The following is a 57,671-nucleotide window of genomic DNA, read 5'->3' as shown; positions in this document are numbered from 1 at the left end:
TGGGATTGAAACCACCTTCTTTGGCAGGAAAACCGGCACGGCCTATGGTCTAGCTTTGTTTGTGCAGAAAACCAAGGCACCGGTGCTGCCTATCTATACCTACGAGGGGGAAGACAAGAAACTTCATGTCGTTGTCGAACCAGCCATAGACACAGCCCAAAGTGTGACTGATGATAAGGATCAGACGACCTTGAATCTGACTCAAGCCTTCAGTGACAAGATTGAACAGATTGTAAGAAAGCACCCGGAACAATGGATGTGGGTGCATCGACGTTGGAAGGACTTCCGGTGAACTTGAAACTGCTTCTTGGTGCTTTGACTTCAGCTTTGTTGTTTTCAGCTTGTTCCACTTCGTTCTTGAAGTACGACAAGGCCGATCAGCTAAAAAAGAATGAAGAATTTGAAGAAGCCGTGAAGATTGTAAAACAGCCCGTGCCGGAAACCACAGAGGCCGCGCCTGCGGAAACGCCAGCACCGGTACCAGCGCCAGAGAAGTCCGAGCCCGTCAAGGCAACCGCTGCGCCAACGCCAAAAGCCGTTAAAAAGACGCCGGGAAAAAAGACCCCGGCGAAGAAATCTGCCAAAACACCTGCAAAGAAAACTGACAAATCCAGCACTTCTGAAGCGGCCGTCAGACAACCGGAACTGGAAGATTCTGTTGGTTTCAACGGCCGCCGTCCGGTGGTGGACCCTTTCCGCGAAGGGGAGGAAGTGGTGCATGACGTGCATTACTTTAAAGTTTCTGCCGGGGAACTGCGTATGAAGGTGGAACCATTTGCGATGGTAAACAACCGCAAGGCCTATACCTTTGCTGTGGAAATCAAAACCAGTTCTTTGTTTTCAACCTTCTACAGTGTTGAAGATCGCGTTGAAACCTTTGTGGACTTTGAGGACCTGGTCCCGCGTGTTTTCCAATTGCACGTGAAAGAATCCGGTCAGTTGCGAGAAGCCAAAATGCTCTTTGACACCGACAAGGGTCTCGCCACCTTCTGGGAAAAGAAAGTCACAAAAGAAGACGGCGAGAACGAGAAAAAAGAAACCTGGGATATTCTGCCTTACACGCAAAATGTTTATAGTGCGATTTTCTATATGAGAAACTTCCAATGGGAAACCGGCAAAGAGTATTCATTCCGTGTCGGCAATGACAAAGAAAATCTGGTATTTTCGGGGAAGGCTCTGCGCCGTGAAGTATTGGATACAAAGTTGGGGCCGATGAAAGCCATCGTGATTCAGCCGAATATCACCCTTAAGGGAAAATTCAAACCTATCGGTGATAACTTCATCTGGCTGTCGGATGATGATCGCAGATACATCTTAAGAATCGAATCCAAAATCAAAATTGGAACTCTTATCTCCGGAGCCTGTTCCAGAACCAGTGCCACAACCTATTGGGTTTTTGCCTTTTCTGAGCGCCACCGGGATCCAGAGCAGTAAGCGTCATCATTTAAATCAATGCCGCAGACAAAGTCGTCCCCGATCGAAACATTCTTAAACTCTTTTCCTGCGGCAGCAAGAACGGGCTTTCTATAGTGTTGTGCATTTCCGGTTTCAAATATGTCATCGTAGTTGTAACCCCAGCAATAAAGGCGGTTGTCATCTTTCTTTTTTGCGCAGGTATTCTCTGTTTGGGATGAGTATATTTTTTCGAAATTTTCTTCTGTAATAAATGAATAGGCGAATGGATTTGTAATATAGCTCACCCCCGATCCGGAAGAATTCAGATAGTCTGCACACAGAAGCATATGATCGTCAGTAATCCCGCACCCCGTGTTGTACTCGATAAGTGCAGTTTGAAGGTCCTCGGTTTTTGATTCTCCTGTAAAAGCCTCTACGCAGATTTTTTGTTGAGAGGCGGTCAGTCCACAGACTTCACTTGAGCCTCCGTTAGTGTTGGGGTTTAGATTGTCAGCTCCGAACGGACTTTTAAGCAGAGTGGGGGTCGTCCTTGCGCCGGATTCCGACTGGCCCCAGCAATAAAGATCATTATCGAAAGTCAGACCGCACATTCCAAAGTTGTAGGAAGCCAGAGCCGCAAAAAGATGACCTCCTTGGACAGCGGTGGGGGATGCTTGGGCTGTGGTATTCCCCGTACCCAGTTGACCATAGGTGTTGCGCCCCCAGCAAAAGGCTTCTCCGTCGGCAGTGAGGCCGCAGAAGGAACTGTCGTAGTTTCCATGGATGGAGATAAATACTTCGCTAGTAACAATAGCAATCGGATTGACTCCATAGCGAGCTCCCCAGCAGGAAATACTCTTGTCTGTTGCTAAGGCACAGGAGTCTGTATCTGACACGGCAGTAGCCTCGGTAGGTTTAGTAAGAGGAACTTTAAACGGAGTCAGCTGAGAGTTGACTCCTCCGGTGGCGCTATTGCCACCCCAACAATAAACATCTTTTTGGTCGTCAACTGCGCAGACATGAACAAGCCCTGCTATGACTTGCGTGAACTTTTTATTTGAAGATATTTTGACAGGAGGTTCCGAATAAGCCGTTGAACCGTTCCCCAATTGACCATTGGTATTGCTTCCCCAGCAATAAAGATCGCCATTGGCAATAATTGCGCACCATTTACTGTGGACTTGGACTTCAGAAAGGCGCACGGGTATTGTGGTGGTATCCGCCTGAAATGGGGGGTGATTGGTCCAGTAAGAAATTTCTTGGCCGTCGCCGGAAATCAGATAAAGAGACTTTTGTTCATAGCTGATTTGAGAGGGCAGACCGTCGAGTGTCTCAGAACGAGAAAGACGTGCATCTAGCGTACAGCCGGTGGCGCCAAGTAGGGAAATAGAAAATAAGAAGATCGAGATGAGGCGCCCCAGTAAAAACATACCTTACTATCGGACTGCGAAGTGTTTATCGTGAGTCCAAGCGGCACAAGAAAAGGAAAACTGTTTCGGGCATGGACCGCAAAACACCAGAAAACAAGAGAAAATCTAGCGTTGTTGGTCGGCTTGCAGGCGTTGGGCGGCGAGGGTTTCTATTTCTTTTGCCAAAAACAGATTCTGTGAAAGAACCCGATAGAAATCTTTTTGCTGGATTTCCAGCAGAACTGTTTCCTGCTGGGTTGTGGCGCTGGCGGTTCTTTGGCCACCGCTCATCAGCAGTGAAATTTCACCGAAGCAGGCGCCTTGGCCCATCACATTGATGTTTCTTCCTTGCTGACTGATCACGACACTGCCTTGAACAACGATGTAGCAGGTATTTGCCGTCTGACCTTCGTTAAACAGCCTTTGATGAGCAGGGGCCTTCACCAGTCGGCCCGAGAAAATCAAACTGTCCAGACAGTCACCCGGAAGCTTTTTAAACACATTCGAGGACTGCAGGGCCTGTAAGATCCAAAAGCGGTGTTGCAGGCTTTGTGCTTTTTCCGTTTTTATCAGCTGATCAAATTCAGGAAGATGGCGCACGCGCAGGATTTCGCTGGGGGCCAGGGTGATGACATCTGCGGTGCGGGGTTGATTTAATAAAAAACCACTTTCGCCAAACAGGGCACCGGCTTCCAGGGCGGCCACCAGTTGGCGGTGTTGTGCATCCATCACGCGATAGATTCCGGCTTGTCCTTTAAGCAGAATAAACAGATCGCGGTCACTCTTTCCTGATTGGATCACTTTGATGTTGGCTGGAACCTGAAAGCGTTCTGCCTTTTGCAAAAGAAACTGCGCCAGCTCCGCATCCAGTGACCGGAAAAAGGGAAGGTTCTGTGCAGACAGGGAAAAACCTCCCGACATCTGGGGGCCTAGTTGGGAACCCGCCGCACTGGCCTGGGCTGCGGCCTTGCTGAAGTAATCCCGGATTACAGGATTCAGCAGAATGCCTTCGTGAACTAAAAACTCCAGCAGGGTCGAGAGCTCCCGAAAATTCACCAGCCATCCCTGCCCCAGAAAGAACTGCACCAAACCTTCCACAGAGGTTCCGTTTTTTAAAACATCCAAATAAGAGTACTGCAAAGAGCTTAGGCGAAAGCTTTTTCGTGAAGAAAGAACCGTCATCAAGCCGCCGTCAGAAGCGGGTTGAAGTTGAAGGGGCTGAAGCTGGACCTGTTCTTTTTCAAATCTCATAAAATGATTCTGACATTCAAAGCAAGACAATACAAAGGTCTTAAATGCAGTGCTGGACCTGTGCGTGGCTTTTACCTGACATAGAATCAGACTATGGCCATTGTGGATTGTCGATATTTCTCAGGTTATAAACCATGTTCCAAAAGCAGTTCTTGCGATAGCGGATGCAGCTTTAAAGACATCCCGGCCCTATCTATTTTAGTTGTTCATTTAGGCGCCTTGGGGGCGGTGGTCCGCAGCACCAGTTTGTTGCGGGCGATGAAGCGCAAATATCCCTCGTCCATGATCACATGGGTGACGGATGCTCCGGCTCATCATCTTTTAAAAAATCATCCCGCTATTGATCGAGTGCTGACCACTAGCGAGGCGGATCTGTTACAGCTTTCGACACTGGAATTTGAAGTGGGTTTTGTTATTGATAAATCCCTGAAAGCCTGCGGTGTGGTGAAGCGAACCACGGTGGATCAGCTCTTTGGATTCAAAGTTCAGGGCCGTAATGGGGCCATTGTTCCGGCGACAGAAGCCGCCACGGAACTGTGGGAGCTGGGTCTTGACGATCAAAAAAAGTTCTTCATAAATCAAAAACCAGAAACGCAATTGATGATCGAAGCTTTGGAGCTGGGGCCTTATCGTCGGGACGAATACTGGCTTCCTTTAAGTGCTGCGGAAACGCAAATCGCGGATCATCGTCGTTCTGAGTGGCTCAAACAGCAGGGAAAAGAAATTATCATCGGCTTGAACACCGGTTGCAGTCATGTGATTGCCGCAAAAAAATGGACGGTGGAATATCACCGTATGGTGATTGCAAAAATCTTAAAAGAACTGCCGATGGCGGCAATTGTACTGCTGGGTGGTCCGGAGGATACAGAGCGCAACCGGAGAATTGCTCAGGGACTGCCGGTGATTTCTTCGGCCACAGAATCGGGCTTGCGTGACGGTTTGGTCAGTGTGGCCGCCTGTGATGTGGTGGTGACAGGGGACAGCCTGGGTATGCACATGGCCATTTCCCAGAAGAAACAAGTCATAGCCTGGTTTGGTCCCACCTGCGCACAAGAGATCGACATCTATGACAGAGGATTTAAGCTGCTCAGCCAAAGCCCATGCAGTCCATGCTGGAAGAGGACTTGTGAAAAGTCGATTATGTGCTACGATCAGGTCTCTTTAGAGGAAGTTCTTAATGCCCTTAAATCTTGTTGTGCAAACCGCCTTTCTGGGCGACTTACTGCTGTCGATCCCGCTCCTTAAAAAGTGCCGGGCGCTTTGGCCTGAGCATAAACTGGGATTGGTGTGTCGCAAGGGCTTGGGTGATTTCTTTCTTAAAGCGGGCATTGTCGATCAGATCTATGAAATCGAAAAAGGCAAAAAAGACACCTACAGCCGTATTCTGGGTCAGCTTAAATCCGAAAAAATCGATCATCTGATTTCTCCGCACGAATCCATGCGCACGGTTTTGTTCTGTGCACAAATCAAAGCGCAACATAAAATTTCCTATAAAAATGCCTGGAACTTTTTTGTCTTCGGCGACAGAATCGTGCGCGATGTGCGTCTGCCGGACGCGATGAGACAGCTAAGCCTTCTGACACCTTTTGATTCGGAACTGAAAAAAAATCTGCAAAGCTACGTTCAAGCCGCCAAACCCTACTTGCCGTCAGAGCAAGGGCATCTGTCGGCCCCGCCGGACTGGGCGTCCATGTCTCAGCGCCAGCAGGTGCTGAAGCATCACGAGCTCTTTGAACAGCTCAAGAACAAGTTCCAGTTGCAGGGCTTTGATGATGGCAAAGCCATTTTGATTTTTCCGGGCAGTGTTTGGGCCACCAAGCGCTGGACAGAGGAAGGCTTTGTCGGTGTCGGTAAGGCGTTGCAGCAGCAGGGTTATAAAGTCTATGTGATGGGCGGGCCGGGAGAGGAAACCCTGGCAGAACGAGTGGCGGATCAGATTCCTGGATCAGTGTCACTGGCCGGAAAAACCAAGATCATTGAATCAGCGCAGTTAATCGCGCGCGCGGCCTTGTTGATTGGGAATGACAGTGCATCCACACATTTGGCGGCCGTCTGTGAAACACCTTTGATTGCCGTGTTTGGTCCGACGATTCTGGAGTTCGGTTATCGTCCGTGGTCTGCAGAAAGCTACGTTGTGCAGAAGAATGATCTTCGTTGCAGACCGTGCGGAAAGCACGGCCACAAAGTGTGTCCGATTAAAACCCATGTGTGCATGAAGGATATCCCGGCAGAGGAAGTCCTTCGCACAGCCGGATTTATTCTTCGCTAGTATAATCTTTCACATTGATGCCATACTTGCGGATTTTACGCAGCAGAGTGTTCTTCGGAATGTTGGCCTGAGCCACCGTCTGATTGATACGGCCATTATTGGCCTTCAGCGCGCTGACGATGAACTCTTTTTCCATGCCCTCTTTGAACGCATCGAAATCCAAAGGACCGGAATAGCCCACACTGGCTGTTTTATCCGCGCCCTCTTTCGGTGCCAGCTTGATGGAATCCGGTAGGGAATCAACAGTGATCTGATGGCTGTTTTCAACAATGAAAGATCTTTCAATGATGTTTTCCAGCTCGCGGATATTGCCCGGCCAACGATAGGACTTCAGCATATCCAAAGCTTCTGCGGTGATACCGGTGATTTGGCGACCATGTTGTTTTGAGAATTTTTTAATGAAGTTCCCGGCCAGGGCTTCAATATCATCGGCACGTTCACGCAAAGGCGGCAGGAAGATTGGCATGACATTCAGACGATAGAACAAGTCTTCGCGGAATTCGCCCTCTTCCATCATTTTTTCCAGATTGCGATTGGTGGCTGCAATAATACGAGTCGTGGTTTTCACTTCGCGGTTGCTGCCGACAGGGGTGAACTTGCGTTCTTGCAGCACACGCAAAAGTTTAACCTGCATGTCCGGGCGAAGTTCACCGATTTCATCCAGGAATAAAGTTCCGTTGTTCGCCAGCTGGAATTTTCCGATTTTTCTTTCCACAGCTCCAGTGAAGGCGCCTTTTTCGTGGCCGAACAATTCACTTTCCATCAGATTTTCAGGGATCGCACCGCAGTTGATCGCAACAAAAGCCCCGGATTTGCGAGGGGAGTTGAAGTGAATCGCACGGGCCACCAGTTCTTTCCCGGTTCCGTTTTCACCACGCACTAAAACAGTGGTGTCCACTTTACACAGGCGATAGATCAGGTTGAAGACCTCTTTCATTTTGGAAGAACCACCCACGATCTCACTTTCGATGTCGTCATCAAAAACCGGGTTGGACATGGCAAGGCTGGAAATCAAATCACGGGCCTCCAGACACTTGCGCACGATTTCCGTCAGGCGTTGCGGCTGAACCGGTTTTTCCACGTAGTCGTAAGCGCCTTCTTTGATGGCAATAACCGCATCATTCAAATTGGAATGAGCCGTCATCAAAACCACAAACGTGCGCGGGTCGTGCTCTTTGATGGCTGTTAAAGCTTCCAGACCGTTCATTTCCGGCATCTTCACGTCCATCAGAACCAGGTCCCATTGCTGTTCTTTGACCTTATCCAGAGCCTCGCGGCCGGTGGAGGCTTCTTCCACGGTGAACTCGATTTCAGGCATGGTGGATTTCAGGATGGAAATCACCGAGCGGCGCAGTTCCGCCTCGTCGTCAACAATCAGGGTGTGGAGTTTTGTCATCATAGCAGCACCTCATCTTCTTCAGCATCTAATGGCAGGGTGAAGGAAACCGTGGTGCCTTGGCCCACTTTACTTTCCATTGTCACTTTGCCACCGTGGAGTTCAATAAAATATTTAACCAAATAAAGACCCAGCCCCGTTCCTTTGGTGCGTAGGTCCTGATCGCTTCCGCGGGTGAATTTGCCCCAGACTTTTTCCATGTCTTCGGGTTTGATTCCCTCTCCGGTGTCTTTCACCAGAACGTGGATGTCTTCTTCAGACTCATGGGAAACAACTTCGATCTGACCGCCGCGAGGTGTATATTTGATCGCATTTTCAATCAGATTGATAACAACTTCTTTTAGCAACGTCGTATCAAATTCGGCAGAGAACATCGGTTCCAGAGCCGTGTGGATTTCGATGCCACGTTCACGCGCCAGAGGTCGCAGGTGTTGCAGGGCCTCTTCTATGATCTCGTTGATGTCGGCCACTTCCTTGTTGATCTTAAAATCACGGGACTCGACACGCAAAACTTTCAGGATGGACTGGATATAGCGATTCAGTTCGTCACTGAACAGGCGCAGGGATTTTAAATCCTGCCCCAGCTCTTCCTCCTGGGAATGCTGGGTCAAAAGACGATCGACAATCGCCTGAATTTTGGCGATCGGGGTTTTCAGATCATGGGAAATCAAACTGACAAAGTTGTTCTTAAGCTGTTCCAGCTCGGCCAGATATTCCTGTTCCTGTTGCAGGCGGAAGTTTTGGCGTTCGATCTTTGTTGCCTGATAACCGATAAAGATAATCCAGCTTGCCCCCAGCAGGATGAACGGCGAAAAGGCCGGGGACCAGAAATAGAAGCTGTCAAACACCCACGCCGACAAAGCCGCCAGCAAGGTCCCGATCCACAAAATACAGAAAAGCGCCACGGACTGCGGATAAGTCGTGATCACAAACACTGCCAGCAGCATCAGGATAAAGAACCCGGCGGCATACCAGATGAACGGCAGACGCTGAATCCATTTGTTGCCCAGAACGGTGTCGGTGATGTGCGCCAGAATCTCGGTGCGGGATAAAGTTCCCATCGGGGTCATATACACCGGTGCCGCGGATGTTTCCGCACCGATCAGAATGATCTTGTCGGTAAAGGCATTGGCTGGAAGCTCATCGTAAATGATTTCGCTTAAAGAGTACTGTTTGAAAACCCGGCTGGAACCACGATAGTTGATAGGAAGCCCGGCCAGTTGGGTCGGGAATTTCTTGCCCGTGATCTTTTCCACCAGATGGGGCATCTCGGCTCTTTGTGGGAAGACACGGCGGACGACGCCGTCCTCGTCACGGCGAAGTTCGTTGGAGCCCAGATTGGAAAGTTCCCGGTTGGTGAACACTGGCAGCAGAATTCGTTCTAAAGAATTGGTGGTGGAAGCCCACACCACACGCGGGTCCAGGAACAGGCGTTGTTCTTCCGGAGTCATACGCACGGTGCCGACGTTATCGCCAAAATAAAGAGTTACACCGACGGACTTGGGATTCTGGCGAAGGATGCGCAGAAGAAGTTCTGACCACAAGGGCTTGTTCCAGAAGAAGCTGTCGGTGATGTCGGTCACTTCGCTCATGTTGTCCAGGAAGTTGGTGCGGGCATCGTAGATCATGGAAAAGTCAGATTGACGAATCGTGATCAGAACAATTTGTGAGGAAGTTTTTTGATCACCACGCAGCTGAAAGCGTTGGTCGTAGGACGTGATTTCGTCATTGGACAGGGCCAGACAGCCAATCAGCCAGCACAAAATACAACGCAGCCAAAAACCCCGGCGACGGGAGAAGAAACGAAGCAGGACTTCGAATCGGAATTTGAGATGCTGAATTAGGTCCTTTTGCACGCGTCGCAACATAGCAAATTTATTAAAAAATTCAAGTTTTAAGAGGAGATTAAAAGAACTATTATTGAAAAATATGCATGTTTATCAAGGTGCCAAACATCTGAATTCACCCCTGGCGGCCTCTGTCGTCACTATAGGGAATTTCGACGGGGTCCATCTGGGCCATCAGCAGCTTATCGAAAACGTCGTCCGCGAGGCTCAGTATTTTGGCGTGCCTTCGGTGGTCTATACTTTTCACCCGCATCCTGTGAAGGTTCTTCATCCTGAAAGGGCGACTTATCGCCTGTTCGATTTGAAAGACCAGCAGGAACAGTTTGAAAAGCGTGGCATTGAAAATGTGATTATCGAGGAATTCACCAGGGACTTTGCCAAGGTCAGTCCTCAGGAATTTTTGGATCAGTATGTTATGGCTCAACTTCACCCCAAGACTCTGGTGGTGGGGCATGATTTCAACTTTGGGGCGGATCGCGCCGGCAACATTCCATTTTTGGAAAAATACTGCGCGGAAAAAGGTGTTCGTCTGATCATTATTCCTCCTTTCCAATACGCAGGCAAAGTGGTGTCTTCCACACGCATTCGGGAACATCTGAAAGCCGGGGAAGTGGAAAAGGCCAATGAGCTTTTGGCGCGCACATACTACGTGCGGGGGCATGTGGAAAAAGGCTTCCAGCGCGGGCGCACGATTGGTGTGCCCACGGCCAACATTCATCCGGATGTTGAATTTGTGCCTCGTCAGGGGGTGTATTGCACCTTGACCCGTATCGGAGCGCATATGCATCCGTCGATCACAAATATTGGGGTGAATCCGACCTTCCAGGAAAATGGCAAAGGTCCGGTTAAGATCGAAACCCATCTGTTTGATTTCGATGCGCAGTTGTACGGCGTGGAGGTGGAAGTCTATCTGATGCACTTCCTGCGGGATGAACAAAAGTTTTCGGGTATTGAAGAACTGAAAAATCAGATTCATCGCGATATGGCGGAAGCCAGAAAGTACTTTGATGAGCACCCTCAAAATACATGAGGTTCACACCTCTGGCACTCACGGTCAGTTGGTTCAGTTCCTTCAGCAGCTGTCTGGGGAAAAGGGCTGGGGTTGGGAATTTGCGATCTTTGCGGAGTTTTCAGAGGACGTTCTGAAAGGTGCTTCTGCAGTTAAGGTCGAACCGAAGCTGTCCTCTGTGATCTTGCCGACTATAAAGGTTTTAACCACTCAGGTGCGTTCGGTGGAAGTTCTGGATTCTTTCTTTTTAGAGGACGGTTCCCTGTATCCGCGCGTGTTGTTGTTTGAGGCTTTGCGACAGGTTCTGGTGTCGCAGGCACGGGATCTGGACATTCGCGCCCCCGCTTTTGTGATCGGGCATAATGAAGAGGCTCGTGTGGTGGCCTCAGTGCTGGCGCTGATGGGTGTCGGGGATATTTATCTGGTCGGAGAGCGTGAGGGTCTGGATGAACATCAGCAGGCTTTGCAGCGTTCCCATCTGGGAATTCGTTTTCATGCCCTGCCAACCGATGAACTGACCATGCAGGCGGTCAGCGCGGGGATTGTGGTGAACACAGTTGATCTTTCCACGCAGCAGGCTTTGCTGACGGATCTTTCTTATTTCAATTATATGAATGGAAAAGGCTACGCACTGGATCTGAACCTGTTGCCTTTGCAGAATCTTTTGTTGGAAGAGGCGGAAAAGGCAGATCTTCGCGTTTTGCATCCGGTTTTGGTGGCGGAAGCTTTGACTTTGCTGTGGTTGCAGCGTCTAAAGCCAGACCATGACCTAAGTATGGAAGAGATTCGTGAAAGCTGGACCAGGTTTTTGAAACAAAACTCTTCCTCCGTCTAGTTACAAAAAATGGCACCCTGGAGTAAATTTAGTCCAGGGGAGTCCTAATGTCTTCACTCAAAATCGGGGAAATTTTAGTTAAGCAGGGTTTGCTAAAGCCTGACCAATTGCAAGCTGCAATGGAAGAGCAAAAGAAAACCGGCCAACGATTGACCAATTCCATCATCCAGTTGGGTTACCTTAAAGATAACCAGATTCTGCGCGCTGTTGAAAAACATTTTGCAGTTCCGGGAGTTGAGGTTAACACGTTTGAGATTGATCCGTCTGTTATTTCGATGATCCCCAAGGATCTGTGCGAGAAGAACACACTGATTCCATTGCAAAAAGCGGGGAACACTCTGGTTGTGGCCTTCGCGGACCCCAGTAATATTATAGTCAAAGAGGATTTACGCTTTATCACCCGCTGCCGCATTCAGGCCGTGGTGGGAACGGAAAGCGCCATTGTTGCCGGTATTGAGAAGTACTACGGTGGCAGCATCAACATGAAGTCCCTGAATACCATGAGCGCGGTGGAAGATGATGATTTTATTCTGGGGGTTGGACCTCAGGCGGAAATCATCGATCAGGACAGCGGCCAGGAAGATGCGCCGATTATCAAATTTGTGAATTCGATTCTGGCGGATGCCATCAGAAAAAAAGTGTCTGATATTCACTTTGAACCTTACGAAAAAAAATACCGTGTCCGTTTCCGTATTGACGGTAATCTGGTGGAGGCAACGGCTCCTCCGGCAGGGACGGCGGCGGCAATTGCCTCGCGTATTAAGATTATGTCCAAACTGGATATCGCCGAAAAACGCCGTCCTCAGGATGGACGTTTGAAAGTTAGAACCAAAGCCAAAGAGATGGATTTCCGTGTCAGCGTTCTGCCAACTCTTTGGGGTGAAAAAGTTGTTCTGCGTCTTTTGGATAAATCAAATCTTCAGCTGGACATGACCAAGCTTGGCTTTGAAGAGGACGATCTGAAGCTTTTCAAGGCCACCATCAATCTGCCTCAGGGGATGGTATTGATCACAGGACCCACGGGTTCTGGTAAAACCACGACGATTTATTCGGCGCTGGCCGAGCTAAATCAGCCTGACGTGAATATTTCCACAGCGGAAGATCCGGTCGAGTTCAATCTGGAAGGAATTAATCAGGTTCAGATGAATCCGGATATTGATTTGAATTTCTCCAGTGCCTTGAAATCCTTCCTGCGTCAGGACCCTGACATCGTGATGGTCGGGGAGATTCGTGACCTGGAAACGGCAGAGATCGCCTTTAAAGCGGCCTCCACAGGTCACTTGGTGGTTAGTACCCTGCATACCAACGATGCGCCGGGAACGGTGATTCGTCTGACTGAAATGGGGGTGGCTCCTTATATCATCACCTCCACTGTGAACTTGATCGTGGCCCAGCGTCTGGTGGGTAAGGTGTGCGAGTCTTGCAAGGCTCCAGTGGAAGTTCCCGCACAGACTCTGATCAATCTGGGTGTTCCGCAGGCGGAAATCGGTGACTATAAACTGATGCGTGGCAAGGGTTGCGCCAATTGCAACAACACCGGCATCAAGGGACGTCTGGCGATTTATGAGCTTCTGGCCATGACAGAAAAAATGAAAGAGGCCATTTTAAAAGGCGCCTCCACCGGACAGCTTCGTTATCTGGCGCGGGACCAGGGGATGAGAACTCTGCGTCGAAGTGCGCTGTTAAAACTAAAACGTGGCGTAACAACTATTGAAGAAGTGCTCAACGCATCAGTGAAGGACACCTAATGAGTTTGACCGAGCTACTTTTGCAGGCCAAAGCCAAGAAGGCGGAAGAGTTTTTGTTCCTTGTCGGCAGTGAACCGCGCATTCGCGTTCCGTCGGGATGGACCAGCTTGCGTTCATCCCCGGCCTTGATGACGGAATGGAATCTTTTGCAGCAAAGTCTGTTAAGCACGCAACAAAAAGCGGTGCTGGAAACAACAGGTGTGGTGCAGGGGGAAGCGGCTTTGGACAGTCTGCGCATCGGTTTTTCGTTCTTCCAGCATGACAGCACTATGAAGGCTGTTCTGGATATGGATCTGGATGGCGGGAAACAGGAAATTCAGCTTCCGCCTTCCTTACTTGATGCCTGTTTGCGCATGAAGGGGTTGGTTTTGCTATCTGGTCCCGGAGAAGCCGGACAAGTCTGGGCTTTGCATCGTATTTTACAAAAGCTGTCCGAGGAAAAATCCTTCCTGGGTGTGGTGTATTCACGCAAAGCTTTCCCGCAAGTGAAAGAGGCCAAATCCTGCTACATCTATCACAATGGTGAATTTGCCCGTCCGGAAGAAAAGGAATGTCTGATGTCCGGTGTGGACATGGTGGTGTTCGACGGTTTCGCGGATGAAGAATCCTTCCTGGAGGCCATGACTTTGGCAGAACAGGGGATCTTTGTGATTTATTCCATGAAAGCGCCGTCTGTCACCAATGCCCTTCGTCGTGTGCTTTCAACGTTAGGCGAACGTTATGCAGAGCATGGGGCTCCGAGACTGGCTGAAGTGCTGACGATGGCATCGGGACAGTACCCGGTCGCAGGACTTAGTGGTGAAAAGATTTTTGCCCATGAAGTTCTGCTGATGAAGCCGCAAGTTCGCGCCCTGATTGAAGAGCAGGATTTTAAAGCGCTGGAAAATCTGCTGCTTCAAGCTCCGGAAAATTCCGGAATTCTGACTTTGAATCAGTCTTTATTACAACATTTGATTCGACGACGTGTGGACCTGAAAACAGCATTTGAAGTGTCCCGTCAACCTGACAACCTGGATCAGCTTCTGAAGAAGGTAGGTATCTAAGATGGCAAAGTTTCAGTACCAAGCGAAGAATGCAACCGGCCAAATGGTTCAGGGCGAAATCGAGGCGGGTTCTCAACAGGAAGCCATCATTCGCCTTAGAGCACAGCAGTTGTTACCGGTGCGTGTGGTGGCCTACGGTGCCGCCCGTGCTTCTGCCGGAAAAAGTGCCAGTATTTTTGCACCTTCTGTCAAAGGCAAGGACTTGCAAATTTTCACTCGTCAGTTCGCGACTCTGATCAATGCCGGTATTCCGGTGGTGGATTCTTTAAAGATTCTTTCGGAAGGTCTGCGCCCGGGTTTGTTGAAGGAAGCCTCCGCTCAGGTTAAGACGTCCATTGAAGGCGGTCGTCGTTTGGCTGAAGCCATGGCGCAGGTGCCGAACGTATTTGATAAATTGTATGTGAACATGATTCAGGCAGGGGAAGAAGCCGGTATTCTTGACGGTATCTTGCAGCGTCTTGCCAGCTACATGGAAAAATCTGAAAAGATCAAAGCACAGGTCAAAGGGGCTTTGGTTTATCCGATTGTCATCATCATCGTGGCGATGATCGTGATCGCGGGTATCTTGGTCTTCATTATTCCCAAATTCATGGAATTCTTCTCGTCCTCCGGGAAAGAGCCGCCAATGCTGACCATGCTGGTGGTTTCCCTGAGTAACTCCATGATCAACAACTGGTATATCTATGTGGGCGTTGCGGTGCTTGGCCCTATGGCTTTGATGCAGTGGCTGAAGACCGATGCGGGGAAAGACACCTTTGACCGCTTTATTATGAAAGCTCCTGTTTTTGGTGAGGTGGTGCAAAAATCCGCGATCGCGCGTTTGACCCGAACACTGTCCACATTGTTGGCGTCAGGTGTGGGGCTTATCGAAGCGATCGAGATTTCCGCAAAGACTGCGGGTAATGCGGTGATTGAACAATCTTTGTTGCGCTGTAAGGAATCGGTGACAGCGGGACGCACTTTTGCCTCTCCGTTGGCAAAAGAAAAAGCCTTCCCGGACATGGTGGTTCAGATGATCTCTATCGGGGAGCAGTCCGGTACCATGGATATTATGCTGGGTAAGATTGCGGACTTCTATGAAGATGAAGTTGAAACAGCTGTTAAAGCCATGACGTCGCTGCTTGAGCCTCTTTTGATGGTGGTTCTGGGTGGTATCATCGCGGTTCTGGTTGTGGCGATGTATCTTCCGATCTTCAACATGGCGGATGTGGTTCAATAGATGCGTTTAAGTTTTGCTTTGCAGAACAGTAAAAACCAGGGGCTGACGGTGGAATTTGCACGCGTCAGCCTTTTTGCGTTGATTCTGCTGATCAGTGTTATCTCCAGTGTGTTTCAGGAAGCCTTCGTCAACTGGCAGGTTCTGGGGCCGTTTTACGGAATCTTAAGTATCGCCTTTGGCATGCACATTATGTGGTTTGCTGAATGGAACCGCCTGCTGAAGAATCCAAGCTGGCTGTTTGTGGGCTTCGTTGTGGATGCCCTTTTGATTTCCCTTTTGATTTTCTATTCCGGGATCAATCAGTCCTTGTTCCTGTTCATGCATTTGGTCAACATTCTGCTGGCGGGGATTGCGTGTCGTGGCGTGGGGGCTGTGACGCTGGCTCTGTTCACCAGTATCTTCTTTACGATTGCTGCTTTGTTCTCTCCGGAAATGAAGGCCTTGAACTTCTTCTTCCTGCTGGCTTTGAATAATATTGCCTTCTTCTCTGTGGCCGGCCTTTCCGGATACTTAAGTGAACAGTTGCAGTCCGTCGGTAAGGAACTGACGGAAACCGGAGCCAGCCTGCGTTCGGCGCAGGAGCTGAACGAGGTTCTGGTGGAAAATATTCCGACCGGAATGGTCTCGTTCACGGATGCTGGTGAAGTGGTCAAAGCCAATTCTTCCGCAGCAGAGATTCTTGGATTTGCGGATCTTTCCACTCAGAATTGGTACAGTCTGTTTCCAGAAACCAGAAGAACTGAAGGTTTGTTCAAAGGGGATGTGAAATACACGGCTCCCAACGACAGCAATGCCAAAATTTTGGGTATGACGTTGTCGAAGATCTACAGCCCGGAATTGCAGGCGCATTTGTCCATCGGTTTATTCGATGACCTGACCAAGATTCGCCAGTTGGAATATGCCGCCCGCCAGAATGAAAAGTTGGCGGCCGTGGGGGGGCTGGCTGCGGGGATTGCTCATGAGATCCGCAATCCATTGGCTGGCATTAGTGGCAGTATCGAACTTTTGACTCAGACTGTGAATAATGACGACGATCGCAGGCTGATGAAGATCGTTTTGCGTGAAATTGATCGCCTGAACAATCTAATCACCGAATTTTTGGATTACGCCCGTCCGGAAGTGCCGCCGACAGACCCGGTGGATCTGTCAGCATTGTTAACAGAGATTCTGGATTCGATGAAGCTCAATGCGCAGGTGCGTGCTGATATCGAGCAGGTGCGGGAATACAGTGAAGGCCTGAAGATTCTGGGTCGTCGTGACAAGCTGAAACAGGCGTTCCTGAATATCATCATCAATTCCTATCAGGCCATGAATGAGGCGCAGAATCCGCAGATTGCTGTGAAAGCTCTGGTTACGGACAAGGAAGTGCGCGTGCGCATTCGTGACACCGGAAGCGGAATGAGCGAAGCCACGAAAAAGAAAATGTTTGAACCATTTCATACAACGAAGCCAAAGGGCACGGGCCTTGGTCTAGCTGTGACACATAAGATTCTCGAAGGACATGGGGCGCAGGTCTTTGTCGAGAGTGAAGTGGGCGTAGGTACTGAGTTTATTTTGACTTTCCCCAGAGCGAACTGAGAGAATAGTTTTTAACACAAGGACGTGGGAGCACATAACATGAAGTCGAGAATTCTTGTTGTCGATGACGAAGAATCAATCCGCGAGTTTTTAGAGATCATGCTGAAAAAAGAAGGCTATGAGATCACTTTGGCTGAAGACGGCCAAAAAGCTAAAGACCTTCTGACCAAAAAAACATTCGATATGATCATCTCTGACTTGCAGATGCCTCATGTAACGGGGATTGAGCTTTTAAAGCACGTCAAAGAATCCTATCCTGACACAGTCTTCATGCTGATCACGGCGTTCGGTACAACCGAAACTGCGGTTGAAGCCATGAAGATGGGTGCCTATGACTATCTGACCAAGCCATTTAAAATTGATGAAGTTCGCATGAACATTCAGAACGCTCTTCGTTCCCGCAATTTGGAAGTGGAAAACCGATCCCTGAAAAAGGAATTGGTGAAAGAGTACTCCTTCCAGAACATGGTGGGGAATTCCCCGGCAATGCACGCGATTTACGACATGGTAAAACGTGTGGCGCAAACTCCAACCAACGTATTGATCACGGGGGAGTCCGGTACGGGTAAAGAGGTGGTTGCCAAGGCGATTCACTACAACGGTCCATTGAAAGACCGTCCGTTCGTTACCGTGAACTGTGGTGCGATCCCGGAAAATCTGATGGAATCGGAAATGTTCGGTCATAAAAAAGGCTCTTTCACGGGTGCTGTGGCTGACAAAGCGGGTCTGTTTGAAGTGGCTGACGGCGGAACTCTGTTCCTGGATGAGGTCGGTGAATTGCCTTTGACGATCCAGGTAAAGCTTCTTCGTGCGATTCAGGAACGTGTGATCCGTCGTGTGGGTGCCACGGAAGACATGAAAGTGGATGTTCGCATCATCGCGGCAACCAATCGTAATCTTGAGGACATGGTCCAAAAGGGTGGCTTCCGTCAGGATTTGTTCTATCGTTTGAATGTTATTAATATCAAAACTCCGGGCCTGCGTGACCGCCGTGACGATATTCCTTTGCTCGCAAATCACTTCCTGAAGAAGTACAACGAGCGTCTGAATAAAAACATTGGGGCGATCAGCGCGGAAGCGATGGAGATTCTTAAAAAGTACGACTATCCAGGGAACGTGCGTGAGCTTGAAAATATGATCGAGCGCACGGTGGCTTTGGAAGGCGGCGCGACGATCCTGCCAGAGTCTTTGCCGCCGATGGTAAACACATCATCCGGCCGCAAGATGGCATCCTCCAATGAAATTGAAATCGGTGACGATGGAGTGGATTTGGACAAGGTGATGGGTCAGATCGAAAAAGAGCTTTTGATCAAAGCGATCCACTCTGCGGGCGGCGTGAAGAAGAGAGCTGCAAAGTTGCTTCACATCTCTTTCCGATCCATGCGTTATCGCATAGAAAAATATAATCTTGGTGTCGTGGGTGACGACGAACTAGATGATGAGTAAGCGCCCGTTCCGGGCGACGTAATAAAACCGTTGAAAAAAGCCCCATCGACTGCGTTGTCGGTGGGGTTTCTCGCTTCGACGTGCTTTGAGCACGCCTGCGCTGCGAGATCTCATCTCCGCCTTGCGCTGCGACCTTTTTGAACGGTTTTTCCGTTTTAAAAGGTCGTTTGTTTTTTAAGGGCGGGTTTATCGAAAACGATTCTCAAGTTTTGTTATTCTCAATATGTTTTCATTTGTTGCGTTGGTCTCGGCTTTCTGTAATCATTCCTAGTGAAATAATAGGGAGGTCTTATGACAGATAAAAATAAAGTCGTTGTTGATCTATTGAATGAAATCATCGAGATGGAGATCTCCGGTGTGGTTCGTTATCTTCACTATGCTTTGATGGTGAAAGGTCCTAACCGTATTCCTATCGTTAAATGGTTCCATGATCAGGCTAACGAGGGTTATCAGCATGCCTCTATCATCGGGGAAAAGGTGACAGCACTGGGTGGGCATCCCACACTGCGTGTTTCTGCGGTTCCTGAAACAAAAACTCACAAGGTATTGGATATTCTGAAAGAAAGCCTTGAGTTCGAGGAAGCTGCGTTGGAAAAGTATAAATCGGTCCTAAAACACTGCCATGATGATGTGGCTTTGGAAGAATTGATCCGTTCCATGGTGCGTATGGAAACAGAGCACATTGAAGAAGTGATCAAGATGCTGGATACAACTCACTAAGAGTTTTCCGGTACTAAAAAATAAAAAACCCACAATCCTGAACGGTTGTGGGTTTTTTATTTCTCGCCGTCTTTAGCAGTTAAGGCTATTTGCACTCAAGGCCGTGGGTCAGCTCGCTGGCATAGGCATAAACCATATCATACTCACCATCAAATTCCGGGCGGGAAAACATAATACTGGCAACAAGATCTGTGGCATGGCCGCTTTCGCGAAGTTCCGGCAGGCTGATACCCTGGATGCGGTAAGTGCTTAGAATTTTAGCGGTGACTTTGTACTTTTTCTGACCGGGGTTGCGCCCGCCGAAATCGCCACCATTGAGTTCTTTTTTGTTGTCCATCATGGCCAGCACATCTTCGCCGGATTGAACCAGTTTCAGGGTGTGTGTGCGGGATTCAGAATTACATTCAGTCACTGCAACGAAAGATGCTTGTGCGGAAGTCGCACCCAATAACATAAGGGGAAGGATCAGTTTGAACACGAAAGGCCTCCTGTTTGATCAAAGGCCTTTAGTTTTAGCAGAAGGGGGCAATAGCCCCCAAATTTCAATTAGGTCATGTTCGGGATTTAATAAAAAATTCCCGAATTAGAATTCAGTGTCAAAAATTCCGACAATCAAAGCCTTGAAATAGTTCCGTTTCAGGCGTTCATCAATCAGACGGGAATCACGCTTGTATTGGTTGTAGATCCCGGTCATTTCACTATTATAAGCTGCGCCATAAATCATGGTGCCATTTTCCATGTCGTGGAAGAAGCTACGTTTATTCCAGTTGACCGAACCCAGGAATGAAAACACGTCGTCGATCAGCACGATTTTGGAATGCAGAATAACCCTGGGTTCCGTGTATTCGTAAAGGGTGATCTTTTGATAAAGCTTGTTTACTGTGGGCTTGTTGGATTCACTCAAAATCCAGTCCACCGTGTCACCTTTAAGATCCAGACGCGTGATGACCGTCACATCCACACCACGGGCGGCAGCACGTTCCAAAGCCTCAAAGATCGGCTTCGGTGGGCGGAAGTACGGAGTAGAAATCAGGATCTTCTTTTTCGCGCTATTCAGCATTTCCACATACAAATCAATCAAGCGCTGTTCGTCTTTATAAGGAACGGAAACATAGTGACGAATCAGAGGCTCGCGATTGTTAAAGTAAGCCGGTGAGGCTTGTGTTGCCAAAGGCAGATTGATATTGATACTGCGGAATTGCATGGTTTTGACGTCGCGGTCCCAGATGGTCAGGAAGTGCGCGGCCACTTTTTCAGTGAAATCCTTTGAGTGAATTTTAAACTCAAAATCCCGCCAGTGAACGAAGCTTTCATCCCCTTTGACGTAGTTGACCATGTCCGGATTCGGATAGTCGTAAGGCGCCTTGAAGATGAAACCGTCATGGATGTTGCGACCGCCGATAAAGGCCACATTGTTTTGAGGCTGGGATTTTGACATCGTTAAAAGTAATTTGACGTGCATGGATCGGTGCAGGCGATCGAAGCGGTCCCCTAAAGAGCCTCCTGCCGGAACCTGATACTTCAGCTCTTGCAGTTGAATGTTGGGATTGCGTGCAACAAGACCGTGCAGCATTTTGACGTCTTTATCCAAAGTGATGACTCCGGCCACCATGATTTTAATCTTGGTTCCTCGTTGTGCATGGAACTCCAGCAGGCGAGCCATAAAGGTGCCATAGTAGTCTGCGCGGAAAACCAGATAGGATACATAGATGCTGTCAAAAAATGGAGCTTTTGAAAAATCCAGAGGTGCCATCGGGTCATGCAGATCCATGAAGTTGCGTGGCAGGGGCTGCCCCAAAAGAACTTCCGCCTTGGATTTAAGGGAATCCGCAGCTTCCGGCAAATTGATCACAGCGGGAACGGCCTCGGGGCAGGTCATGGAATCAAATTTATCAGTCAGGAAGAACTTTTCGATTCCAGTCAGATTGTCTGTGCGAGGCAACAGACAGCCTTCGACCAGACTGTGTAAATCCAGATAGGGATTGGCAGGCTCGACGAAACGGGCTCCGTAAGTCGGGGCGGCACCGGGTTCGCCAGCTTTGAATTCGCATTCCTTCACATAAGAACTTGGGATCAGGCGCAGGTTGTCGCCATTGTATTTATTGTCATACAGACGGAAAGTGGCCGTTTGTCGAGCGCCGTATTTTTTATCCGAGAAAGTGCGTTTGATCGCAAACGGGGCATCACAGGTGACAGAGGCTTCAAAGTAATCGTCTTTTCTTTCTTCAAAGGGATCGTCGTAGCTCAGCAGACGGCTTTTGATGCGTATTTCAAAGGCGGTGCTGCGAACACGGTCAAAGTTAAAGACGTGCGTGGGGCGGCCTTGTTGCAGCAGGAAATCCTTGGGATTGTTCAGCTCCACTTCCTGATTCTGCTGTCGCCATGGAGTATTGTCTCTGACCAGAATGGAAACCGGAGTATCACTGCGCACAGACGACAGCAAAGCCTCGGCCTGTTGCAATTCGACCTGCTGCTTTTTCTGACCTTTTTCATATTGTGCCGTCAAAGATTTGAACTCTTTTTCATAGGCGGGAGTCGGTGGTGGGAACTGTTCGTTTTTACGAGGGGTGTTTCCAGTGCCACGCTTGCGCTTGATGATATTCAATTGTTCTTTGGTGATTTCCGCCTGAAATTTGTCACGATAAAGATTTTCAATCACCGGCTTGAGCTCGCTAGGCACATTCACCGAACTGGGTTCGCGATGCGGTGTTGTTTGACAGGAAATCAAAGAAAGAGTCAGGCCCAAAAATGCCACGTTCACTGGGTTGGTCGTAGTCTTTTTCATTTGAAACCTATCGGAATTTTAAGGGGTTAGCTGAATGCAGACGGAAGACCTGAACCACAGATAAAGTGTCTTAAATTGAGAATCTTGCCGCAGTAAGGCTGATAAAAATGAGGCTCCGGTAGCTGCCAACAAGGAAGTTTCCGCACAGAAAACGGAAGTGACCATGGTTAAGAAAGAAAAAGTTCATAAGAAACACGGTAAAAAAGAAAAATCTGAAAAGTCCGAGTCCGCTGGTAAATAGTTCCTGTCCCTGATGTTGTCGAATCCTTTGAAAGCCCCTTGAAGAAAGGGGCTTTTTTCTTTAGTTTGTGTCCGGTTTCGGCGATAAGTTTTGTATGACAAAAAAAATCGCAGCCATGGGGCTTTTCACTCTTTTCGCGGTCGCAGGATATTGGCATTCGTGGGAAATGTCCCAAAGTGGGGACTTCAGCTCGCTGAGTGCAAAGGAGCCTTTTGTGGTGGCTCATCGCGGGGATGAACAACTGTTTCCTGAAAACAGTGCCGAGGCTTTTTTAAGTGGCGCGCGCGCTGGGGCGGATTATGTCGAAATGGATGTGCGACGCAGCTCGGATGGGGTGTTCGTCATTCATCATGACGACAATACAGGCCGAAGCGTTCACTGTGCCCCAGGGGACGTGGCGATTGCCAAGGCGGATTTTTCTTACTTGCGTTCAGAGTGTCTGTACCGGGATCTTCCCGCAGAAAAGGGGCAGATCCTGACCTTAGCAGAAACTTTGAATCTGTTGCGCGAGACAAAGACCGGGCTGGTGCTGGATGTGAAGCCTGTTATCAAGGAACATGAGATGGCAGATCTGGCAGAAGAACTTTTGCGTTTGGACCCGCAAGGGGAGTGCGCAAAAGGACATGATCCTGGTGGCACTTACAATTGCTTTTCCAATATCATTATCTATGTCAATGACCTGACAGCGCATGATAGATTGTGGCGCTGGTCTAAGGGACTTGAAAACGCAGATGTTCGCTATCGAGTTCTGGGGGCGATGAAGTTTTTAAAGATTGTTCACAATGGCAGTGCGGCTTTGAAAGATCCGGCCAAGTATCTGGATAACGATGGCATCGCCTTTAATATGAAGCCAACGTCCGTTGAAGATATTCAGGCCCTACGCAAGCAATATCCGGAAAAAATTCTGGCAGTGTGGACGCTGGGCAAAAAAGAGGAATTTGATCTGGCCCGAGAACTGAAAATGGACGGCATAATCACCAGCCATCTTCACGACTATCTGGCTAAATAGCGATTCCCATTCAAGTCTGAGGCTACTTCAAATCCGTCTTGTGCTGAATGATTCAGCGACCAGGTGATTTTAATGGCGGGGTTATTTCAGTCGTGATATGGCATTTCACCTTATGCATCTTGATGATTTCAACTTTGATGGTGAACCTGCGGGTTCATGTGCGTCGCGCTGTCTTTCAGTGACAGATGATTTAAAAATCCGCACAGAAATGTTTTCGGCAACAGCCAGTCTGCTGAAGAAAATTCGCAAGCTTGAAAAAGACCATGCTGATTTTTTACGCTGGGATCAGCTTCTTTATGAGGACTGGTACAATTTGACCTTCCGCAAAGAGCGTGTGGCCGGCGAGCAACTGGAACGGCGCTATCGCACTCTTTCAACCTTCCATCTTCACCTTAAACACGTCGCGGAAACCGCCAATGTCAGTCTGGCGCGTGCCTATGTTTTGCTCAAAGAAGAAGAACATCAGTATCAATCCGGAGATGCGGATTGGAAGTTCGTGATTGAAAATTTGCGTCAGCAGCGACTGAAATACAGCGTCCACACCGCGACCAAAGAATCCACCGCAACCCGTGCAAGGCTGGAAGGACATTTTGTAACAGAATATCTGTTCCCGGCGGATGAATTACTGGGCAAAGGGGACGGAGGACTGAGTGTCATGAACCGTCAGGCGCGTTCGATGTATCACTATCTGAACGATGTTCCTGACGAGGCTATGGTGCGGCATTTTGGTGATCCAACGGCCGGATACGAACTTTTTAAAGAATCTTTTCAAATTGCCATGAAGTGTGGTGATTGGCGGTTGTTGTCGCGTATCTGGAAAAACAGCAGCCCCGGCTATCAACAAAAGCTGCTTAAACCCATGCCCTCACATCTGAAAGATTTTTTGCAGCAAATGATCGGCAATGCCCACGATCAGGAACGGCCGTCGTACAAGCTGGTCGAACAGGAACTTCTTCTGCGTTCCACCTACCGAAAACTGGCGCGCCTGCTTCATCCTGATATGCAAAATGAAGCATCAAGTGGTTTTCAGGAGTGGTCTTTAAAAATGTGGCAGAAGGTACAGGTTACCTACAAAGCCCGTGATGCTCAGGGACTAAAACGTCTGGAACTGATCTGCATGGCAGAATTAGGAAATCTAAGTCATCTGACTTTGGATGAAATCTACGAAAGCTCGCTGATCTTTGCGGAAGAGCTGGAGACGCTGAAAAAAAATCTGCGTTCTTACCGCAAGCATCCGGCCTGGCGATTTTCCTCTCGTCGCGGTTATGAAGCACTGACCATGCGAATTCGCCGGGAGCTTAAGAAGCGCTTCGGCCCGTTGGAGGCCGAAGTCAAAGCGATGGAAGAACTGCTTAAAGAGGTTTCTGCAGGGGAGATACTTTAACCGGCCAGGTGCTTTTTAGAACCACCGGACGGCCTTTGAAAACCAGAACCCCAAAAGTTCCATAGTGAGTCAGCCGACCGGCCCATTCAGCCGGGTTATTGTCCGGGCTCCAGCGCACCCACACCACGGTTTGTTCCGGGCGTTGCTTCAGACGAATGACAAAGACAGAACTGATTTCATTCAGATTAAATGACTGCCCATCCACGGTCAGAGTTTTGTCAGTCAGGGCAAATTTTTGTTCAGCCAGTTCCTGCTTCATGAAGTTTGCAAAGGCCGCCTGATCCCCGACAAAAACCATCGCACCTTTTTCAGGAAGAGCAATGTCCTGTTTTAGATCATGATAGATGTCTTTTCCTTCGGTTTTTCCGGCCCAGGTGTCGGCAAACTTACGGGCGTCGGTATCGGCATGGTCAAAGTAATAATGAAGTTCACTGCTGCCCAGAACGGACGATAGTGTGGCCGGACGTTCTTCGCTGTAAAGATGACGGAAGACTCTGAAGTCCGGATCAATAGATATTTTCACCGGGCGGGACGGGGATGTGAAGGAATAGATCTGGCTTCTTTCGCTTAAACGCGCGACCTGACGGATTTCAGCACCGGATTCCAAAGTCCAAACAACCGGAATATTCAGGTCATAGGCGACATCCTGAGTCTGGCTTAGCATGTAGGTTGCCGTGGTGGCGCCATCAAACCATTTCATAAGCTTGACGTCAGACAGCTCCAATTTCGGAGCTCCGGTGCGATCCAGCCATTGTACAAAGAAGGATTCAAGATTCTGATTGGTGACTTTTTCAAAACTTTTTTGAATGTCCTGAAACGAGGCTTTCTTGAACAGGTTCTGCGTATAGAAGTCCTGCAACGCCTTGATAAAGGTTTCCTTGCCCAGACGGAATTCCAGCATTTGGAACAACATCATCGTTTTACCGTAACCCACGGCCTGCGAACTGGAATTGTGGCGGCCACGGAACTGACGAACCGGAAAGTCTTTTTCCGGCTGGTGGGCGACGAAGTCGGCGTAGTTTATCAAGGTATTAAGGCGATAGCCGCGCTCGGTCCCGACTTTTTCCTGTTGCCAGTAATCAGCCATATAGGTTGTAAGGCCCTCACACCAGTTGCCTTTTTCATAGTCCACATAAACACTGTTGCCCCACCAGTTGTGCAGAACTTCGTGCGGCAGGGAAGAGTTTAAAATAAACGGCAGACGCAAAACCGTCGGCCCCAGCAGGGTGAAACCGGGCATGCCGTAACCGGTTTCCCAGAAATTTTCCACCACGCTAAAGGTGGAATAAGGATAAGGTCCGATCAGCTGACTGTAGTGTTGCAGGTAGTCCGGCACCAATGCCAGAAAGCTTTGCGCTAAGGCGGGCTCGTCCTTACGAAGCAGTACCTGGATTTTTTTGCCGGAAGCGGTGTCGATTTGATAGCTCTTAAACGGACCGGCCACCAGATAGATTTCCTCTTGCGGGTAAATCTCCACAAAGCGTGTGGTGCGGCTGCTTCCCTGGGAGGCCGTGCTGGTGATCTGGCCCTGAATCAGGGACATCCAGTCTGCGGGGGTTTGCACGGTGATATCGAAACTTTTTTGCGTATCCAGAATAAATGGATACCAGTAAGTGCTGCCAAAAAGAGTCGCTCCTTCCGGAGAAATCAAACCGTTGCTGTTGTCGTTCACCACCGGATCAAAGATGACGCCGAAATAGCTGACAGAAACTTTGTTGTCACTGTTGCCAAGGGTTAAGCCATACTCGGCATAAGGCTCTGCGGCGGTGGCAGGATGTAACAGGGCAAGGCTGTCATCGGCACTGGTGACTGAAATTTGTAAATCCTTGTGCAAAAGAAAGCTCAGCTTGCGCGGAGAATCCTTGGGAAACGTCAGCGTGTCCTGCGCTTTGATCATTTTCAGACCAGGGGAAAGCTCCACGTTCATTTTGTGATGAAGAGTCTGGCCATGGGACTGCATGGACACAAGAAGAATGAAAAGAAGACCGATGACGACCATCAGTTTGTTAAGAGCCTGCGCTCGAGTCATATTTACCTCGGAAACGGGGTCTGTTTCTACGCCCGTCCTCCAAGGAGGTCAAAGGGATTTCAGTTTGGCGGAAAGGGGCTGTTCAGGATCAAAGAGAAATTGAATTTTCTTCCATTTCTCGCATGGTGGGGCCTCAATAGAGACTTTTTCGCCACTCCAGGGGTGGGTGAACTCCAAACGCAGGGCTTTCAGGCAAAGCCCCTCAATACCCAGTTCATTTCGGAAAAAGCGATTGTGATGGGAATCGCCATGCACGGCATCCCCTAAGAGAGGATGTGAAATGCGATTAAAATGGCGGCGGATCTGATGATAACGCCCGGTATGAGGAGTGACCTCCACCCAGGAATAACGGGCTGTCGGGAACTTTTTCCCCACAGCTACGGGAAATTCGATGGTGGAAAGTCTTTTAAAGCTGGAATGTGCATCCACAAGGTCTCCGGTGGAATCCAGCTCCAGAGGAATCTGAATGTCACCATCTTCCTTGACGTAACCGCGGACCACTGCCTGATAGGTTTTATGGGTCGCACGTTCCGTAAAGAGTTTGCAAAGCTGGCTGGCCGCCGGGGAGGACAGGGCAAAAAGCAGCACACCACTGGTTCCGGCATCCAGGCGGTGAACCGGGTACACGTGTTGTTTCATCATACGACGGGCATGGTACAGACAGATTTTATCCCGGGAAACACGATGTTCAGGGTTTTCGTGGGGATGTACGTGAAAGCCGCTGGGTTTATTAACGGCAATAAAGTATTCGTCTTTGTACAATAGTTCCACGAAGTCTCTTTCTTACGGTTGACCCGTATTGGGGGTCCACATACCAGGCCCCGTGCACCACAATGGCCCGGTTCATGGCTTGATCATTGGTTTTTTCCAAGCCGATCAAACGCATCGAGCGCCCATGCTTACCACTGTATTCAGCACCGGTCACGTACATCCCGATAGAGGACATATTTGAGCCCTCCACATTGGAAAACTTTTTCGCATACCCGGTGTGAGAAGGGTCAGACCCCTTGCCATGGGCTGTCAGATAGCGTGTGACCAGGCCAGTTTTCATGTCCACAACATACATGCGCTTGTTATTGGAGACTTGACCTGTCCGGTGACTCATCTAGACTTAGGCAGGAGGTTTTTCATGAAACATCGAGCGGTTCTGTTCAGTGATTTCAACTGCCCCTTTTGTTATGCCCTGGAAGAAAGACTGGTCGCTTTGCATTTGTCTTCATCCGTGGATTGGAAAGGCGTGCAACATGATCCGGACCTGCCAGAACCACGACAGATCGCCACCTATTCCCTTAGCCGGGCGCTGGAACGTGAAGTGGTGCATGTCAAAGAGCTTGCGCCGGAAGTGGATATTGCTTTCCCAGTAGGGAAACCCAACACACGCCGGGCCATCGAGTATTCCATTGCTGCCGCCCGTTTGGATGCCATGCTGGGGCTTGTGTATCGTCACACGATTGCACGCGAGATGTGGGTGAATGGTGAAGACATTTCCGATGAAGCCCTGCTGGCAAAGCTGGGACATCAACTGGGACTGAATAATCTTGCGGTCAGCGAGGTGGATCGGGTTCTGGCGCAAATGTGGCGTACCGAGTGGGAGCAACTGGGAACCGGAGCCGTGCCAACTCTGGTGCGCGATGACGGAAAAGTTTTAGCCGGCCTTGTCAGTACTGCGGATCTACAGAAGTTTTTCTCAGAGTAAGAAAAAGGGTTTTTCGTCCAGTCTGATCTGTTGTTGATTTGCAGTCAGTGCGGGGGATTCTGGAGTTCCGCTGGCGCCTCGGCGAGGATAGAGCCAGTGAAGGAGAACTGCCATGAAGAGCCATAAAGTTCTTTTTGTTCTGACCAGTACAGAACAGCTGGGGGACACCGGTCATCGCACGGGTGCCTATCTTGCGGAGATCACTCATCCCTATGATGAATTTATCCGTGCGGGTTACGAAGTGGATTCCATCAGTCCGCGCGGGGGCAAGGTGCCTTTGGATGGCGTGAAGATGGATGACCCGTTGAACGCCACTTGGATGAATGACGAAGAGTTTTTAAGTAAAATTGAAAACACTCTGCTGCCGTGGCAGGTGAATGCCAGGGACTATTGTGCTATCTACTTCGCTGGCGGGCATGGCACCATGTTTGATTTTCCGGAAAACCTGCAACTGCAAAAGCTGACACAGGAAGTTTATGAAAATAACGGAGTGGTCGGGGCAGTTTGCCATGGCCCCGCGGCTTTGGTGAATGTGCGGCTTTCTGATGGAAGCTATCTGGTCAAAGGCCATGAAATTTCCTGTTTCACCAACGACGAGGAAGAAACTGTCGGTATGGAAAAGGCGGTGCCGTTTCTGTTGCAGACCCGTTTGCAGGAACGGGGTGCACATCACACGTCGTCGCCCAAATTTGCCGGACACGTTGTGAAAAGTGGCCGTCTGGTGACAGGACAAAATCCCGCCTCTGCCGCCGGAGTCGGAAAAGCCATGGTGGAGGTTTTGGACTTTATCGAGGAAGGTCGTATTGTACCGGAACAAAACTGGTGTGAATGGCATGAACCTCAACGCGAAGTGCGAGGTTCCCTGTGAGCACTTTCAGCCCGATTATTGGAAAAAGCCCGCGTTTTTTGGAGGTGCTGGATATGGCCCGTCGTGTGGCGGCCAGTTCAGCCAATGTGCTGATCACCGGTGAAAGTGGCACGGGCAAGGAAGTCATCGCTCGTTTAATTCATGATCTGAGCGCCCGTCAGAAAAAAACCTTTGTGCCCATCAATTGTTCAGCCATTCCGGAGCCTCTTTTGGAGTCCGAGTTGTTCGGCTATGCACGCGGAGCTTTTACCGGGGCTCACAGCGCCCGACAGGGGCTGTTTGAAGAAGCTGATGGCGGGACCCTGTTTTTGGATGAAATCGGGGATCTGGATTTGCATCTACAGGCAAAACTTTTGCGGGTGTTGCAGGAAAAGAAGGTCAAAAGAGTCGGGGAAAATCATTATCGTCCCCTGAACCTGCGTATTGTTTCGGCCACGCATAATGATCTGGAGGAAAATGTCGTTGAACGGCGTTTTCGCGAGGATCTTTATTTCCGTCTGAAGGTGGTGTCCATCAAGATGCCGCCGCTGCGTGAACGGGCCGACGATATCTTGCCACTGGCCCATCACTTTCTGGATAAATTTCTGCAACGCTATCAGATGCCGGAAAAAAAATGGGGTAGGGATGTGGACGAATTTCTCGTGTCACGTCCCTGGAGCGGCAATGTGCGTGAACTGGAAAACAGCATTGAGCGTGCCGTGGTCCTAAGCCCGGGGCCAGAGATATCACTTAAGATTTTTCAGGAGGATATTCACGAAAAAGACGAAAATCTGGAGCCGATTTTTGAAAGACTCTTTCAGGTGCAAGGGCGTTTTCTTTCTTTGGAAGAGCTGAATCAAGCCTATATTTCCTTCGTCTTAAAAACGAATCGGGGAGCCCGGGAAAAGAGCTCCCGTGATTTGGGAATAGATCGTAAAACCCTGTACCGCAAACTTCACAGCTCGCTTCAGTGATAACTGGTCGGCGTTTCGCTGGCGGTTTCCGGATCAGGTCGTGAGGTATAGCTGTGCGCAGGCTCCGGGGCGGCTGACGGGGGCGTGTGTGCACGATGTTCGCGTTTGCTTTCACGTTCTTTGACAAAGTCCATGACCAGTGCGGCCAGGGCTTGTTCCAAAGATCCCACGGGGTGTTCGTGCTGATGGCGTTCCTCTTCCTCGCGCACTTCCTGACGGTTTCTTGCCGCGCGAACTCCCGGCCAGGCCATAAAGTAAACGTAGCTTAAACCGCCCACAGCCAGTAGCACCAGCACGGAGCTTGTAATTAAAGTGGAGTTCCAGAAAATCATCCCGGCGCGATCATACTGTCGGGTTGCCTCCAGCAAAAACATAAAAAAGCCGCCGCAGATAAAGGCGATGGCGCACAGACCTGCCATACTCAGGAAGACCGCCGCGCGACTGCGGATGGTGATAGCATCATAAATTTCCAGTGCAGTTTCCTTTAAGCTTTTTCTAGGTTTGTTGGGCTTGTGCCCAAAACCAAGGAAGAAGGGAAGAATCAAGCTGAGCCATTTCATAGCATTCTCCTGATGTGCGATTCGGTGAACGATTGCAAAGGCAGGGCACTGGGATGGCCGTTAGGCATGCTCAGCCTTTGCAATCGAAAATATTTGAAGCATTAATGTTTGCGGTTGATCAGAGCTCCGGCCACAAAACCAACAGCTGCGGCACCAAGGACGGTGTAAAAAGGGTGGGCCTTTACAAACTCTTCTGAGGCATCCACGCCCTCTTTGACTTTGGATTCGACGGCATGATAGCGGTCACTCCAGGCGCTTTTCTCAAGACTGTGCGCCACATTTTCTTTGATATCGCCCATTTTTTTTCTGATTTCACCTGTTGTAGTTTCCATGTGTATTCTCCTTTGTCATGGATAGATCGTTTTAGTACCCATAGCATCTTCAGAAGCATCATTGGTGCCAGCTTCTTCTGAAAACAACGATGGGTTCATGGACTTTCAGAGGCAATTAGCCCCTCATTGACAGGAAACTTGCCCCGAACCAGGTCTTCCGTTAGCATGACGGCATGAAAAAGATCTTTGTCTTGATTTCACTTTCATCTGTAACAGTCTGGGCCAAGCCATGTGTGGAAAATCGTGCAGCGTTGGACCTTGGATCAGGGACGACCAAAGCCTATGTTGCAACGGTGGATACGTGTGAAAAGAAAATTGTGAAAGTTATCTTCGAGGAACGTTTGCCACTGGCCTTTAATGAAGCTTTGGAAAAATCCCCGGACGGAACTTTACCGGAAAAAACAGTTCAGGAGGCCACACCACGCATTCAGGCCCTGTTGGGAAAGGTGCGCACTTATGATGTGAAGCGCATCACGGCGGTGGCAACCTCTGTTTTCCGTGTGGCGAAGAATGGCCGGGCTGTGGCGCAGAGGCTGGCCCGGGACCTGCAAGTTCCCGTCGAGGTGATTTCACAGGAACAAGAGGCGGAGCTGGGATACTGGTCGGCTTTGGCGCAGAAAAATATTTCTGACACTCGCAATTTAATTGTCTGGGATATCGGTGGCGGCTCGATGCAGATGTATTCCCGCGATAAAGGGAAAGTGCATATCTATGAAGGCGATCTGGCCTCTGTGACTTTCAAAAACAAGATCCTGCAGGTGTTGCAGTTCAAAGATCCGAAAGATCATTCCTCGCCCAATCCGATTGGACGGCAAAGAGAAGCCTCTTTGCAACTGGCAAAAAATCACGCTTATTTGAACGTACCGGAATTTTTCAAAAAGATGGCTCCCACAGCGCGCTGGGTGGGGGTGGGCGGTGTGATTTCCCTGTCCGTTCAACGACAGGTGAACAAGGATGCTTCAGAGTTTACACAGGCTGAACTTAGCGATGTCCTGAAAAAACGGGTCTGGTTGAATGATGCGGAAATCAACAGTGACTACCGGATTTCCGATATTTCCAATCTGGCTTTGGTATTGGGATATATGCAGGCGCTGAAAGTGGAAAAGGTTGAAACAGCCCAGGCCTCTTTGGGGCAAGGGCTGATCTTTAAGAATTTAAAATAGCGGCGGCAGGGGATCGGCTGGGCATGTCAGCCTGGCCCAGAACCACGACTTCACCGCCATGACGAATCACCTGACAGGCGATATCGTCCAGCACGTCATCATCTTTGGCATTCATCTGTTTTTCGTGGAAGGTGATATTTCCGCTGCGGCGGTTGATTTCGCCCCATACTTCGCTGTTATTTTGTAAAAACAAAGTGCGCACTTTGCCGGCCATGGCGGCACGGCTGATTTTCACCAGATCATCAATGACTTTTTTCTGCCGATTCATGCCTTCCAATTCCAGAGCAGAAACATTTTTCTGCTGTGAATTTTCTTTTTGCAGATAAAGCTGCGCCTGATGGATCAAGCCTTCGGTGCGATAGCCATTTCGCGACGGTTCGCGTTTGATCAGAACCGGATTGGGGTGGTGGCTGATTTCCTTGTAGGCATGAAACATATTCTCACTGGTGAAAACCAAAAGCGGAATTTCTTTATAACCGTGCTCTTTTCCGATCTTTGCCTCAATCCAGCGCAGGAACAGTTTAAAGCCCTTCTTTTTACACTGATTGTCTTCGGTGCCCCGCCCCCGCAGATGACTTTTTAGATGGGGAATCTGCGATGTTTCGCTTTCATCCAGATGCTTCCAGTGGATGCTGTTGCTGTGCTGGCCCTGATGAAACAAGAATGTATGAATCTCGTTTCCGGTGCCGCCATTGCAATTTAATAGCACAGCCTCACTGGGTGACAGGGTTAGAATGTGGCAGCTGCTTTCGCCTTGCAGATCCTGTAGTAAGGGACGCAGATGGAAGGTTTCCGCCACCACGACTTTTGACGGCAGGGGGTGTCCGGCCAGGTAATAGCCAGCCCAGTGTCTATTCACAAAAATAGCCATGCCGAAGTCAGAACGTTGTAAATGTTCCGCAGGGTTGAAGTTGTAAAGCGGAGCTAAAACGCGCTCCTTTTCTCCGTTACGACGATCCAAGGACAATAGGTGAGCGGCTCTGCGAACCAGAGTTTCGTATTCCAGTTGCAGTGTTTTCTCAGGCATACCGGGAATGTAAATGGAAATGCACGGTCCTTCAGAAACAGAGGTGAGCTTTAGCAAATCATCGTGGGTCAGTTTTTCCAACATGAGAGTCTCCGAGGATGGGGTGGGAGGTCAGAATTATATCTTCGGTCGTTTTTCAGTGCAGTTCAAAGTGTCTTGTGACAGTCCAGTGTAAGGGGTCATGTTGTTGCAAGGTGGGGACTCTCGCTATAGTAAAAGCAGAACTCTTCACAGAGAGGAAATGTCATGAAAACTTGGATTGTTGTGGTCAACCGATGTGAAGCGAAGATTTTTGCCAGTGACCGCCGGGGCAACAATGGCGAAGTGCATTTTATTGAAAAACTGGAAAACCCGAGGGGGCGCCTGAAATCCGGAGAGATCGACGCCGATCGCCCGGGATTTGTCGCCAGTTCCAGTATTCATGGCGGGCGACTTGTGAAAAAGCAGTCTCCGACGGACCGGGTGTCTGAAATGTTCGCCAAAAAAGTGGCAGAGCGTTTGGAAGAAGGACGTCAGCAGAACGTCTTTGAAGAACTGGTGTTGATTGCGGCGCCACAATTTCTGGGAAAAGTCCGTCGCAATTTTTCCCGGGAGCTGCGTGAATGTATTGTGAAGGAGATTCCGAAGGATTTGGCTCAGACCGCGACAGATTTTGAGCTGAAAGAACGAATCTGGCCGGAAGAGGAGGCCCGCATTTAATCCGTGGATGCACCTAAAGAGGTGCATTCCACAACTGGAAGTAAAGCTTTCGTTCCTGCAAAAGCTGTTGATGTGTTCCGCTTTCAGCCACAGCCCCTTGAGCCACCACATAGATGTTGTCTGCTTGAGTCACTGTGGACAGACGGTGAGCAATCACGATAGTCGTGCGCCCTTTGGTTGCTTCCGCCAAAGACGCCTGAATCACCGCTTCGGTTTCATTGTCCACGGCCGAGGTCGCTTCATCCAAAATCAGAACCGGCGGATTTTTCAGAATCACTCGCGCGATGGACAAACGCTGACGTTGTCCGCCGGACAATTTCTGACCACGCTCACCGATCAAAGTGTCCAGGCCTTGCGGAAGTTTGTCGATAAATTCCAACGCATGGGCCTTGCGCGCAGCTTCGACAACCTGTTCACGCGTGGCTTGTGGGTTTCCATAGGCGATATTCTCGAAAATAGTCCCTTGAAACAAAAACACATCCTGACTTACCAGGCCAATATGGCTGCGTAAATCCTGTGGATCACAGTCCTGAACGGCCTGACCGCCACAAAGGATATTCCCGCCGGAAGCTTTGTAGAACCCCAAAAGTAATTTGGTGATCGTACTTTTACCAGAACCCGTGGGCCCCACGATGGCCACGGTTTTTCCCGCGGGCACGGTGATATTGACGTTTTTTAAAATCGGCAGGCCATTGCTATAGGCAAAGGACAAATTCTTGAACTCGATTCCTTGGGAATGATCGAATTTCTTTTTCTCTTTAGGAAGCTCCAGATTGATCGGAGTTTTAATCAGATCCAGAACGCGGTCCGCAGAAGCCATGGCACGTTCAAACAAGTCCACGGTGTCAGCAAGTCCCGTCAACGGCCACAACAGGCGTTGAGTCAGGAAAACCAGAACGCCATAGAAACCGACATTCAGTTCGCCTTTCAAAGCCATCTGTCCGCCCATAATAAACGTGGCAATAAAGCCCATCAGAACCGCCATGCGAATCAGCGGGTTGAAGGCGGAAGAAACCTTGATGGCCTCTTTATTGGCCTCCAGATAACTGGAGCTGTCACGGGCGACCTTGCGGGCCTCAATCAGTTCTGAAGTAAAGCTGCGGATTGTAGCCATACCCGCGATATTATTTGCCAGACGGGAACCGATGTTTCCGGCTTTTTCACGTACATCCAAATACAACGGCGCTGCCCGTTTTTGGAAATAGAATGCGCCCCACAAAATGATTGGAATCGGCAGAATCGCAAACACCGCGATATTTGGAGCCATCGCAAAGAAGACCGCACCGATAAGAAGAACGGCGGTAAACACCTGAATCAAGCTGTTCATGCCGACATTCAGGAAGCGTTCCAGCTGATTGATGTCATCGTTTAAAATGGAAACCAGTCCGCCGGTGCTGCGATCTTCAAAAAAGGACATATCCAGCTTTTGCAGGTGTTCGTAGGCCTCAGTGCGGAATTCGTGTTGCAGCGACTGGGCAAGTCCGCGCCATTTCAAAAGCAACAGGTATTCAAACAGGGACTCAAATATCCAGATTAGCAACGTCAGCACAGACAACAGCAGCAGTTGGTGCCATGGGGATTCAAATCCAAAACGAGCCAGGAAGGATTTTTCCTGATTGGCAACCACATCAATGGCGATACCGATTAGAATTTCAGGGGCAATATCAAAGGCCTTGTTTAGAAACGAAAACAAGCTGCCCAGGTAGAAGTCGCGACGGTGTTTTTTAGTATAAGCGAAAAGACGGGAAAACGACTGAAAAGAACTTTTAGAATGCGCCATAGATCGTGGGGTTTACACCTGAAGCCCCAGAGCGTCCATGAATATATGTCCACGGTATGTGAATGAAAGTCTTTCGGGAATAGAGCTACGTAAGTTTGTAAAGGGGAGATGTCGAGGTTCAAAAGAGGGGGTGGGAGTGCCCAAGTAGCTGAAAAAATAAGCAAACCTCTTCAAAGAGGAATCTTTTTAGGACTTTCTTTATTTTTTTAAAGAAATCTCTTGAGTCTTTCCGGCAAACTCATTACAAAAGACTCCTCATGCGGGTGTGGTGAAATGGTAGACACAGGAGACTCAAAATCTCCCGCGAAAGCATGGGGGTTCAAGTCCCTCCACCCGCACCAACTTTCTCTTTCTCGAAGGTTGGTGCAAAAACAAAAGCGACCTTTTGGGTCGCTTTTTTTATTTCGGCTCTTGATTCTCTTTAGACAACAAATATAGGTTTAAAAATTCTTCAAAAAACAATGGGTTAGCACTCTTAAGAAATGGTTTTTGAAAGTTGGAATAGGAAGGTCCGCCTTTGAGCCTACCCTTCTATTTTGCTGACGTGTTTCGTGAGTCTATTTGAATTGGTCGGCTTTTCTATTTCCATAAATTCAAAGCATCCTAAAGGATGGACTTTTGTCACCTGATAAAATACGATTTTTTTGCAAAGGGATGGGAGAAAAATGACCTACAAGCAGCAAATTTTAGAGCTCTTAAATGGCTCACCATTTCCTATTGATTTGAACATTGTTTTAGAAGGCAGACCCCCGTCAATGGCAAGTTCAGAGTTTTTAACCAATAAAGAGCAGGGGGACTGGGCAGAGGAAGTTGTCTTTAATGCGATTAATGACAACGAACTAGAATATGTTGCCGTTAAATATGGGCGGTCTGACTCTTTAAGTGCTGGAGATGATGGTTTTAAGAGATTTTATGAGGAATATCTTGCCGAGCTAAATTCTATCGGAAAAAAGCCGGATATTTTGATTTTTTCGAGAAAGCTATATGACTCCAAAACATTTGATATCAATTCTGACGAAGTAGTCAGCCAGGCTGTAGCAGCTCTAGAGGTGCGCTCGAGTAGTTTCCTTGCTAACAAATATGATACCTATATGTCTGATCGTGCACGAAATGCTGTGGCAAACTGCTTAAGAATTAAAAATGAGATTTTGAATAGCGATTTGTCTGCTCTTTTAAAGATTAAAAACGGAGCTATACATAGTCTCTTATCAACGGCAACTGCTGAAACGTTTTCTGAGTTAGATTTTCGTTTAAGCTCATGGTCATCTAGCGCAGAGTTGAAGAGTCTTTCTCAAAAACTTAAAGATCTCAAAGAAAATATCAAGATTCTTCATAAGCGCGATTACCTTAGCATTACTCCGAAGTTAGAAGATCTTGCCTTAGTAAATCGTTGGATACAGAAGTATGGCGTAAAGCATTTTTACCTTCAGGTATTTTTCGATAAAGCGTACATTATTCCATTTAAATCTATTCTTGAAATAGCATCTAATCCTGAAAACGAAGGTAAAATTTTTTCTGTCGAGTCGGATATTAAAAATCAGGGCAAAACTACAATTAAAATTAATGCTCGCGTGGGTAAGGAAATTTTAGGCCGTGTTGATATGCCCAGTCATCAATCAGAATTGAAAGAATTAAGCAGAGGGCGGTTGTTGTTTTATGTCACCTTTTCTGGTGGAAAAGGATATCTGGATAACAATCTATTCTTAAGTGAGGTGATTGGTGGAGAATAATCTATTTTTATCATACTCATCTCAAACTGACATTTCTCACCGAAAAAAATTTGGTCAATTTTTCACGCCATTAGTAATAGCCAAATTCATGGCAAGGTGGCTATTAGCTAACAAGCATCAAAATTTTCTTGATCCGGCTTTCGGTCTCGGTATTTTTGTGGAGCAGCTTGAAGGATTCAAAGATTTTAAATCTCTTATGGCTTACGAAGTTGATAATCATATTTATAGCTTCGCTAAAGCACATTTTTCAGCAGATTATATCTCACTTAAAAATAGTGACTATTTGCAAGATTGGGGTCTGGGAGAAATAGATGCTGTCATTTGTAATCCTCCATATATGAAGTTTCAAAACTTCACCGAGAAGGACGAGATTCTTGCAAATATTCAAAAAAATTTGGGCATAAAAGTATCAGGTTATACAAATACAGCATCTGCATTTTTGCTAAAGTCTGTTTCAGAATTGAAAGAAGGCGGAAGGCTTGCGTATATTATGCCATTTGAATTTATGAACGCAGGTTACGGGGAGGCAGTTAAGGATTACCTTCTAAGAAGTGGTGAGATTGAGGCATTTATTCAAGTCGATTGTGAGAAAGAGGCCTTTTCAGAAGTAGTCACCTCTGTAGGGATTATTCTTTTTCATAAGAAAAAGAATCCAAACAAAGACATTTCATTTTTTGCCGTGAAAAGCCTGGATGAGTTAGGGCATTTTGAAAAAATAATTCCAATTAGAACCGTTTCTAGAAAGCTTATTCAAGCGAGAGACAAGTGGGCGAAATATTTTTCTAAAGAAGAGATTAATCTTAAATTTGAACATCTTGTTCCTCTTAAAAGTTATGGGAATTTTAGCAGAGGAATAGCAACTGGCGCTAATAGTTACTTCTCTTTTAGCGAGAGTAAGGTAAGGCAAAACAATATGCCTAAATCATCTCTCGTACCTTGCATCACTAAAAGCAATCAAATAAAAGGGGCAATTTTTGATCAGTCCGACTTGAACAAATTGATTAGTCTTGATTCCGAAATCTATCTTGTAAATTTGGAATCAAATTCTAGTTCTGACGATATAAAAAGATATATTGCGCAGGGAGAAAAAGATGGCATCCATTTGCGCTACCTCACTAAAATGCGGTCACCCTGGTATAAGCTAGAAAAAAGAAAACCATCAGGGCTTTTGTTTGGTGTGTTTTCAAGAAATGGATATAAAGTTATTCGTAATACAACAGAGGCAGTATGTCTCACTTGCTATCACGGTTTTAATCTAAAGGCTGACTATTCAAAATATCTTGATCTACTTTTCTTTTACCTATTATCGGATGCAGGAAATAAGATTATGCAGATTAATATGAGGAAATATGGAGATGGGTTGGATAAATTTGAACCTAATGATTTGAATGATAGTTTAGTACCAAGCCCTGAATGGTTTTCTTCGGTAGATAAGATAGATATAAAAGCAGAGCTGGAAATTATTAAAGGGACTGGAAAGATATCATTCTCTCTAAATCAGATTTTTGAAGATTTACTTAAATAATGGCTAAGTTATAGGTCATCTTTTTTTTGCCAGATATTTTAACTTCTCTTTAGGTTGAAGACCTAAAGAGAAGTTCGCTAACGCTCACAAATTGTTACGATCCAATTTATCGGATTGCTCACGAATCCAGTTCAGATTTTCTCGCACGTCCACATAGATGGCGACACCGTGACAAATGCGGACGTCGCTATCCTTCAGCGCCCTATGGTCCACGCCCATGGAAGTGATTCCGATCAGAGTCAGGCCGTCTTTTGTTTTTGCATAAAGCGCTCCGCCGGAATCGCCACTGCAAACGCCCGTGCGAGGTTGTTCAACGATGATGGTTTTATCCACACTCACAGTGCGGTTGGAGCGTGCCAGGAAGAAGCTGTTGCCCAGAATGTTGGATGCTGAGGACTTGGCGAAGCGCAGGGTGCCAGAGTCGCCGGCCTTTTCAGATGTCGTTCCATAGCCACTCATAACCAAGGTGTCTGTCGGTGCCGGGCTGAAAGTGGCAGAAGGCAGGCTGCGGATTTTATAGCCTTCCGGAATATTGCCTGCGAACTTCAGGATCGCCAGGTCATTGGAAGCATTATAAATAGAATTGGTGTGCGGATAGTCTTCGTTCACGGCTTTATCAACCACCAGACGAAGTGTTCTTTTGGGAGCCTCGCTCATGCAACCCACGTTATTAGTAAAGGCGATCGCTATGGCTTTGGTATCGGGCGGAGAACAGTGAGCTGCGGTAAGGACTTTGTCTCTGGCAATCAGGGTGCCCGTGCAAATGCTGTATTCCTTGTTTTCTTTCACGGTAACAATCAAAACGGTGGAAGAACTCAGCTCATTTCCGGAGCCCAAAACCTGGCCACCCACGATTCCATAGGAATGGCCCGTAATTTCACAGTTGGAAGGTTCCACATTCGCAGTCAGATTTTCACCGGAATCAGAAGAGCTGCACGCAGCCAGAAAACAAAGAGAAAGAACAGCAGCAGATGAGCGTAACAACGGGTACATCAGAGAGATCTCCTTATATATAAGGCGAAGTTTTACCAAATTCATCCACAGTCAGGGGCATTATGATCCTGGTTTGCAAGAATTTCAGAAAGCGTACTGGAAGTTGTCACAAATCCTGTCACAGGCGGAATGCAGGCTTTTCAGGGGGGTGACAAAGAACGCGGGGATATCAAGGACTTAGGCGGGATGGCCGAAATTTGGCCGGGTTGGCATCAGGCTTGCTCTATGCGACCAGTGACTAAAAGGTTTTTATATAACCAGAACTACGAGGAGACCCTATGAAAAAGTATTTCTATATACTTGCGGCTTTGAGCATCGCGCCGACATTTGCTCTGGCTCAGAGTATTGAAAGCGATGTTGATGCTGAGCTTGATCAAATGTATTCAAGCCAACAAGCCCCTGCGGCTCAGGCGGGTATTGCCAACACAGCGCCAGTCAGTGGCCAGCCTATCTATATTTTGAATCAGGCGACACCGACTTCCAATGCGCAGTTGCAGCAACAACAGGTGCAAAAGCAACCAACCACTATTATAGAGGCGTCTCCGCTGACAGAGTCCCGTGCGGAACAAATCCGTCGTGCTCGTCAGGATGCAGAAATGCAAACTGAACAAAGAATCGTAGAGAAGCTGGAAACTTCCCGTATGGAAGATGAAAAGAAAAGAGCTTCTGTATTGTTCGGTGATAAGTTCAACCAAATGAACGAACAGCAGCAGGTTCAACAGGTGCAACAACAAGTTGTTCAGCCGGTTGTGGCCCAGCCTGTTCAGGTTCAACAAGTTGAAGAACCTAAAGAAAACACTCGCGACATCATCCGTGAAGAGCTGGCTGCTGCCATGAAAGTGGAAGAAGAAGCTGCCATTGCTCCGATCGAAACGAAGTATGTTGCCGGTGTTTTGGGTGTGGGTGACTATCCAGATGTCAGCAATGTTAAAGGAAACTACGCTTTGGGTGTGGCTTTCGGTAACAAATACGACAACTTCGTGATCGAAGGTACATTCCTGTATTCCAACTATTCAGTTGAAGGTCAGGGATACTACACTGGTGGTTACAATAACTACCCATACAACAACACAGGTGGTTACTGGATTCCGGACAATATCGACGTGAATCAGTATTCCGGTCAGTTGGCTGCGAAGGTTCAGTTGTTTAACGGTATCATCAGACCGGTTATCGGTGGTTTGGTGTCTTACTCTTACAGATCGTTCTCTTGGTCTAACGACAACATCTATGGCTACAAGAACGACACGACTGCAAACTCTCACGCGATTGACGTGGGTACTGTGATCGGTGCGGATCTGGAGTTCAATCCGAAGTATTCTTTGGGCTTGGATTTCCGTTACATGTGGAATCTTTCCAGCCGTGTGAACGCGAAAAACACGTTCATGTCTGGACCTCAGTACAGTAACCCAATCGAAAAACTGCAGTATTACGTAATGTCTATTGTCGGACGCGTAAATTTCTAATCTAATAGAGTTAAGTTAGTTATTAATTCCTCAGTGGTTTCAACCCCTGCCTCAACAGCAGGGGTTGTTTTTTTCGCGGACTTCGGCAGATGAGTTTTCTCTGCGTTGCTGCGTCGTCGAGGTGCTGATAGCACGCCTTCCTCCTTGCGCCTTGATAAAACTCATCTGTCGAAGTCCTCACCTTGAGGGCTGGACTTCGGGTTTTTCCTTGGGCATAGTCTTTTTATGCGCTTCTTGGTTTTATTGCTTATGTTTGTGGCGACTTCGGCTTCGGCGGCGACTCTGGTGACAGAGACGGTTGGGCAGGTGTCGGATTATGTGGTGACCAGTCGCGAGGTTCAGATCTCCATGGCCATTGGGCATGTCCTGACTGCGGAAAAAGCCAAAGTGGCGATTCCTGAGTTGCGTCCGGGGCAGGCGGAGTTTGCTTCGGCAGTGACCCAGGTGCTGTTGGAACTGGTTGTGGCGCTGGAGGCGGAAAACTTCAATGTGGCGGCCGTGCCTGACAGTGAAGTGCAGGACGCTTTAAATAAGATCGACCGTGCCGTTGCCGGAAAAGCCTATTGGGCACAGATCGAACCCACGGCGGCAGAGGTCAAGAAGTTCACCATCCGTAAGCTGGCAGCGAAAAGTTTCCTGAAATTTAAAACCAACTCCATGACCGGCATTATCACGGATCAGGAGGCGCAAGTTTACTATGAAAACAATCGCGCCAAGTTTGGCAGCTCTCCGTTTGAGGGCTTTAAGGAAAATATCAAAACCTTTCTGGCTCAACAGCAGCTGGAAGAACGCATCCGTTCCTGGTTTGAGGTTATCAAGCGCAAATACAAAGTGCGCAACTTTGTGGCGGAATAAGTATGCACGTCGAAGTTCTTAAGGGATCTCACAAACCGGCGATGCGGGCATTGGTGGAGGCCATCCATCAGGAGCAGGGGCTTTTGCCGCAGTTTTACTGGCCCAACGATCTTTTGGGGGCCGAGCTGGCCACCGCCGAGGCTCTGGGAGTTTTCGAAGGTGAGACTTTGACGGGTTTCATCCTTTATCGAGAAGTTCCCGATGTCTGGGAGATTTCTTTGGTGGCCACGCATCCCCAATATCGCCGGCGTGGGTACATGGAAAAGCTTCTGGAGCATATGATTGCCGCAAAGGGTCAGGGGCGGGCGATCTGGCTTGAAGTGCATGAGGAAAACGTTTCGGCGCAAAAACTTTATGAAAAGCTCGGATTTAAAGAGGTTCGGAGACGACCTCGGTATTATAAGGACGGAGCGACCGCTATTTTGTACTCAGTTTCGTGAGCCCCGCCGACCCGCAAGGCCGAGGTCGAGATAAACCCTTGCACTCTCTCGATTTTATTGCTAATTTAGATCCGTTCAATGGGCCCAGCAGGCCCATTTTTTTTTGTACCGGCCCCGCCCGGGCAGTTCCCACAAAGTCGAACCCAACACGTACGACGAGGTAGCTGAAACAGGTTCTTAGGGGCTTGTTAAGGCATATTTGTATGCCCTCATAGGCAGGATTGTTGTCTTGATAGGGCGTAACTGTATTTAGGATTGAGAGAAATGTCACAACCTCCTGCTTGGATGACAAAGATAGAAAAGATCGCCAGCGACGTGGCAACCGCGCAAGGTTGTTTGCTTTACGACGTTGAATTCGTTGGCATGGGCAAGGGCAGAACGCTGCGTTTGTTTATTGATAAGAATGAAGAAGGTGCCATCAGCATTGACGATTGCACCAATGTTTCCAGAGGCTTAAGCGAAGTTCTGGATGCAGATGAAGAGCTGATCCCCGGTGGGGAGTACAGTCTGGAGGTTTCCACTCCAGGCTTGGATCGTCACCTGAAGCAGCCTTGGCACTTCCAGAAAGTGGTTGGGAAAAAGGTCTATATCAAGACTTTGAAACCGCTGGAAACAATGGGTGTTGAGGATAAGAAGTGGAAGAATGCCAAAACTGTTGAAGAGGTTTTGACATCCGCTGACGATCAGGGTGTTCGTTTCGTTGTGAAGGATGTGGAAATCAAGATTCCATACGCAATGATCGACAGGGCAAAATTGGTTTTTGAATTTACTAAAGGTCAGAAAAAGTAACGAGAGAGGAAAATCATGGCTGAAAATGTGTTTTCAGATCTTTCCAAGGTGATTGATCAAGTCGGAAAAGACAAAGGTATCGATAAGCAAGTTGTTATCGACGCAATCACTCAGGGTATGTTGGTTGCTGCACGCAAGAAGTACGGTACTTACCGTGAAATCGAAGCAGCTTACAACGAAGACACTGGCGAAGTTGAACTTTTTGAGTTCAAAGAGGTTGTTCCTCGCGAAAAGTATATTGATGAAGAAGTTGAAATTCCTCTGGACGAAGCTCAAAAGCTGGATCCAAATGTACAGCTTGATGACTCTATCGGTATCAAAATGGAAGCTTCTGATTTGGGTCGTATTGCCGCTCAGACGGCAAAGCAGATCATCATGCAGAAAGTGCGTGATGCTGAACGCAATATCATCTTCAACGAATTTGAAGAACGTAAGGGTGAAATCGCTTCCGGTATCGCACGTCGTGTTGAAAAAGGCGCGATCGTTGTCGATTTGGGTCGCACTGAGGCTTACATCCCGCCTCGTGAACAGATCCCGGGCGAACAATACAAGCCAGGCGACCGCATTCAGGGTTACCTTTCTGAAGTTCGTCAGACGACACGTGGTCCTCAGATCATCATGTCCCGCGCTGATGAACGTTATTTGATGAAACTTTTCGAAATGGAGGTTCCAGAGATCTACGACGGTGTTGTAGAGATCATGGCTGCCGCTCGTGAACCAGGACAGCGCGCGAAAATCGCGGTTCGTTCCAAAGACAACTCCGTGGACCCGGTAGGGGCTTGCGTGGGTATGAAGGGTTCCCGTGTTCAGAATATCGTTCAGGAACTTCGTGGCGAGAAAATCGACATCGTTCCTTGGGACGAGGACATCACTCGTTTTGCGTGCAACGCTTTGGCACCTGCGGAAATTTCCCGCGTGTTCCTTGACGATGCCAACCGTGAAATGGAAATTGTTGTTCCGGATTCCCAGTTGTCTTTGGCGATCGGTAAACGTGGTCAAAACGTGCGTTTGGCGGCGAAACTGACGACTTGGAAACTGGATATCATTTCTGACTCTTCGGCGGCTTCCCGTACTGCGGAATCCATCTTCAACTTGATGCTGATCCCGGGTATGAGCGAAACGATGGCACAAAACATCTTCCAGTCCGGCTTCGGATCCTTCCAGGCGGTTGCAGCTGCGCCGGTGGAAGAGTTGATGACAATTCCTGGCTACGACGATCCAGAGAAGGCTGAAAAGCTTTCCGGCGAAGCCAAAGGTTTGGTTGCGAAGTATGAATCCGAAGGCATTCCTGTTCCGACAGCGCCTTCTGTTGCTAAGGACAAGCAATCCAATGTGTCTGCAAAAGAGCAGGCCGACCTTCTGTTGAAGCAAGAGTTGAAAAAACTCGATCAGCAGGAAGCGGAAGAAGAATAATTTTTTTGGATAGAGAACAACTACAGGGAGACTGAGTGAGTAATCCAAAGGTTTTTGAATTTGCAAAAGAGATCGGGATGACCCCGCTGGCCCTCATGGATAAAATCCGCGAGTGGCATTTGCCTGTGAAAAGTCACATGGCGGAGCTAGAACCCGAAGTTCTTGAGCAAATTAAAATTAAACTCAGCGGTGGCGAAAAATCCGCCGATGAGCCGAAACCCAAAAAGACAGCTGCTCGCAAAGCGGCACCGAAAAAAGCAGCAGCGGCCCCTGCAGAAGCAGATGCCTCTGCCGCAGCCGTAAAAACCCCTGTGATTCGCAGAAAGAAAGATGAAGTCCCTGCTGAAGCTCCAAAAGCAAAAGTGGTGGCGAAACCTGAGGCGGAAACAGAAGAGGCAGCTCCGAAAACCACACGTGTCGTGGTGAAGAAGCCAGCCGCGAAAGTGGAAGCTGAAGAAATTGAAGCAGCACCGGAAGCGGTTGCTGAAGCTGTAGAGACGAAAGCCCCTGTTAAAGAGGAAGCTCCGGCCGCAGTTGAAAAAACGGAACCAGTGGTGGCGAAAGAAACGCCAGCTCCGGCTCCAGTGGCAGCGGAACCTGTTGCAGCTCCACAAGCTCGTAAGAAAGAGGTTGTTGTGGGCACCAGCGGTGTTTCCAGTTCTGCAACTCCGGCATCTGCACCTAAAAGAAATATTATCGGACGCATGGATCTTTCCCGCGTTCAGTCACAAGCTCCACAGCGCCCTCAGGGTGAACGCACCGGCGGATTCCAGCCGCGTGGCGGAGCTGGTGGTGAACAGCGTGGTGCCAGCGCCTCCTTCACCGGTCAACGCCCGGGCGGTTTCAACCGTCCTGCAGGCGGGGCGCCAACTCGCAATATCCGCACTGGATTTGTAGCGGCGAACCAGCCACCTGAACCTATTGTGGATCAGGGCGGCGATCGCGGTCGCGATTTCGACAAACGTAAGCGTTCATTTGGTCCTCCTGCTCCAGCGGCAGGCCCGGCGGCAGCTGGTGGTCGTGGTGGTGAAAAAGAGGAAGTGGTTACAGTCTTCAACGCTGTTGAATTCCGTAAGCGCGAAATGGTTTTCCAGCCGAAAAAGAAAAAAGGTCTGTTGGATCGTGACGCCATGAAGACTCAGATCACGACTCCTTCCGCGCACAAACGTGTTGTGAAGGTGAATAACACAATGAAATTGAGCGACCTTGCCATGGAAATGGGGCTGAAGGCTCCTCAATTGGTTCGTGAGCTGATGAAACAGGGTGTGATGGCCAACATGAACATGGATCTGGATTTCGACACGATCGCATTGATCGTGCCTGAGTTCGGTTGGGAAGCACAAAACGTATTTAAAACGGCGGACGAAGTTGCTGAACAAACGGCATTCGGTGATCTGGATGCAGCTCCAGTGACTCGTCCTCCAGTAGTGACTGTTATGGGTCACGTCGATCACGGTAAAACATCCCTTTTGGATGCGATTCGCAATGCGGACGTGGCTAAAGGTGAGGCCGGCGGTATCACGCAGCACATTGGTGCGTACAGCGTGAAAATCGAAGACGGCAGCCTGATCACATTCCTGGATACTCCGGGCCACGAAGCCTTCACGGCAATGCGTGCCCGTGGTGCCAATGCCACTGACATCGCGATCATCGTGGTGGCAGCGGACGACGGTATGATGCCTCAGACTCAAGAGGCGATTAACCACGCCAAAGCAGCGGGCGTACCTATCATCGTGGCAGTGAATAAAATTGATAAACCAGGCGCCAACCCAGAGCGTATCAAGCAACAGTTGACTGAGCTTGAAATCGTTCCTGAGGAGTGGGGTGGTTCCACGATCTTCTGCGAAGTTTCCGCATTGAAGAGAACGGGTATCACTGAGTTGCTGGAACAAATCAAACTGGTTGCCGAAGTGGCAGAGCTTAAAGCAAACCCAAAACGTTCCGGTACCGGTCTGGTGATCGAAGCGAAAATGGAAAAAGGCAAAGGCCCTGTGGCAACTTTGCTGGTGAAAGACGGTACGGTTGAAGTGGGTCAGTACATCGTTGCTGGTACCATGAAAGGCCGCGTTCGTTCTTTGACCAATGACCGTGGTGAGCGCGTTCAATCTGCGGGTCCTGGTATCCCTGTAGAGGTGCTGGGTCTTGAGGCGGTTCCTGCTGCCGGTGACAAGTTCGACATCGTGAAAGACGAAGTCACGGCTACCAAGGTTTCTGAATTGAGAAAAGAACAGGCTGAAAAAGCAGCAGCGACTCCGGCAGCTAAGCTGTCCCTGGATGAAGTGTTTGCGAAAGTGAAAGCTGGTGACGTGAAAGAACTTGCGATCGTGTTGAAAGCCGATGTGCATGGTTCTTTGGAAGCGATCAACGGCATGCTTGCGAAGCTTTCCACTCCGGAAGTTAAAGCTCGTGTCATCCACTCTGCAGTGGGTGGTATCAACGAGGGGGATATCGTTCTAGCCAACACGGCAAAAGGTATCGTTCTGGGCTTCAACGTTCGTCCGGATCTGGGCGCGCAGGCGAAAGCAAAACAAATGGGCGTGGATGTTCGTACGTACTCTATCGTATACGAACTGATCGACCAGATGAAAGCGGCCATGGGCGGTCTGTTGTCTCCGGACATCGTCGAAGAAGTCCTGGGTCGTGCAGAAGTGCGTAACGTGTTCACTGTTCCTAAAGTTGGTACGATTGCAGGTTGCTTCGTTATCGATGGTAAAGTTCAGCGTAACGCGAGCATCCGTTTGCTGCGTGAAAATAAAATTGTTTACGAAGGCAAAATTGCCTCCCTTAAACGCTTCAAAGACGACGCCAAAGAAGTGGCTTCCGGCTATGAGTGCGGTATCGGTATCGAGAACTACAACGACGTTAAAGTCGGCGACCAGATGGAAGCCTTCGTTAAAAAAGAAGTGGCTCGCGAGCTAGAGGGCGGAGCGAACTAATGAAGAATATGGGTGATGGGCCCCATAAAGGCGGCTCGCGATCCAGATACACCGCGGGAAGTTCAATCGACATGTTTTCGCGCTGAACTTTGTAGACGGTTTGTCTTTGGGGATCAATGATGACCTGGCTAAGGCGCAGTCCATTAACTGTGATATCGACCGCATAAACGCGTCAGCCGGAGAGCTTGAGCCCGGCAGATGTGGGAAGATAATAATCAAAGTAAAAGCAAAGACCCGGGCGTACCAGAAGAACAGCAGAATCAGGACCACCACGCCGTAGCCCAGAACCGCCCCCGGGACGCCGACCAGAATGCCGCAAATCAAAGGGATGGCTGTCAGCCAGAAGATCCCCGGGGCATCGACTCCGCCAGATATATAGAGGAAGTACGACACAATCACCACGGCCATAACGCATAATATAGAGGCAGAGACCAGGTAGTTCTTAATGAACTTCAGACTAAGAGGGGGGACCAACAGCAGGGTGATCCAGATCGGGATCAGGATGGGGTTGTATTCATCCACACCGTATTGATAGTTGAATTTCAGCAAATAGACCAGGGTGACAGCCAGCCCAAGGAAGTAGATGACTTTAAAATAAGTCAGTCTCTTCTTGTAGGCGTCTTCGGATGTAAAACTGAGATCCCTCATGCTGCTGCTTCCTGGTTGCTTCCATTATGGAATATCGGCGTAGAAACTAAAGGCCAAAGGATATTTCAACAATGTAATCTTGTTTATTGTTTCACAGTGAAACAAGGGGGCGAAGACAGTTGTAGTGCTCTTTCAGAGTCACAAACTGTTGGGTGTTCCCGCCGTGATCCGGGTGCAGAATCATCGCGGCCTGACGGAAAGCTTTTTTCAATTCGCTGGCAGTGAAGCCTTCGGACAGATCCATGATCCAGGTTTTAAGAAAATCAAAAGCCTCTTTCTGGGAGGGGGAAAAACTGTGGGCTTTGCGTTGAGGACGCGCTGCCGGACGAGGGTAGTGGCCGCGTGGAGAGTTGAATTCGTGCCTGCCTATTTGCCCCATCAGGTAAGCCATGTGGGAAGGATCGGCGCGCAGCAGGCTTTCTTCGGAGGCGTTCACGAAGGTTTCGGAACCCATTTTCTCTCTGAGAATTTGCTTAAAGCTTGCCTGAAAACTCATGCCTTTCTTATCGGTATGTAAGGTAAAGAGCTCAGTCCAGAAGGTGTTTTCCCAGTGAAAAACGGACTTTTTCAGAGGGGGAGGGGGGCTTTTCCTAGGGGAAAACGCCATTTCCCGAGGGGAAAAGGGGGTGAAATCGGGTGTTTCCCGCTCTCCTAGCGCAAAAAAAATGATTTTCCCTGCATTTTCCTTTGGACAAACGACTCGACTTAGATACACACTAAGTTCATTCGAGATAAAACAAGACTAAAAACCTAACGGAGGAATTTCGAATGGCAAAAGCAAAAGCTAAAAAAGCTACTACTAAGAAAGCTGCTCCTAAAAAAGCTGCAGCAAAAAAAGCAGCTCCTAAAGCAGCAAAAAAAGCGGCTCCAAAAGCTACTAAAAAAGCAGCTCCAAAAAAAGCAGCAGCTCCTAAAAAAGCTAAAACTGCTCGTAAACCAAACGCAGCTTTCATGAAGGCGTTGACTCCATCTGCAGCTTTGGCAGCAGTTGTTGGTGCTTCTCCACTTCCACGCACTGAAGTTGTTAAAAAACTTTGGGCTTACATCAAGAAGAACAACCTTCAAGATTCCAAGAACAAAAGAAACATCAATGCTGACGCTAAATTGAAAGAAGTTTTCGGCGGCAAAACTCAAGTTTCTATGTTCGACATGACTAAATTGGTTTCTAAGCACCTTAAATAGGTCTTAGACTCAAATTGAGTTGAACACTAAAAACCCAGGGGTCAAATCCTGGGTTTTTTCGTTTTTTCACGACGAAAATACAGAGTGCACCCCTATGGGACCCCCTCGGAGATTGGCCTGTTCAAGGGTGGGGGGCTTGTGCTATACCATCCCCTATGGGAATTAAGCCGCTTTCTTTGGAAGAAATCAAAAAGATGACTGTTGCCTGCCGTATTGCAGCCGACACTCTGACCTACCTCGACAAGTATATTAAAATTGGGATGACCACGAACGAGATCGACCAGCTTTGCTTCGATTTTATGGCCACCAAAGGTGCTAAATCAGCATGTTTGGGGTATCACGGCTATCCGAAGTACACCTGCACTTCGATCAACGAAGTGGTTTGTCACGGGGTTCCTGATGACAAAACGATTTTGAAAGACGGCGATATCATCAACGTGGATGTGACGGCCTGGATTGACGGATTCTTTGGGGACACGTCCAAGATGTACATGATCGGAAATGTGTCAGAAGACGCCAAAGACCTGGTTGAAGCCGCGCGCCTGGCTCGTGACGTGGGTATCGAAGCCATTCGTCCCAATGGTTATACTGGCGACATCGGTTTTGAAACAAACAAGTTGGTGACTCGCAAAGGGTATGTGGCCGTAAAAGAAATCGGTGGTCATGGTGTAGGCCGCAAGTTCCATGAAGAACCCTTCGTTCCATCCTACGGCAAAAAGGGCAAGGGAGAGCGTCTGGTGCCATTCCACTGCATCACTGTTGAACCGATGGTGAATCAGGGGACGGACGAAATCATCGAATTCGACATTCCCGGTTCCAGTATCAAATACTACAATACCGCAGATGGTCTATTGTCAGCACAGTTTGAACATACGGTTCTTGTGACAGATACTGGGTACGAAATTTTGACTTTGCCATAAGCCGGCTTTGACCGGCAGAGCTGGCGTGCCGAAGGCACATAAGCTGAAGCAACTTTGATTTTATTTTTAAGTTATAAACCAATTAATAAGGATCTTAATCAATGTCATTGACTACGACGAACGGAAAAACCGCTATGAAGAAAAATGCGAAAATGAAAGCTCCTGCTGCCACAAAAACTCCTGTTGTTGACTACAGAGTCAGCAAAGAAGCGATGGAAAACCCGGAGGTTTTCGCAAAGCTTGCAAAATGGGGTCGTGAAGAAATCAAGATTGCTGAAACTGAAATGCCAGGCTTGATGGCTCTTCGTAAAGAGTACAAAAAACAACAACCATTGAAAGGTGCGCGCATTGCGGGCTGCCTTCATATGACAATCCAAACAGCGGTTCTTATCGAAACGCTTGTTGAGCTGGGTGCGGAAATCCGCTGGTCTTCTTGCAACATCTTCTCCACTCAGGATCACGCAGCGGCGGCTATCGCGGCGGCAGGCATTCCGGTATTTGCATGGAAAGGTCTGACAGAAGAGGAATTCAACTGGTGTATCGAACAGACGATTGTTGGCTGGGGTAAAGACGGCTACAACATGATTCTGGATGACGGTGGTGATTTGACGAACATGATGCACGAACCTCGTTTCGCCAAAGAAATGAAGAAGATCATCGGCATCTCTGAAGAAACAACTACAGGCGTTCACAACCTTGAAGTTCTTGTAAAACAAGGAAAACTGAAAGTTCCAGCGATCAACATCAATGATTCTGTGACGAAATCCAAATTCGATAACTTGTACGGCTGCCGCGAATCCCTGGCAGACGGTATCAAGCGTGCCACAGACGTGATGGTTGCCGGTAAGATCTGCGTTGTTGCAGGTTACGGCGATGTGGGTAAAGGTTCTGCGCACTCTTTGCGTGGTCTGGGTGCCCGTGTTCTTGTGACTGAAATCGATCCTATCTGTGCGCTTCAGGCGGCGATGGAAGGTTTTGAAGTGACAACTATGGATGAAGCCGCGGCGTTGGGTGACATCTTCGTAACAGCAACCGGCTGCTGCGATATCATCACTGACAAGCATTTCACTAAAATGAAAAACAACGCAATCGTGTGCAACATTGGTCACTTCGATATCGAAATCGACATGGCTTGGTTGAACAAGAACTCCAAAGTTCGCGAAGTAAAACCACAAGTGGACATCCACACTTTGAAAAATGGCAAACAAGTGATCGTGCTTGCTAAAGGTCGTTTGGTGAACCTGGGCTGTGCGACAGGTCACCCAAGCTTCGTTATGTCCAATTCCTTCACCAATCAGGTGTTGGCACAAATGGAACTGTTCAACAACCGCGACAAGTACCAAGAGATCGCAGTTTATCGTTTGCCGAAACACTTGGACGAAAAAGTGGCGGCATTGCACTTGGATAAACTGGGTGTGAAATTGACTAAGCTGACTGGCAAGCAGGCTAAATACTTGCACATGAGCCCGCAGGGGCCATTCAAACCAGAACACTATCGCTACTAATCACCCGCTAAGGGAAATGGGGGCCTTGCAGCGGTAAAACGCTCAGACAGTCCTCGCGCGAAGGGAGCCATCTTGGCTCCCTTTTTTTATTCTATTTACTCTTCTGATTGCTGTTGCAGGTCTTTCGGGCGCTGCGGAACTCGATTTTACCGCGGCAAGGCCCCCATTTCCCTTAGCTGGAGCTTGTGCTTCTTGTGTATTATTTTTTGCGCATAGGAAAGTTGGGGGATGTGTAGTTGAGGTCAAAATAATCTGAATAAATTTTCTTTTTGGATTTTGTTTTGATTGTAATTGGTAATGTATGGGGACCTTTGGTTACGGACGTGAAGGGATTTGTAGTGTTGCTCAAATTAGTTGTCTCAATCATAGCAAACAAAATCTTTTGACAGGTTTGTGCATAAGGTTTTGCTGTGCTTCGCCCGATATTTTTCTCTCAACACGAAGTGTGGTGGAGAGACATATGAACGTACGTAGTCTGAATTTTAAAGTGTCTGCTATTGTTGGTGTTTTAGTGGTCAGTGCGGCTGTGATTGCCATGATAGGAGCCAAAGAACTGGCCAGTCTGAATAGATCCCTTGAACACCTTACTGGGACGACCGTTCCGCGAATTGATAAAGATCATTCGATGAAAGAACTGTTTTTGACTCAAGTAATTAATGAACGAAATTTTATTCTGAATCCTCCAGGACAGGGACGCGAAAACAGTCGTAAGTTTCTGAAAGAACGTCATCTGGAAATGGCAGACATTTTACAATCCCGCAAAGCCATCGCTGATGAAAAAGGTTTGAAGGCTATTGCTGAATTTGAAGATGCTTACAATGATTGGCGTGAGATGAATGAACAGGTTGTTTCCTTGCTCGATGACGGACGGCATGATGAGGCCATGACCCTGATTTTAAGCAAGGGCCGTGATGTTCGTGTGCGTGGGACCGCTGTTGTCGATGCGATGGTGGCGAACAATCAAAATAATATGAAGATCGAACAAGAGGCTGCGGAAGCGGCCTATCGCGACGCCCGCAACATGCTGTGGGGAACCGTACTGGGCGCCTTGTTGTTTGGTATTGCCTGTGCTGTGGTGGTGTTGCGTGCACTGGGTAAGGGCATTGATAATGTTATTGGCAATTTGACTGAAAATTCTTCGCAGGTAACAACTGCATCCCAGCAGATTTCTGTGTCATCGGAACAGCTTGCAGAAGCTTCGTCGGAACAGGCAGCTTCTTTGGAAGAAACGGTGGCGACGCTGGAAGAGCTAACCTCCATGATCAAAATCAACTCTGACAATGCTCGCGAAGCGGCCCGTCTGTCGGGACAAACCAGTGAGGTGGCGCAGCGTGGGGATAAGGAAATTCACGCACTGATGGATTCGATGGTGGTGATCTCTCAGGATTCCAAGAAGATCGAGGAGATCATCAACGTTATTGATGATATTGCCTTCCAGACGAATTTGCTGGCTTTGAATGCCGCCGTGGAAGCCGCCCGGGCCGGAGAACAGGGAAAAGGTTTTGCAGTTGTGGCCGAAGCCGTGCGTAATTTGGCACAACGCAGTTCCTCTGCGGCGAAGGATATTACCGAGCTGATCAAGGGCAGTGTTGAAAAAATCGGGCATGGTGCCGAGCAGGCCAAGCGCAGTGGACAGGTGTTGGGTGAAATTGTGCAATCGGCACAGAAAGTGTCGGGACTTAATTCAGAAATTGCCAATGCCAGTGAAGAACAATCCAATGGTGTGACTCAGATTAGCAAGGCGATGAACCAACTGGATCAGGTGACGCAAGTGAACGCAGCGACTTCTGAAGAAGCTGCTGCGGCAGCGCAGGAGCTGTCGGCTCAAGCCCAGCAGTTGGATCGTGTTGTGGATTTGTTGACTTACACGATCAAGGGCACGCGTCGTCAGGAACCTGGCCTGTCTGGAACTCCAGCGGTGTCCGCGAAAGTGGTGTCTATGGCGAAGGCCCCGCGTAAAGAGACGGCGACCAAGGTTTCTAAAAAGGTGCCCGAGGCGGCAGCGGATTCCATGGACGACTGGGGTAAAGTCGGCACAACTGAAGGATTTTAGGATTGTCACCAGCATAAGACATGATAGGTTTTTCTGGGTAAGGAGAATTTATGAAAAGTCTTGTGCTGGTTTTCACATTGTTATTTTCCCTTTCTTCCTGGGCGCGTCTTTCTGATGGCAAGGTGTCCTTTGCTGTTTCCGGGGGAAAGATTCTGGGAACAGTTCAAAAAGGTTTTCATTTCAATAAAGAGGCTCCTGCCAGCTTCACTATGAAGGGGGCGGAAATTGCCCCTCTGGTCAAAGAGGAACAGCAGCTTGTTTTTGCTCTTCCGGCAAAAGAACGTGAGGCATTTGAACTGGGGTTTTATGTTTGTGATGACAAGAAAACTGTCTGTGAAGAACATAAGATGTCTTTCGTGGTTGAATCTGGAAAGTTAAAGTCAGCGACAGAGGCTTCTGCGAAAAGTGCAGAAAAATCAGTGGCCCCTGCGGTGATGAAAACTTCTGCCAAGGTTGAAAAGAATCATCACGGTTTTATTGTGAATGATCTGGAGGCTGCCAAAGCTTTGGCGTTAAAATCCAGAAAAAATCTATTGGTGGATTACGGGGCCCCTTGGTGCCCAGCCTGTGTACGTTTGGAAACAGAGGTATTCGGAACTAAAAAGTTTCAAACAGTTGCCAAGGACTACGTGCTGGTTGCATTGAATGCGGATATGTCTGCGAACAAAGACTTCGGAAAAAAATACGGTATCAAAGCCATCCCGACGGTGCTGGTGTTAAAACCGGACGGTTCCGAGCTTTACCGTTCATTGGATTTTGTTCCGGCGGATGAATTTGCCAAAAGAATCCAGTCCGTAAAAAAGAATCAAAAGTCCAATGAGGAGCTTGAAAAACTGGCGACAGCTGGTGACAAGGGCGCGATGTTGGGGTTGGCGGATCAGGCCAGAAATGCACTGGATTATGAAAAGGCAGTGAAGTGGTATGTAGCTGCGGGCACAGACTCGGATCGCTATGCCATGTCGGAAATGGGGCTGTGGTCTGATAAGGCCGAATCCGAGAAGAAAGAAACCGAGTACATTGCTGTTCTTAAAAAGTGGTCCGAGACCAGACCCAAGACCTTCACGGCTGTGACGGCTGCAAATGACTGGGGCAGTTATCTGCAAAAGAATAAAAAAGAACTGCCTGCGGAACTGAAAGAAAAACTGACTGCGAACCTGGACTTCCTGAAAAAACTGGCGGCCTCAAAATCTGAAACCGTCAAATGGGTGGCGGCTTGGGATGTTAGCGCCATGGCTCCGGCGGAAAGAGCTGAAGTTTTGTCGATGTGGATGACAGCCGCAGATCTTTTGAATAACAAGGAAGAATTCGCGCTGGCAAAAGACGAGCTGAAAAAAGAAATGGCAACCATGAAGCTTTCAGAAAAGCGTCCCGGTGAAGTGATGGCGGTGCTTTACTACTTCCGAACAGCAGAAATGCCAGCAGAGGAAGAATCCTGGTTATTGAAGCTTCTTAAGGAAGATTCCAACAGCTATGTGCCTTACATGAAGCTTGCCAGTTACTACATCCGCCAGAAGTCTTTTGAAAAAGCCTTGCCTCAAGCAGAAAAAGCGGTGGAGTTAGGCGCTGATATGCGTTTGTACAATCTGAAAACTTTGGCCGAAATTCACAAGGAACTAAAGCACAAGGACGAAGCTAAAAAGACCATTGAAGTCGCTTTGGCTGATCCAGAAATCAAAACGGATCGCTATAAAGGACTTCTAAAATCCCTGGAGGAAATGAAAAAGGCTCTTTAGAACAAAGGGCCTGTCGGCCCCCCCCCTCTGGGGCCCTTCCGGTTTTTCTGACAACGGTGCATCTATTTTAGAATGAAAGAAGCTTTCCCCAAGCTTTTGCCATTTACGAAAATTTCGACAATGTGGGCTCCCGGATAAAGGACTCGCGTTGTGACAGGGCGGAAGGAATGTTTCTTTGTGAAATCCATTCGCTCTTTTGCCTTTAAGTCCTTATTGGAAAGCTTAAAGACTTTGGCAGAATGGCTGCCGTTGGATTTTTTGTAGTGAATGGCGTAATCAACAACCACTGTGGCATTCTTCGCGCTGGAAAGGCTGAAGCTTAGTTTTAGATGTTCTCCAGTCATTACCGTTTTAGGCGCCAAAGTCAGGTCATGTAATTTGACGTCGGCATCTGTGTGATAACCCAAAAGCTGCAAGGCCTTTGGATTGCCGGCTTTGACTTGCGTACGCAGGGCATGGCGGGTGATCCAGTCGATTTTGGTTTTGTGTTCTTTCGGGCAGTTCTTCAACCAGCGCTTTAAAGTCTTAATCACCAGTTCGGGATGATCCTTGGTGATATCGTTTAAATGATTGGCCACGGATTTTCGCACATACAGGGATTCGTCAAATTTCAGTTCTTCCAACAGCGCCAGTGCAGGACTGGGATCTTTGATAAAACTGCGCAAAAGCTCGCCCCAAGGCAGGCGGGGACGGGTGCCTTCAGAAACCCAGCGGCGCACATGTTCACTGGGGTCTTGAGTCCACAACATCAACTGTTGCAGCGTTTTTTCCTGATCGTGGATAATAAACGGGCGTACAGCAAATTCAGCCGTGAATTTCTGTGTCAGCGTGTGCAGGGCATTCATGGATTCGTCAAAGTGCTCAAGACCATAACGTTGCACAAATTCCGTGAAAGCCCACAGATCAAAACCTTTTAAAGGCTCGACGCCGGATTTGGGTTTCATGGTAGCTTTTAAAAGAAGCTTTAGTGCCTTGGGGTAATCCGCTGGCAGATGAGCTTTTAAGAAGTCACAGATCAGGCGCATGCGCGGCTTCATCTCAAGCTGTGGCAGTTCATGGCTGACCTTGATAAAGGCCTTGGAATCAAAGCTTGGATAATGCTGCTGAATATGCGCAGCCATTCGGCGCACCAGCGCCTCGTTAATCCAATTTTTGAATGCAGATTCGTTTTCGGTGGATTTTTTCTGAGGCATTGGCGGCAGAGTTCTTTATTTGAAGTTCAGGTTATCGCAGTAGTGGCGCAGTTCCTGGATGCTTTCACGGATGTCTTCCAGGGCGCGGTGCTTGTTGGACTTGTGATAAACATATTTGAACTTGTTATTGATGATCACTTTCCACGAAGACACATCCACCATGCGATAGTGCAGGCGAGCGGCCAGTTCCGGCATGTACTTGTTGATGAACAAACGATCCTGCATGATGGAATTTCCAGCCAGCACCGGGCGTTCAGCCTGATCTGGGAAATGCTTTTTCACCATGTCCATCAGTTTGGCTTCCACCTGATCCGGGTCCATGCCGTTGGGTACCTTGGCAGTCAGGCCGGATTTCTTATGGTGCTCGGTATTCCAGGCATCCATGTTATCCAGATATTTTTGCGGTTGCTTAACAACCGCTTCAAATGTTTCCAATTCTTTGAAGTTCAGGTCCGTGACGATCGCCGCCACTTCGATGATCACTTCCTTCTCGACATCAAGACCGGTCATCTCCATGTCGATCCAAAAGAGCTTATTCATGAGAGTATCCTATTCTAGAGCCACTAGATTCTTGATGGCTCGGCTGCTCTCATTATGGGGGA

At 48.5% G+C, this 57,671-nt stretch carries 50 protein-coding genes and 1 tRNA gene (1 of these 51 running past the window's edge); 33 read left to right on the top strand and 18 right to left on the bottom strand.

Translation table 11 applies throughout. The annotated features are described in order from the left end of the window. Positions 1-292, top strand: partial view of a lysophospholipid acyltransferase family protein gene (locus EZJ49_RS13235; protein WP_262552654.1) — the end only. The gene continues 593 nt to the left of window position 1, outside the view; the window shows 292 of its 885 coding nt (coding positions 594-885); its start codon lies off the left edge, out of view; the stop codon is at positions 290-292. After that, on the top strand, positions 289-1,434 hold the full coding sequence (locus EZJ49_RS13230; RefSeq protein WP_262552652.1) for a DUF3108 domain-containing protein: 1,146 nt from the start codon (positions 289-291) through the stop codon (positions 1,432-1,434). Before EZJ49_RS13235 ends, EZJ49_RS13230 begins: the two co-directional genes overlap by 4 nt. On the opposite strand, the gene EZJ49_RS13225 is transcribed toward EZJ49_RS13230, so the two are convergent. Then, on the bottom strand, positions 1,386-2,825 hold the full coding sequence (locus EZJ49_RS13225) for an RCC1 domain-containing protein (RefSeq protein WP_262552651.1): 1,440 nt from the start codon (positions 2,823-2,825) through the stop codon (positions 1,386-1,388). The genes EZJ49_RS13230 and EZJ49_RS13225 overlap by 49 nt on opposite strands. Before the next feature lie 105 nt (positions 2,826-2,930). Beyond that, complete coding sequence (locus EZJ49_RS13220) at positions 2,931-4,055, bottom strand: cyclic nucleotide-binding domain-containing protein (RefSeq protein ID WP_262552650.1); 1,125 nt, start codon at positions 4,053-4,055, stop codon at positions 2,931-2,933. A gap of 93 nt (positions 4,056-4,148) precedes the next feature. Here EZJ49_RS13220 and EZJ49_RS13215 point away from each other — a divergent pair, with 93 nt between their 5' ends. After that, positions 4,149-5,300 (top strand): glycosyltransferase family 9 protein, encoded by a 1,152-nt coding sequence (locus EZJ49_RS13215; protein ID WP_262552649.1) that lies wholly within the window; start codon positions 4,149-4,151, stop codon positions 5,298-5,300. Continuing rightward, the gene (locus EZJ49_RS13210) at positions 5,233-6,324 is read left to right on the top strand and encodes a glycosyltransferase family 9 protein (protein WP_262552648.1); all 1,092 of its coding nucleotides are present in this window, start codon (positions 5,233-5,235) and stop codon (positions 6,322-6,324) included. The genes EZJ49_RS13215 and EZJ49_RS13210 overlap by 68 nt, the downstream gene beginning before the upstream one ends. Here the strand turns inward: EZJ49_RS13210 and EZJ49_RS13205 are convergent. Continuing rightward, positions 6,311-7,723 (bottom strand): sigma-54-dependent transcriptional regulator, encoded by a 1,413-nt coding sequence (locus tag EZJ49_RS13205; protein ID WP_262552646.1) that lies wholly within the window; start codon positions 7,721-7,723, stop codon positions 6,311-6,313. The genes EZJ49_RS13210 and EZJ49_RS13205 overlap by 14 nt on opposite strands. After that, the gene (locus EZJ49_RS13200) at positions 7,720-9,588 is read right to left on the bottom strand and encodes a sensor histidine kinase (protein WP_262552644.1); all 1,869 of its coding nucleotides are present in this window, start codon (positions 9,586-9,588) and stop codon (positions 7,720-7,722) included. The genes EZJ49_RS13205 and EZJ49_RS13200 overlap by 4 nt, the downstream gene beginning before the upstream one ends. 61 nt (positions 9,589-9,649) lie before the next feature. Here EZJ49_RS13200 and EZJ49_RS13195 point away from each other — a divergent pair, with 61 nt between their 5' ends. From EZJ49_RS13195 to EZJ49_RS13160, 8 genes are all read left to right on the top strand, one after another. Continuing rightward, the gene (locus tag EZJ49_RS13195) at positions 9,650-10,597 is read left to right on the top strand and encodes a bifunctional riboflavin kinase/FAD synthetase (protein WP_262555959.1); all 948 of its coding nucleotides are present in this window, start codon (positions 9,650-9,652) and stop codon (positions 10,595-10,597) included. Next, positions 10,575-11,411, top strand: a complete 837-nt coding sequence (locus tag EZJ49_RS13190) for a hypothetical protein (RefSeq protein ID WP_262552643.1) — start codon at positions 10,575-10,577, stop codon at positions 11,409-11,411. Before EZJ49_RS13195 ends, EZJ49_RS13190 begins: the two co-directional genes overlap by 23 nt. Positions 11,412-11,458: 47 nt before the next feature. After that, positions 11,459-13,159 (top strand): type IV-A pilus assembly ATPase PilB, encoded by a 1,701-nt coding sequence (pilB, locus tag EZJ49_RS13185; RefSeq protein WP_262552642.1) that lies wholly within the window; start codon positions 11,459-11,461, stop codon positions 13,157-13,159. Further along, positions 13,159-14,202 carry a twitching motility protein PilT gene (locus tag EZJ49_RS13180; RefSeq protein WP_262552641.1) on the top strand — a complete coding sequence of 348 codons (1,044 nt, stop codon included), beginning with the start codon at positions 13,159-13,161 and terminating at the stop codon, positions 14,200-14,202. Before pilB ends, EZJ49_RS13180 begins: the two co-directional genes overlap by 1 nt. 1 nt (position 14,203) lies before the next feature. Next, positions 14,204-15,421, top strand: a complete 1,218-nt coding sequence (locus tag EZJ49_RS13175; RefSeq protein ID WP_262552640.1) for a type II secretion system F family protein — start codon at positions 14,204-14,206, stop codon at positions 15,419-15,421. Next, positions 15,422-16,999, top strand: coding sequence for a two-component system sensor histidine kinase NtrB (locus tag EZJ49_RS13170; protein ID WP_262552639.1), 1,578 nt, complete (start codon positions 15,422-15,424; stop codon positions 16,997-16,999). A 39-nt stretch (positions 17,000-17,038) separates the two neighbouring features. Continuing rightward, complete coding sequence (locus EZJ49_RS13165) at positions 17,039-18,445, top strand: sigma-54-dependent transcriptional regulator (protein WP_262552638.1); 1,407 nt, start codon at positions 17,039-17,041, stop codon at positions 18,443-18,445. A 291-nt stretch (positions 18,446-18,736) separates the two neighbouring features. Beyond that, positions 18,737-19,165 (top strand): bacterioferritin, encoded by a 429-nt coding sequence (locus EZJ49_RS13160; protein WP_262552637.1) that lies wholly within the window; start codon positions 18,737-18,739, stop codon positions 19,163-19,165. A gap of 85 nt (positions 19,166-19,250) precedes the next feature. Here EZJ49_RS13160 and EZJ49_RS13155 read toward each other — a convergent pair whose 3' ends face one another. Next, positions 19,251-19,643 (bottom strand): hypothetical protein, encoded by a 393-nt coding sequence (locus EZJ49_RS13155; RefSeq protein ID WP_262552636.1) that lies wholly within the window; start codon positions 19,641-19,643, stop codon positions 19,251-19,253. Between the two features lie 105 nt (positions 19,644-19,748). Continuing rightward, positions 19,749-21,950 (bottom strand): phospholipase D-like domain-containing protein, encoded by a 2,202-nt coding sequence (locus EZJ49_RS13150; protein ID WP_262552635.1) that lies wholly within the window; start codon positions 21,948-21,950, stop codon positions 19,749-19,751. A 335-nt stretch (positions 21,951-22,285) separates the two neighbouring features. On the opposite strand from EZJ49_RS13150, the gene EZJ49_RS13145 reads away from it, so the two are divergent. Beyond that, a complete protein-coding gene (locus EZJ49_RS13145) occupies positions 22,286-23,200 on the top strand; it encodes a glycerophosphodiester phosphodiesterase (protein ID WP_262552634.1) in 915 nt (304 codons plus the stop codon). 97 nt (positions 23,201-23,297) lie between these two features. Further along, positions 23,298-24,584, top strand: a complete 1,287-nt coding sequence (locus EZJ49_RS13140) for a hypothetical protein (protein ID WP_262552633.1) — start codon at positions 23,298-23,300, stop codon at positions 24,582-24,584. On the opposite strand, the gene EZJ49_RS13135 is transcribed toward EZJ49_RS13140, so the two are convergent. The 3 genes from EZJ49_RS13135 to EZJ49_RS13125 are packed head-to-tail and all read right to left on the bottom strand — an operon-like array spanning position 24,553 to position 27,718. Beyond that, on the bottom strand, positions 24,553-26,613 hold the full coding sequence (locus EZJ49_RS13135; protein WP_262552632.1) for a M1 family metallopeptidase: 2,061 nt from the start codon (positions 26,611-26,613) through the stop codon (positions 24,553-24,555). The genes EZJ49_RS13140 and EZJ49_RS13135 overlap by 32 nt on opposite strands. Positions 26,614-26,661: 48 nt before the next feature. Beyond that, positions 26,662-27,384: a pseudouridine synthase gene (locus EZJ49_RS13130; protein ID WP_262552631.1), complete on the bottom strand. Its 723-nt coding sequence runs from the start codon at positions 27,382-27,384 to the stop codon at positions 26,662-26,664. Continuing rightward, positions 27,344-27,718 (bottom strand): murein L,D-transpeptidase catalytic domain family protein, encoded by a 375-nt coding sequence (locus EZJ49_RS13125; protein ID WP_262552630.1) that lies wholly within the window; start codon positions 27,716-27,718, stop codon positions 27,344-27,346. The genes EZJ49_RS13130 and EZJ49_RS13125 overlap by 41 nt, the downstream gene beginning before the upstream one ends. Before the next feature lie 24 nt (positions 27,719-27,742). Between EZJ49_RS13125 and EZJ49_RS13120 the strand changes: the two genes are divergently transcribed. The 3 genes from EZJ49_RS13120 (at position 27,743) to EZJ49_RS13110 (ending at position 30,130) form a co-directional block, all read left to right on the top strand. Further along, a complete protein-coding gene (locus EZJ49_RS13120) occupies positions 27,743-28,309 on the top strand; it encodes a DsbA family protein (protein WP_262552629.1) in 567 nt (188 codons plus the stop codon). A 112-nt stretch (positions 28,310-28,421) separates the two neighbouring features. Next, positions 28,422-29,177, top strand: coding sequence for a type 1 glutamine amidotransferase domain-containing protein (locus EZJ49_RS13115; RefSeq protein WP_262552628.1), 756 nt, complete (start codon positions 28,422-28,424; stop codon positions 29,175-29,177). Further along, positions 29,174-30,130: a sigma-54 interaction domain-containing protein gene (locus EZJ49_RS13110; RefSeq protein WP_262552627.1), complete on the top strand. Its 957-nt coding sequence runs from the start codon at positions 29,174-29,176 to the stop codon at positions 30,128-30,130. The genes EZJ49_RS13115 and EZJ49_RS13110 overlap by 4 nt, the downstream gene beginning before the upstream one ends. On the opposite strand, the gene EZJ49_RS13105 is transcribed toward EZJ49_RS13110, so the two are convergent. After that, entirely contained in the window at positions 30,124-30,690 is a 567-nt protein-coding gene (locus EZJ49_RS13105; RefSeq protein WP_262552626.1) for a hypothetical protein, read from the bottom strand. The genes EZJ49_RS13110 and EZJ49_RS13105 overlap by 7 nt on opposite strands. 101 nt (positions 30,691-30,791) lie before the next feature. Next, positions 30,792-31,022: a glycine zipper domain-containing protein gene (locus EZJ49_RS13100; RefSeq protein ID WP_262552625.1), complete on the bottom strand. Its 231-nt coding sequence runs from the start codon at positions 31,020-31,022 to the stop codon at positions 30,792-30,794. A 173-nt stretch (positions 31,023-31,195) separates the two neighbouring features. Here EZJ49_RS13100 and EZJ49_RS13095 point away from each other — a divergent pair, with 173 nt between their 5' ends. After that, positions 31,196-32,185 carry a Ppx/GppA phosphatase family protein gene (locus EZJ49_RS13095; RefSeq protein ID WP_262552624.1) on the top strand — a complete coding sequence of 330 codons (990 nt, stop codon included), beginning with the start codon at positions 31,196-31,198 and terminating at the stop codon, positions 32,183-32,185. Here EZJ49_RS13095 and EZJ49_RS13090 read toward each other — a convergent pair. Then, complete coding sequence (locus tag EZJ49_RS13090; protein ID WP_262552623.1) at positions 32,169-33,296, bottom strand: hypothetical protein; 1,128 nt, start codon at positions 33,294-33,296, stop codon at positions 32,169-32,171. The two genes, EZJ49_RS13095 and EZJ49_RS13090, sit on opposite strands and share 17 nt — an antisense overlap. A 162-nt stretch (positions 33,297-33,458) precedes the next feature. Between EZJ49_RS13090 and EZJ49_RS13085 the strand changes: the two genes are divergently transcribed. Continuing rightward, complete coding sequence (locus EZJ49_RS13085) at positions 33,459-33,911, top strand: host attachment protein (RefSeq protein WP_262552622.1); 453 nt, start codon at positions 33,459-33,461, stop codon at positions 33,909-33,911. A 13-nt stretch (positions 33,912-33,924) separates the two neighbouring features. Here the strand turns inward: EZJ49_RS13085 and EZJ49_RS13080 are convergent, their stop codons facing one another. After that, on the bottom strand, positions 33,925-35,691 hold the full coding sequence (locus EZJ49_RS13080) for an ABC transporter ATP-binding protein (protein ID WP_262552621.1): 1,767 nt from the start codon (positions 35,689-35,691) through the stop codon (positions 33,925-33,927). A 259-nt stretch (positions 35,692-35,950) separates the two neighbouring features. Here EZJ49_RS13080 and EZJ49_RS13075 point away from each other — a divergent pair. The 3 genes from EZJ49_RS13075 (at position 35,951) to EZJ49_RS13065 (ending at position 38,946) form a co-directional block, all read left to right on the top strand. Continuing rightward, a tRNA-Leu gene (locus EZJ49_RS13075) sits at positions 35,951-36,032 on the top strand. 324 nt (positions 36,033-36,356) lie between these two features. After that, positions 36,357-37,421 (top strand): AccI family restriction endonuclease, encoded by a 1,065-nt coding sequence (locus EZJ49_RS13070; protein ID WP_262552620.1) that lies wholly within the window; start codon positions 36,357-36,359, stop codon positions 37,419-37,421. Then, positions 37,411-38,946 carry an SAM-dependent methyltransferase gene (locus EZJ49_RS13065; RefSeq protein WP_262552619.1) on the top strand — a complete coding sequence of 512 codons (1,536 nt, stop codon included), beginning with the start codon at positions 37,411-37,413 and terminating at the stop codon, positions 38,944-38,946. The genes EZJ49_RS13070 and EZJ49_RS13065 overlap by 11 nt, the downstream gene beginning before the upstream one ends. Before the next feature lie 84 nt (positions 38,947-39,030). Here the strand turns inward: EZJ49_RS13065 and EZJ49_RS13060 are convergent, their stop codons facing one another. Next, positions 39,031-39,939: a S1 family peptidase gene (locus tag EZJ49_RS13060; RefSeq protein ID WP_262552618.1), complete on the bottom strand. Its 909-nt coding sequence runs from the start codon at positions 39,937-39,939 to the stop codon at positions 39,031-39,033. Positions 39,940-40,217: 278 nt separating this feature from the next. On the opposite strand from EZJ49_RS13060, the gene EZJ49_RS13055 reads away from it, so the two are divergent. The 6 genes from EZJ49_RS13055 to infB all read left to right on the top strand — a co-directional run bounded on the left by EZJ49_RS13055 (position 40,218) and on the right by infB (position 47,835). Then, a complete protein-coding gene (locus EZJ49_RS13055; protein ID WP_262552617.1) occupies positions 40,218-41,402 on the top strand; it encodes a hypothetical protein in 1,185 nt (394 codons plus the stop codon). A gap of 225 nt (positions 41,403-41,627) precedes the next feature. Then, on the top strand, positions 41,628-42,257 hold the full coding sequence (locus EZJ49_RS13050; RefSeq protein WP_262552616.1) for a hypothetical protein: 630 nt from the start codon (positions 41,628-41,630) through the stop codon (positions 42,255-42,257). A 2-nt stretch (positions 42,258-42,259) separates the two neighbouring features. Next, complete coding sequence (locus EZJ49_RS13045) at positions 42,260-42,697, top strand: GNAT family N-acetyltransferase (protein WP_262552615.1); 438 nt, start codon at positions 42,260-42,262, stop codon at positions 42,695-42,697. A 264-nt stretch (positions 42,698-42,961) separates the two neighbouring features. Further along, a complete protein-coding gene (gene rimP / locus EZJ49_RS13040) occupies positions 42,962-43,486 on the top strand; it encodes a ribosome maturation factor RimP (protein ID WP_262552614.1) in 525 nt (174 codons plus the stop codon). A gap of 15 nt (positions 43,487-43,501) precedes the next feature. Beyond that, on the top strand, positions 43,502-44,899 hold the full coding sequence (nusA, locus tag EZJ49_RS13035; protein ID WP_262552613.1) for a transcription termination factor NusA: 1,398 nt from the start codon (positions 43,502-43,504) through the stop codon (positions 44,897-44,899). Positions 44,900-44,934: 35 nt separating this feature from the next. Further along, positions 44,935-47,835: a translation initiation factor IF-2 gene (infB, locus tag EZJ49_RS13030; protein WP_262552612.1), complete on the top strand. Its 2,901-nt coding sequence runs from the start codon at positions 44,935-44,937 to the stop codon at positions 47,833-47,835. On the opposite strand, the gene EZJ49_RS13025 is transcribed toward infB, so the two are convergent. Continuing rightward, positions 47,815-48,483, bottom strand: coding sequence for a hypothetical protein (locus EZJ49_RS13025; protein ID WP_262552611.1), 669 nt, complete (start codon positions 48,481-48,483; stop codon positions 47,815-47,817). The genes infB and EZJ49_RS13025 overlap by 21 nt on opposite strands. A gap of 91 nt (positions 48,484-48,574) precedes the next feature. Beyond that, positions 48,575-48,937: a J domain-containing protein gene (locus EZJ49_RS13020; RefSeq protein ID WP_262552610.1), complete on the bottom strand. Its 363-nt coding sequence runs from the start codon at positions 48,935-48,937 to the stop codon at positions 48,575-48,577. Between the two features lie 314 nt (positions 48,938-49,251). Between EZJ49_RS13020 and EZJ49_RS13015 the strand changes: the two genes are divergently transcribed. The 5 genes from EZJ49_RS13015 to EZJ49_RS12995 all read left to right on the top strand — a co-directional run bounded on the left by EZJ49_RS13015 (position 49,252) and on the right by EZJ49_RS12995 (position 55,876). After that, positions 49,252-49,665, top strand: a complete 414-nt coding sequence (locus EZJ49_RS13015; protein WP_262552609.1) for an SWIB/MDM2 domain-containing protein — start codon at positions 49,252-49,254, stop codon at positions 49,663-49,665. A 155-nt stretch (positions 49,666-49,820) separates the two neighbouring features. Further along, entirely contained in the window at positions 49,821-50,585 is a 765-nt protein-coding gene (gene map, locus EZJ49_RS13010) for a type I methionyl aminopeptidase (protein WP_262552608.1), read from the top strand. Positions 50,586-50,686: 101 nt separating this feature from the next. Further along, on the top strand, positions 50,687-52,090 hold the full coding sequence (gene ahcY / locus EZJ49_RS13005; protein WP_262552607.1) for an adenosylhomocysteinase: 1,404 nt from the start codon (positions 50,687-50,689) through the stop codon (positions 52,088-52,090). Between the two features lie 460 nt (positions 52,091-52,550). Then, on the top strand, positions 52,551-54,143 hold the full coding sequence (locus EZJ49_RS13000; protein ID WP_262552605.1) for a methyl-accepting chemotaxis protein: 1,593 nt from the start codon (positions 52,551-52,553) through the stop codon (positions 54,141-54,143). Between the two features lie 50 nt (positions 54,144-54,193). After that, the gene (locus EZJ49_RS12995; protein WP_262552603.1) at positions 54,194-55,876 is read left to right on the top strand and encodes a thioredoxin family protein; all 1,683 of its coding nucleotides are present in this window, start codon (positions 54,194-54,196) and stop codon (positions 55,874-55,876) included. A 62-nt stretch (positions 55,877-55,938) separates the two neighbouring features. Here the strand turns inward: EZJ49_RS12995 and EZJ49_RS12990 are convergent, their stop codons facing one another. Together EZJ49_RS12990 and orn are read right to left on the bottom strand one after the other, a co-directional pair. Further along, on the bottom strand, positions 55,939-57,069 hold the full coding sequence (locus tag EZJ49_RS12990) for a DNA alkylation repair protein (RefSeq protein WP_262552602.1): 1,131 nt from the start codon (positions 57,067-57,069) through the stop codon (positions 55,939-55,941). 15 nt (positions 57,070-57,084) lie between these two features. Continuing rightward, positions 57,085-57,609, bottom strand: coding sequence for an oligoribonuclease (orn, locus tag EZJ49_RS12985; RefSeq protein WP_262552601.1), 525 nt, complete (start codon positions 57,607-57,609; stop codon positions 57,085-57,087). Positions 57,610-57,671 lie beyond the last annotated feature (62 nt).

This window comes from Bdellovibrio bacteriovorus (assembly GCF_025558485.1).
Lineage (GTDB): Bacteria > Bdellovibrionota > Bdellovibrionia > Bdellovibrionales > Bdellovibrionaceae > Bdellovibrio > Bdellovibrio bacteriovorus_G.
Note: the sequence above shows the minus strand (reverse complement) of the source record. Positions and strands in the feature narration are given on the sequence as shown.

Excerpts from the sequence above, each read along its gene's own strand:
- EZJ49_RS13225 (WP_262552651.1), bottom strand. The coding sequence starts at position 2,825 with ATGTTTTTACTGGGGCGCCTCATCTCGATCTTCTTATTTTCTATTTCC.
- EZJ49_RS13220 (WP_262552650.1), bottom strand. The coding sequence starts at position 4,055 with ATGAGATTTGAAAAAGAACAGGTCCAGCTTCAGCCCCTTCAACTTCAA.
- EZJ49_RS13215 (WP_262552649.1), top strand. The coding sequence starts at position 4,149 with ATGGCCATTGTGGATTGTCGATATTTCTCAGGTTATAAACCATGTTCC.
- EZJ49_RS13210 (WP_262552648.1), top strand. The coding sequence starts at position 5,233 with ATGCCCTTAAATCTTGTTGTGCAAACCGCCTTTCTGGGCGACTTACTG.
- EZJ49_RS13205 (WP_262552646.1), bottom strand. The coding sequence starts at position 7,723 with ATGATGACAAAACTCCACACCCTGATTGTTGACGACGAGGCGGAACTG.
- EZJ49_RS13200 (WP_262552644.1), bottom strand. The coding sequence starts at position 9,588 with ATGTTGCGACGCGTGCAAAAGGACCTAATTCAGCATCTCAAATTCCGA.
- EZJ49_RS13195 (WP_262555959.1), top strand. The coding sequence starts at position 9,650 with ATGCATGTTTATCAAGGTGCCAAACATCTGAATTCACCCCTGGCGGCC.
- EZJ49_RS13190 (WP_262552643.1), top strand. The coding sequence starts at position 10,575 with ATGAGCACCCTCAAAATACATGAGGTTCACACCTCTGGCACTCACGGT.
- pilB (WP_262552642.1), top strand. The coding sequence starts at position 11,459 with ATGTCTTCACTCAAAATCGGGGAAATTTTAGTTAAGCAGGGTTTGCTA.
- EZJ49_RS13180 (WP_262552641.1), top strand. The coding sequence starts at position 13,159 with ATGAGTTTGACCGAGCTACTTTTGCAGGCCAAAGCCAAGAAGGCGGAA.
- EZJ49_RS13175 (WP_262552640.1), top strand. The coding sequence starts at position 14,204 with ATGGCAAAGTTTCAGTACCAAGCGAAGAATGCAACCGGCCAAATGGTT.
- EZJ49_RS13170 (WP_262552639.1), top strand. The coding sequence starts at position 15,422 with ATGCGTTTAAGTTTTGCTTTGCAGAACAGTAAAAACCAGGGGCTGACG.
- EZJ49_RS13165 (WP_262552638.1), top strand. The coding sequence starts at position 17,039 with ATGAAGTCGAGAATTCTTGTTGTCGATGACGAAGAATCAATCCGCGAG.
- EZJ49_RS13160 (WP_262552637.1), top strand. The coding sequence starts at position 18,737 with ATGACAGATAAAAATAAAGTCGTTGTTGATCTATTGAATGAAATCATC.
- EZJ49_RS13150 (WP_262552635.1), bottom strand. The coding sequence starts at position 21,950 with ATGAAAAAGACTACGACCAACCCAGTGAACGTGGCATTTTTGGGCCTG.
- EZJ49_RS13145 (WP_262552634.1), top strand. The coding sequence starts at position 22,286 with ATGACAAAAAAAATCGCAGCCATGGGGCTTTTCACTCTTTTCGCGGTC.
- EZJ49_RS13140 (WP_262552633.1), top strand. The coding sequence starts at position 23,298 with ATGGCATTTCACCTTATGCATCTTGATGATTTCAACTTTGATGGTGAA.
- EZJ49_RS13135 (WP_262552632.1), bottom strand. The coding sequence starts at position 26,613 with ATGACTCGAGCGCAGGCTCTTAACAAACTGATGGTCGTCATCGGTCTT.
- EZJ49_RS13125 (WP_262552630.1), bottom strand. The coding sequence starts at position 27,718 with ATGAGTCACCGGACAGGTCAAGTCTCCAATAACAAGCGCATGTATGTT.
- EZJ49_RS13120 (WP_262552629.1), top strand. The coding sequence starts at position 27,743 with ATGAAACATCGAGCGGTTCTGTTCAGTGATTTCAACTGCCCCTTTTGT.
- EZJ49_RS13115 (WP_262552628.1), top strand. The coding sequence starts at position 28,422 with ATGAAGAGCCATAAAGTTCTTTTTGTTCTGACCAGTACAGAACAGCTG.
- EZJ49_RS13105 (WP_262552626.1), bottom strand. The coding sequence starts at position 30,690 with ATGAAATGGCTCAGCTTGATTCTTCCCTTCTTCCTTGGTTTTGGGCAC.
- EZJ49_RS13100 (WP_262552625.1), bottom strand. The coding sequence starts at position 31,022 with ATGGAAACTACAACAGGTGAAATCAGAAAAAAAATGGGCGATATCAAA.
- EZJ49_RS13095 (WP_262552624.1), top strand. The coding sequence starts at position 31,196 with ATGAAAAAGATCTTTGTCTTGATTTCACTTTCATCTGTAACAGTCTGG.
- EZJ49_RS13090 (WP_262552623.1), bottom strand. The coding sequence starts at position 33,296 with ATGTTGGAAAAACTGACCCACGATGATTTGCTAAAGCTCACCTCTGTT.
- EZJ49_RS13085 (WP_262552622.1), top strand. The coding sequence starts at position 33,459 with ATGAAAACTTGGATTGTTGTGGTCAACCGATGTGAAGCGAAGATTTTT.
- EZJ49_RS13080 (WP_262552621.1), bottom strand. The coding sequence starts at position 35,691 with ATGGCGCATTCTAAAAGTTCTTTTCAGTCGTTTTCCCGTCTTTTCGCT.
- EZJ49_RS13070 (WP_262552620.1), top strand. The coding sequence starts at position 36,357 with ATGACCTACAAGCAGCAAATTTTAGAGCTCTTAAATGGCTCACCATTT.
- EZJ49_RS13060 (WP_262552618.1), bottom strand. The coding sequence starts at position 39,939 with ATGTACCCGTTGTTACGCTCATCTGCTGCTGTTCTTTCTCTTTGTTTT.
- EZJ49_RS13055 (WP_262552617.1), top strand. The coding sequence starts at position 40,218 with ATGAAAAAGTATTTCTATATACTTGCGGCTTTGAGCATCGCGCCGACA.
- EZJ49_RS13050 (WP_262552616.1), top strand. The coding sequence starts at position 41,628 with ATGCGCTTCTTGGTTTTATTGCTTATGTTTGTGGCGACTTCGGCTTCG.
- EZJ49_RS13045 (WP_262552615.1), top strand. The coding sequence starts at position 42,260 with ATGCACGTCGAAGTTCTTAAGGGATCTCACAAACCGGCGATGCGGGCA.
- rimP (WP_262552614.1), top strand. The coding sequence starts at position 42,962 with ATGTCACAACCTCCTGCTTGGATGACAAAGATAGAAAAGATCGCCAGC.
- nusA (WP_262552613.1), top strand. The coding sequence starts at position 43,502 with ATGGCTGAAAATGTGTTTTCAGATCTTTCCAAGGTGATTGATCAAGTC.
- EZJ49_RS13025 (WP_262552611.1), bottom strand. The coding sequence starts at position 48,483 with ATGAGGGATCTCAGTTTTACATCCGAAGACGCCTACAAGAAGAGACTG.
- EZJ49_RS13020 (WP_262552610.1), bottom strand. The coding sequence starts at position 48,937 with ATGGGTTCCGAAACCTTCGTGAACGCCTCCGAAGAAAGCCTGCTGCGC.
- EZJ49_RS13015 (WP_262552609.1), top strand. The coding sequence starts at position 49,252 with ATGGCAAAAGCAAAAGCTAAAAAAGCTACTACTAAGAAAGCTGCTCCT.
- map (WP_262552608.1), top strand. The coding sequence starts at position 49,821 with ATGGGAATTAAGCCGCTTTCTTTGGAAGAAATCAAAAAGATGACTGTT.
- ahcY (WP_262552607.1), top strand. The coding sequence starts at position 50,687 with ATGTCATTGACTACGACGAACGGAAAAACCGCTATGAAGAAAAATGCG.
- EZJ49_RS13000 (WP_262552605.1), top strand. The coding sequence starts at position 52,551 with ATGAACGTACGTAGTCTGAATTTTAAAGTGTCTGCTATTGTTGGTGTT.
- EZJ49_RS12995 (WP_262552603.1), top strand. The coding sequence starts at position 54,194 with ATGAAAAGTCTTGTGCTGGTTTTCACATTGTTATTTTCCCTTTCTTCC.
- EZJ49_RS12990 (WP_262552602.1), bottom strand. The coding sequence starts at position 57,069 with ATGCCTCAGAAAAAATCCACCGAAAACGAATCTGCATTCAAAAATTGG.
- orn (WP_262552601.1), bottom strand. The coding sequence starts at position 57,609 with ATGAATAAGCTCTTTTGGATCGACATGGAGATGACCGGTCTTGATGTC.